52 protein-coding genes, 1 tRNA gene, 1 other RNA gene and 1 pseudogene (2 of these 55 running past the window's edge) are annotated in these 55,294 nt (G+C 74.0%); 29 read left to right on the forward strand and 26 right to left on the reverse strand.

Going from position 1 to position 55,294, the window contains the following annotated elements; all coding sequences use genetic code 11:
• On the forward strand, positions 1-1,751 hold the 3' portion of the coding sequence (locus ACIBAI_RS00250; protein ID WP_399030147.1) for a UvrD-helicase domain-containing protein. Its footprint begins 427 nt before the window's first position; the window shows 1,751 of its 2,178 coding nt (coding positions 428-2,178); its start codon lies beyond the left edge, outside the window; its stop codon occupies positions 1,749-1,751.
• 89 nt (positions 1,752-1,840) lie between these two features.
• Here ACIBAI_RS00250 and ACIBAI_RS00255 read toward each other — a convergent pair whose 3' ends face one another.
• Positions 1,841-4,417, reverse strand: coding sequence for a DUF262 domain-containing protein (locus tag ACIBAI_RS00255; RefSeq protein WP_399030148.1), 2,577 nt, complete (start codon positions 4,415-4,417; stop codon positions 1,841-1,843).
• A gap of 643 nt (positions 4,418-5,060) precedes the next feature.
• Positions 5,061-5,470, reverse strand: an RNA gene (gene rnpB, locus ACIBAI_RS00260) — RNase P RNA component class A.
• A 272-nt stretch (positions 5,471-5,742) separates the two neighbouring features.
• On the opposite strand from rnpB, the gene ACIBAI_RS00265 reads away from it, so the two are divergent.
• The 4 genes from ACIBAI_RS00265 to eda all read left to right on the forward strand — a co-directional run bounded on the left by ACIBAI_RS00265 (position 5,743) and on the right by eda (position 8,638).
• Positions 5,743-6,513, forward strand: coding sequence for a MerR family transcriptional regulator (locus ACIBAI_RS00265; RefSeq protein ID WP_399030149.1), 771 nt, complete (start codon positions 5,743-5,745; stop codon positions 6,511-6,513).
• Positions 6,510-7,091: a hypothetical protein gene (locus ACIBAI_RS00270; protein ID WP_399030150.1), complete on the forward strand. Its 582-nt coding sequence runs from the start codon at positions 6,510-6,512 to the stop codon at positions 7,089-7,091. The genes ACIBAI_RS00265 and ACIBAI_RS00270 overlap by 4 nt, the downstream gene beginning before the upstream one ends.
• Positions 7,092-7,137: 46 nt before the next feature.
• Positions 7,138-7,920, forward strand: a complete 783-nt coding sequence (gene yaaA / locus ACIBAI_RS00275) for a peroxide stress protein YaaA (protein WP_399030151.1) — start codon at positions 7,138-7,140, stop codon at positions 7,918-7,920.
• Positions 7,921-7,990: 70 nt separating this feature from the next.
• Positions 7,991-8,638: a bifunctional 4-hydroxy-2-oxoglutarate aldolase/2-dehydro-3-deoxy-phosphogluconate aldolase gene (gene eda, locus ACIBAI_RS00280; RefSeq protein WP_399030152.1), complete on the forward strand. Its 648-nt coding sequence runs from the start codon at positions 7,991-7,993 to the stop codon at positions 8,636-8,638.
• Here the strand turns inward: eda and ACIBAI_RS00285 are convergent.
• From ACIBAI_RS00285 to ACIBAI_RS00295, 3 genes are read right to left on the reverse strand one after another with little or no spacing between them, the layout of a single operon-like run.
• Positions 8,613-9,863, reverse strand: a complete 1,251-nt coding sequence (locus tag ACIBAI_RS00285) for a bifunctional RNase H/acid phosphatase (RefSeq protein WP_399030153.1) — start codon at positions 9,861-9,863, stop codon at positions 8,613-8,615. The genes eda and ACIBAI_RS00285 overlap by 26 nt on opposite strands.
• Positions 9,864-9,875: 12 nt before the next feature.
• The gene (locus tag ACIBAI_RS00290) at positions 9,876-10,619 is read right to left on the reverse strand and encodes a zinc ribbon domain-containing protein (RefSeq protein WP_399030708.1); all 744 of its coding nucleotides are present in this window, start codon (positions 10,617-10,619) and stop codon (positions 9,876-9,878) included.
• Positions 10,616-11,464: a Nif3-like dinuclear metal center hexameric protein gene (locus tag ACIBAI_RS00295; protein ID WP_399030154.1), complete on the reverse strand. Its 849-nt coding sequence runs from the start codon at positions 11,462-11,464 to the stop codon at positions 10,616-10,618. The genes ACIBAI_RS00290 and ACIBAI_RS00295 overlap by 4 nt, the downstream gene beginning before the upstream one ends.
• 188 nt (positions 11,465-11,652) lie before the next feature.
• Between ACIBAI_RS00295 and ACIBAI_RS00300 the strand changes: the two genes are divergently transcribed.
• Positions 11,653-12,918 carry a hypothetical protein gene (locus ACIBAI_RS00300; protein ID WP_399030156.1) on the forward strand — a complete coding sequence of 422 codons (1,266 nt, stop codon included), beginning with the start codon at positions 11,653-11,655 and terminating at the stop codon, positions 12,916-12,918.
• A gap of 97 nt (positions 12,919-13,015) precedes the next feature.
• Positions 13,016-13,177, forward strand: a complete 162-nt coding sequence (locus tag ACIBAI_RS00305) for a hypothetical protein (RefSeq protein ID WP_399030157.1) — start codon at positions 13,016-13,018, stop codon at positions 13,175-13,177.
• 208 nt (positions 13,178-13,385) lie between these two features.
• Here ACIBAI_RS00305 and ACIBAI_RS00310 read toward each other — a convergent pair whose 3' ends face one another.
• A complete protein-coding gene (locus ACIBAI_RS00310) occupies positions 13,386-14,246 on the reverse strand; it encodes a MaoC/PaaZ C-terminal domain-containing protein (RefSeq protein ID WP_399030158.1) in 861 nt (286 codons plus the stop codon).
• A gap of 270 nt (positions 14,247-14,516) precedes the next feature.
• On the opposite strand from ACIBAI_RS00310, the gene ACIBAI_RS00315 reads away from it, so the two are divergent.
• The 5 genes from ACIBAI_RS00315 to ACIBAI_RS00335 all read left to right on the forward strand — a co-directional run bounded on the left by ACIBAI_RS00315 (position 14,517) and on the right by ACIBAI_RS00335 (position 19,370).
• The gene (locus ACIBAI_RS00315; protein WP_399030159.1) at positions 14,517-16,256 is read left to right on the forward strand and encodes an MFS transporter; all 1,740 of its coding nucleotides are present in this window, start codon (positions 14,517-14,519) and stop codon (positions 16,254-16,256) included.
• Between the two features lie 106 nt (positions 16,257-16,362).
• On the forward strand, positions 16,363-17,025 hold the full coding sequence (locus tag ACIBAI_RS00320) for a class I SAM-dependent methyltransferase (RefSeq protein ID WP_399030160.1): 663 nt from the start codon (positions 16,363-16,365) through the stop codon (positions 17,023-17,025).
• 10 nt (positions 17,026-17,035) lie between these two features.
• Positions 17,036-17,989, forward strand: coding sequence for an N-acetylmuramoyl-L-alanine amidase (locus ACIBAI_RS00325; RefSeq protein ID WP_399030161.1), 954 nt, complete (start codon positions 17,036-17,038; stop codon positions 17,987-17,989).
• Positions 17,990-18,147: 158 nt separating this feature from the next.
• On the forward strand, positions 18,148-18,912 hold the full coding sequence (locus ACIBAI_RS00330) for a DUF5336 domain-containing protein (protein WP_399030162.1): 765 nt from the start codon (positions 18,148-18,150) through the stop codon (positions 18,910-18,912).
• Between the two features lie 164 nt (positions 18,913-19,076).
• Complete coding sequence (locus tag ACIBAI_RS00335; protein WP_399030164.1) at positions 19,077-19,370, forward strand: hypothetical protein; 294 nt, start codon at positions 19,077-19,079, stop codon at positions 19,368-19,370.
• Between the two features lie 10 nt (positions 19,371-19,380).
• Here ACIBAI_RS00335 and ACIBAI_RS00340 read toward each other — a convergent pair whose 3' ends face one another.
• From ACIBAI_RS00340 to ACIBAI_RS00350, 3 genes are read right to left on the reverse strand one after another with little or no spacing between them, the layout of a single operon-like run.
• A complete protein-coding gene (locus ACIBAI_RS00340) occupies positions 19,381-20,454 on the reverse strand; it encodes a prenyltransferase (protein ID WP_344608071.1) in 1,074 nt (357 codons plus the stop codon).
• Positions 20,451-21,185, reverse strand: a complete 735-nt coding sequence (locus ACIBAI_RS00345) for a class I SAM-dependent methyltransferase (RefSeq protein WP_344608068.1) — start codon at positions 21,183-21,185, stop codon at positions 20,451-20,453. The genes ACIBAI_RS00340 and ACIBAI_RS00345 overlap by 4 nt, the downstream gene beginning before the upstream one ends.
• Complete coding sequence (locus ACIBAI_RS00350; RefSeq protein WP_399030165.1) at positions 21,179-22,582, reverse strand: glycosyltransferase family 4 protein; 1,404 nt, start codon at positions 22,580-22,582, stop codon at positions 21,179-21,181. Before ACIBAI_RS00350 ends, ACIBAI_RS00345 begins: the two co-directional genes overlap by 7 nt.
• A gap of 221 nt (positions 22,583-22,803) precedes the next feature.
• Here ACIBAI_RS00350 and ACIBAI_RS00355 point away from each other — a divergent pair, with 221 nt between their 5' ends.
• Positions 22,804-23,460, forward strand: coding sequence for a TetR family transcriptional regulator (locus ACIBAI_RS00355; protein WP_399030166.1), 657 nt, complete (start codon positions 22,804-22,806; stop codon positions 23,458-23,460).
• 740 nt (positions 23,461-24,200) lie between these two features.
• The gene (locus ACIBAI_RS00360) at positions 24,201-24,614 is read left to right on the forward strand and encodes a transglycosylase SLT domain-containing protein (protein ID WP_399030167.1); all 414 of its coding nucleotides are present in this window, start codon (positions 24,201-24,203) and stop codon (positions 24,612-24,614) included.
• A 504-nt stretch (positions 24,615-25,118) separates the two neighbouring features.
• Here ACIBAI_RS00360 and ACIBAI_RS00365 read toward each other — a convergent pair.
• The 3 genes from ACIBAI_RS00365 to ACIBAI_RS00375 all read right to left on the reverse strand — a co-directional run bounded on the left by ACIBAI_RS00365 (position 25,119) and on the right by ACIBAI_RS00375 (position 27,934).
• Positions 25,119-25,580, reverse strand: coding sequence for a hypothetical protein (locus ACIBAI_RS00365; protein ID WP_399030168.1), 462 nt, complete (start codon positions 25,578-25,580; stop codon positions 25,119-25,121).
• Positions 25,581-25,703: 123 nt separating this feature from the next.
• A complete protein-coding gene (locus ACIBAI_RS00370) occupies positions 25,704-26,627 on the reverse strand; it encodes a hypothetical protein (RefSeq protein WP_399030169.1) in 924 nt (307 codons plus the stop codon).
• Between the two features lie 386 nt (positions 26,628-27,013).
• A complete protein-coding gene (locus tag ACIBAI_RS00375; protein ID WP_399030170.1) occupies positions 27,014-27,934 on the reverse strand; it encodes a LysR family transcriptional regulator in 921 nt (306 codons plus the stop codon).
• A gap of 182 nt (positions 27,935-28,116) precedes the next feature.
• Between ACIBAI_RS00375 and ACIBAI_RS00380 the strand changes: the two genes are divergently transcribed.
• Positions 28,117-29,082: an ArsR/SmtB family transcription factor gene (locus tag ACIBAI_RS00380; RefSeq protein WP_399030171.1), complete on the forward strand. Its 966-nt coding sequence runs from the start codon at positions 28,117-28,119 to the stop codon at positions 29,080-29,082.
• Between the two features lie 183 nt (positions 29,083-29,265).
• Here ACIBAI_RS00380 and ACIBAI_RS00385 read toward each other — a convergent pair whose 3' ends face one another.
• Together ACIBAI_RS00385 and ACIBAI_RS00390 are read right to left on the reverse strand one after the other, a co-directional pair.
• Entirely contained in the window at positions 29,266-29,571 is a 306-nt protein-coding gene (locus tag ACIBAI_RS00385; RefSeq protein ID WP_399030172.1) for a hypothetical protein, read from the reverse strand.
• Between the two features lie 256 nt (positions 29,572-29,827).
• The gene (locus ACIBAI_RS00390) at positions 29,828-30,367 is read right to left on the reverse strand and encodes a Scr1 family TA system antitoxin-like transcriptional regulator (RefSeq protein ID WP_399030173.1); all 540 of its coding nucleotides are present in this window, start codon (positions 30,365-30,367) and stop codon (positions 29,828-29,830) included.
• Between the two features lie 92 nt (positions 30,368-30,459).
• On the opposite strand from ACIBAI_RS00390, the gene ACIBAI_RS00395 reads away from it, so the two are divergent.
• Entirely contained in the window at positions 30,460-30,906 is a 447-nt protein-coding gene (locus tag ACIBAI_RS00395; RefSeq protein ID WP_399030175.1) for an ATP-binding protein, read from the forward strand.
• Positions 30,907-30,954: 48 nt separating this feature from the next.
• Positions 30,955-32,580, forward strand: a complete 1,626-nt coding sequence (locus ACIBAI_RS00400; RefSeq protein WP_399030176.1) for a hypothetical protein — start codon at positions 30,955-30,957, stop codon at positions 32,578-32,580.
• On the opposite strand, the gene ACIBAI_RS00405 is transcribed toward ACIBAI_RS00400, so the two are convergent.
• Positions 32,537-34,612 (reverse strand): phosphatase PAP2 family protein, encoded by a 2,076-nt coding sequence (locus ACIBAI_RS00405; RefSeq protein WP_399030177.1) that lies wholly within the window; start codon positions 34,610-34,612, stop codon positions 32,537-32,539. The genes ACIBAI_RS00400 and ACIBAI_RS00405 overlap by 44 nt on opposite strands.
• Before the next feature lie 389 nt (positions 34,613-35,001).
• Here ACIBAI_RS00405 and proP point away from each other — a divergent pair, with 389 nt between their 5' ends.
• Positions 35,002-36,360: a glycine betaine/L-proline transporter ProP gene (gene proP / locus ACIBAI_RS00410; RefSeq protein ID WP_399030178.1), complete on the forward strand. Its 1,359-nt coding sequence runs from the start codon at positions 35,002-35,004 to the stop codon at positions 36,358-36,360.
• Positions 36,361-36,625: 265 nt separating this feature from the next.
• Positions 36,626-37,288 carry an O-methyltransferase gene (locus ACIBAI_RS00415; protein WP_399030179.1) on the forward strand — a complete coding sequence of 221 codons (663 nt, stop codon included), beginning with the start codon at positions 36,626-36,628 and terminating at the stop codon, positions 37,286-37,288.
• Here ACIBAI_RS00415 and ACIBAI_RS00420 read toward each other — a convergent pair whose 3' ends face one another.
• A complete protein-coding gene (locus ACIBAI_RS00420; RefSeq protein ID WP_399030180.1) occupies positions 37,289-37,681 on the reverse strand; it encodes a hypothetical protein in 393 nt (130 codons plus the stop codon). It abuts the gene before it with no gap.
• A 91-nt stretch (positions 37,682-37,772) separates the two neighbouring features.
• Here ACIBAI_RS00420 and ACIBAI_RS00425 point away from each other — a divergent pair, with 91 nt between their 5' ends.
• A complete protein-coding gene (locus ACIBAI_RS00425) occupies positions 37,773-38,180 on the forward strand; it encodes a DUF1992 domain-containing protein (protein WP_399030181.1) in 408 nt (135 codons plus the stop codon).
• A gap of 19 nt (positions 38,181-38,199) precedes the next feature.
• On the opposite strand, the gene ACIBAI_RS00430 is transcribed toward ACIBAI_RS00425, so the two are convergent.
• From ACIBAI_RS00430 to ACIBAI_RS00440, 3 genes are all read right to left on the reverse strand, one after another.
• The gene (locus ACIBAI_RS00430) at positions 38,200-38,652 is read right to left on the reverse strand and encodes a hypothetical protein (RefSeq protein ID WP_399030182.1); all 453 of its coding nucleotides are present in this window, start codon (positions 38,650-38,652) and stop codon (positions 38,200-38,202) included.
• Between the two features lie 5 nt (positions 38,653-38,657).
• Entirely contained in the window at positions 38,658-39,296 is a 639-nt protein-coding gene (locus ACIBAI_RS00435) for a hypothetical protein (RefSeq protein ID WP_399030183.1), read from the reverse strand.
• Between the two features lie 112 nt (positions 39,297-39,408).
• Positions 39,409-41,502 carry a DHA2 family efflux MFS transporter permease subunit gene (locus ACIBAI_RS00440; RefSeq protein ID WP_399030184.1) on the reverse strand — a complete coding sequence of 698 codons (2,094 nt, stop codon included), beginning with the start codon at positions 41,500-41,502 and terminating at the stop codon, positions 39,409-39,411.
• Positions 41,503-41,661: 159 nt separating this feature from the next.
• Here ACIBAI_RS00440 and ACIBAI_RS00445 point away from each other — a divergent pair, with 159 nt between their 5' ends.
• Positions 41,662-42,696 carry a peptidoglycan-binding protein gene (locus ACIBAI_RS00445; protein ID WP_399030186.1) on the forward strand — a complete coding sequence of 345 codons (1,035 nt, stop codon included), beginning with the start codon at positions 41,662-41,664 and terminating at the stop codon, positions 42,694-42,696.
• 52 nt (positions 42,697-42,748) lie between these two features.
• Here the strand turns inward: ACIBAI_RS00445 and ACIBAI_RS00450 are convergent, their stop codons facing one another.
• Both ACIBAI_RS00450 and ACIBAI_RS00455 read right to left on the reverse strand, forming a co-directional pair.
• Positions 42,749-43,408 (reverse strand): HAD family hydrolase, encoded by a 660-nt coding sequence (locus ACIBAI_RS00450; RefSeq protein ID WP_399030187.1) that lies wholly within the window; start codon positions 43,406-43,408, stop codon positions 42,749-42,751.
• 166 nt (positions 43,409-43,574) lie between these two features.
• Positions 43,575-44,156: a TMEM165/GDT1 family protein gene (locus tag ACIBAI_RS00455; protein WP_399030188.1), complete on the reverse strand. Its 582-nt coding sequence runs from the start codon at positions 44,154-44,156 to the stop codon at positions 43,575-43,577.
• Positions 44,157-44,586: 430 nt separating this feature from the next.
• Here ACIBAI_RS00455 and ACIBAI_RS00460 point away from each other — a divergent pair, with 430 nt between their 5' ends.
• The 4 genes from ACIBAI_RS00460 (at position 44,587) to ACIBAI_RS00475 (ending at position 49,066) form a co-directional block, all read left to right on the forward strand.
• Complete coding sequence (locus ACIBAI_RS00460; RefSeq protein ID WP_399030190.1) at positions 44,587-45,231, forward strand: HNH endonuclease family protein; 645 nt, start codon at positions 44,587-44,589, stop codon at positions 45,229-45,231.
• Between the two features lie 98 nt (positions 45,232-45,329).
• Positions 45,330-46,973: an alkaline phosphatase D family protein gene (locus ACIBAI_RS00465; protein ID WP_399030191.1), complete on the forward strand. Its 1,644-nt coding sequence runs from the start codon at positions 45,330-45,332 to the stop codon at positions 46,971-46,973.
• Between the two features lie 714 nt (positions 46,974-47,687).
• Positions 47,688-48,140: a DoxX family protein gene (locus tag ACIBAI_RS00470; protein WP_399030192.1), complete on the forward strand. Its 453-nt coding sequence runs from the start codon at positions 47,688-47,690 to the stop codon at positions 48,138-48,140.
• 281 nt (positions 48,141-48,421) lie between these two features.
• On the forward strand, positions 48,422-49,066 hold the full coding sequence (locus ACIBAI_RS00475; RefSeq protein ID WP_399030193.1) for a DedA family protein: 645 nt from the start codon (positions 48,422-48,424) through the stop codon (positions 49,064-49,066).
• 37 nt (positions 49,067-49,103) lie between these two features.
• Here the strand turns inward: ACIBAI_RS00475 and ACIBAI_RS00480 are convergent, their stop codons facing one another.
• Positions 49,104-49,358, reverse strand: a complete 255-nt coding sequence (locus tag ACIBAI_RS00480) for a DUF2277 family protein (protein ID WP_399030194.1) — start codon at positions 49,356-49,358, stop codon at positions 49,104-49,106.
• 131 nt (positions 49,359-49,489) lie between these two features.
• A pseudogene (locus ACIBAI_RS00485) lies at positions 49,490-49,687 on the reverse strand (DUF2191 domain-containing protein); the annotation flags it as partial.
• Between the two features lie 221 nt (positions 49,688-49,908).
• Between ACIBAI_RS00485 and ACIBAI_RS00490 the strand changes: the two are divergent.
• The gene (locus ACIBAI_RS00490; protein WP_399030195.1) at positions 49,909-50,268 is read left to right on the forward strand and encodes a hypothetical protein; all 360 of its coding nucleotides are present in this window, start codon (positions 49,909-49,911) and stop codon (positions 50,266-50,268) included.
• A gap of 122 nt (positions 50,269-50,390) precedes the next feature.
• Here ACIBAI_RS00490 and ACIBAI_RS00495 read toward each other — a convergent pair.
• Positions 50,391-50,462 (reverse strand) — tRNA-Val (locus tag ACIBAI_RS00495).
• Positions 50,463-50,796: 334 nt separating this feature from the next.
• Between ACIBAI_RS00495 and ACIBAI_RS00500 the strand changes: the two genes are divergently transcribed.
• The 3 genes from ACIBAI_RS00500 (at position 50,797) to ACIBAI_RS00510 (ending at position 53,362) form a co-directional block, all read left to right on the forward strand.
• Positions 50,797-52,239, forward strand: coding sequence for a hypothetical protein (locus ACIBAI_RS00500; RefSeq protein ID WP_399030196.1), 1,443 nt, complete (start codon positions 50,797-50,799; stop codon positions 52,237-52,239).
• A gap of 86 nt (positions 52,240-52,325) precedes the next feature.
• Entirely contained in the window at positions 52,326-52,538 is a 213-nt protein-coding gene (locus ACIBAI_RS00505; protein WP_344608717.1) for a zinc ribbon domain-containing protein, read from the forward strand.
• Positions 52,539-52,594: 56 nt separating this feature from the next.
• Complete coding sequence (locus ACIBAI_RS00510) at positions 52,595-53,362, forward strand: DedA family protein (RefSeq protein WP_399030197.1); 768 nt, start codon at positions 52,595-52,597, stop codon at positions 53,360-53,362.
• On the opposite strand, the gene ACIBAI_RS00515 is transcribed toward ACIBAI_RS00510, so the two are convergent.
• Together ACIBAI_RS00515 and ACIBAI_RS00520 are read right to left on the reverse strand one after the other, a co-directional pair.
• Complete coding sequence (locus ACIBAI_RS00515) at positions 53,280-54,092, reverse strand: HAD family hydrolase (protein WP_399030198.1); 813 nt, start codon at positions 54,090-54,092, stop codon at positions 53,280-53,282. The two genes, ACIBAI_RS00510 and ACIBAI_RS00515, sit on opposite strands and share 83 nt — an antisense overlap.
• Positions 54,092-55,294, reverse strand: the end of a protein-coding gene (locus tag ACIBAI_RS00520; RefSeq protein ID WP_399030199.1) for a phosphoribosyltransferase. It continues 1,326 nt past the right edge of the window; 1,203 of the gene's 2,529 nt are visible here — the last part of the coding sequence; its start codon lies off the right edge, out of view; the stop codon is at positions 54,092-54,094. The genes ACIBAI_RS00515 and ACIBAI_RS00520 overlap by 1 nt, the downstream gene beginning before the upstream one ends.

Below are 55,294 nucleotides of genomic sequence, written 5' to 3' on the forward strand. Positions count from 1 at the left end.
CCAAGTACCCGGACAAGATGCTGCGCAGCCTCGGCGTGGACGAGGAGATCCTGCCGATCATCCGGCTGATCCCGGACGAGGATCATCTGGAGGCGTTGCACAAGGTGCTCCCGGAGCATCAGTACGACGTGCTGCTGGGGCTCGCGACCGGCATGACGCCGGAAGCGATCGACCGGGAGCTGGTGCAGGCGTACGCCCGGACCGCCGCGCAGACTCCCGCGGCCGACGACGCTGATGAGCTGGGAGCCGCGATGGCCCGTTCCCGCGGCCGGGTCGCTCTCGTGTCGGGCCCCGTGGAACTGCAGGGGATCCTGGAGCGCCCGTTCGACGCCTGGCGGGTCTTTCTGCACCCGAGCCAGTACCGCGTCGCTTATCACGAGGGCTACGCCGGGCCGGCCCGCGTCACCGGCGGACCCGGCACCGGGAAGACCGTGGTCGCCCTGCACCGGGCGTACTACCTGGCGCGGCGGCTGCCCGCCGACGCCCCCGACGGGTGCGTCCTGCTCACCACATACACCAAGGACCTCGCCGCAGAACTGGAACGCTGCCTGGCGCTGCTGGTCGAGGAGAAGGACGTCCGGGCGAGGATACGGGTGGTCAACGTCGACGCCCTGGCCAATGAGATCGTACGGGCGGAGCGTGGCGGCGCCCCACTGAAGCTGGTCTTCGACCAGAAGGAGATCACCGCCCGCTGGGCTCGGATCGCGCGGCGGCTGGGGATCGACTTCACCGACGTCTTCCTCGACCAGGAGTGGCGTCAAGTCATCCTGGCTCAGGCGCTGACGGAACCGGAGGAGTACCTGAAGGCGCCGCGCACCGGTCGTGGCACCGCGCTCCCGCCGCTGAAACGGCTTCAGGTGTGGCGGGCGGTCTCCGCCTTCGAGGAGCAGCTGCGCCAGGCGGGAGAGTGGACGTTCCTACAGGTGTGCGCGGAGGCGGCACGTATCCTGGACGGCCGGGGGGAGAGGCCGTACCGCCATGTCGTGATAGACGAGGCACAGGATCTGCACCCCGCACAGTGGCGATTCCTGCGGGCCCTGGTAGCCACCGGCCAGGATGATCTCTTCCTTGCCGGCGACACCCACCAGCGGATCTACGGGAACCGGGTTTCGCTGCGCTCACTTGGCATCCCGGTCGTCGGGCGCTCGCACCGGCTGCGGATCAGCTACCGCACCACGCAGGAGATCCTGGCCTGGTCTTCCTCACTGCTGACCGGTGAGGAACCCGACGACATGGACGGCGGCAACGAGACACTGGCCGGGTACCGCTCCACGATGCACGGTGAGCGGCCGGAGACGGTCGGGTACGCCACCAAGTCCGAGGAAATCGAGGCACTGGTCGCCCGGGTGCGGGACTGGACCGGCGCGGGAGTGGACGCGGAGGACATCGGGGTGGCGGTGCGCTTCATCCAGCTGGGACGGGACATCGCGCAGGCCTTGGAACGAGCCGGCATCGCGGCATGTGTGCTCGGCGCCGGTCGCGGCGGCCCCGGTGTGCGGATCGGGACCATGCACCGGATGAAGGGGCTGGAGTTCCGCTGCGTCGCCGTGGCAGGCGTCAATGACGGCACCGTGCCGATGAAATCGGCCGTCACCGCCGTCGACGTCGACGCCCAGCAGCACCAGGAGGACCTGAACAGCGAGCTGAGCCTGCTGTTCGTGGCGTGTACGAGGGCTCGGGAGGCACTGCGGGTGTCCTGGCACGGTGTGCCGAGCCCGTTCCTGGCACCGGTCACCGCGTCGCGCCCGTAGCGCCGCGTCCCGCACGCATGGCGTGCGGGACTCTGCTCGACGCATGTGGGGCCCGAAGTTCCTATGCCCCCACACTTCACCTGGCGTTATCAGAGGGTGTCGGGGTTCCCGCCCACCATGCGGCGGGCCTCCGCGAGCGCGGCTGTGTGCGCGAACCACTCCAGCACTCCGCAGATTTCCTCACTGTGCTCGGCGAAGACCTCCAACGGAAAGGACGGGCGCAGGTCCAGTTTGGCCTCGGCCAAGTAGATGCCCTGGATCTCGTTCAGCCGGGTCATCAGCTCCCGCCGCAGCGGCTCGTCGTCGAACGGGGGACGCCGCTTCAGATACTGGAAGACGACCTCAACCGTGCCCGAGATCGGATAGAGCGCCAGTGGCCACAGTGCTCGGGAACCGGGAGCACTGCCGAAACGCGCCGTGGGGAAGCAACTGGTCTCGCTCGCCCGCCCGTAGGCGAGATGACCGCCCTGTCGCTCCCAGAAACGCAGGACGTTCAGGACACCGTCGACGGTTTCCTTGGTCTGATTGTCCCGCAGCTGCTTTTCGAACCGGCCGGCCGCCGACTGCTGCTCGTCGTCGGCCTGCGGTGACGGCTCGACGTCCTCGGCGATGTCCTTGCCCAGCAGGGCTGCCAGGTCGGCGGTGGTCAATCGGTGGGATCGGCGCGCCCGGCCCGCCTCGTCGAAGGGGACGCCCTCCGCCTCCAGGCGGGTCCGTACGTCTCCCGACTCCTGGCCGTCCGACAAGCCCGCCGACACGCGGCCGTCCGCCGTCAGCACCCGGTAGGCGCCGTGCACATTCGCCCTGGACGCCAGGTGCTGGCCGACCGGGACGGCGTGGGTGCCGATGAGCGCCGCGACATCGCCGTACGTCGTCCATGTTCCGGCCGGCATGGCGAGGAGCGCGGCCCGCAGCTCCTTCCAGCCGGACCACTCGTCGTCCACGGGGACGGTGCCCGCTACGGGGCCAGGCCACAGCCGGACCGCCCGGTCGGCGAGGTCGGCGGCACGGTCGAGGATCTCCGCCTTCCCCCACCGCTCCCGCCCGGCGATCTCCTGGTTCATGCGCAGAGCACTGAAGTCCAGGATTTCCTGCTTACGACGAAAGGGATGATTCGACAGCTTTGCGTTGTCCGCGGAAAGGGTCAGGTTACCCAGTGTGTGGACCAGGCCGGCGTGAAGTTCCTCCGGGCTCTGTCCGTCCTCGGTTTCCTCTGCGAGCAGGTCCAGCCACTGCTGAGCGGGGCTCTGCGGCAGCACGTGCTCGACGGTCAGCCGCGCCTTGGCAAAGTCGACCGGTTCGCTCGCTCCGTAGCTCTCCTCCAGCCTGCGCAATACCTGAAATCGCTGATTGCTGCGGCCCGCCTTGTAGAAGGGCCGGGTACGGATCGCCTCGCGGACGGCGTCGTCGTCGGGCCAGACGCGGGCGCCCGTCTGGCTCTTGGACAGGAAGCGACGTACGGCCTCGGCCGGATCGTCGTCCTTCTCGATCTCCTTGGGCATCTCCATGAACACCCGATTGCTACCCGTGGTGGAATACCCGGTGAAGAGACGCCGCACCATGTAGCTCTCGGCATACACCAGCGCCTGGGCAGCCTGGTGGGGTGTGGCCTGGCCGTCGTCCACCCGGTCGAGCAAATGGAGCGCCAGTGGGTAGTGGGTCTGGCCGCCCCAGCGGGAGAGCCTTTCCAGCACTTCACGAAGTTCCGGATCGGGCTCCCTCTCGGGTTCCAGGATCCTCATCAGGCGTTCCGCCCTGCGAGCCAGGGAGGCGATCTCGGCTTCCAGAGCCGCCTCGTCGGAGCTCACGGGCTCCAGGCGCTTCTTCTGATCCCGGTAGATCTCGCTCTGCTTGGCGCGACTGTTGCCGGCCACCACCAGATCGAGCCAGACGAGGAGTTCGAGGTTGGCGGGGCCCAGCCGTTCCTGCATCGGCAGCCAGAGGCTGCGGTAGACGGCCTCGCCGCGAGTCGGCAGACACATGAAGAGGTAGTTGCGCAGCAAGTCGCTCTGGCTGAGCCCAACACCGGTGTTGTTGATCGACTCGAAGATCCGGTAGACGTTGTCACCCTCCGCCGCGGTGATCTCCACGATCGACAGCAGACCACTGAGTACGGTCTCCACCGCGTCCGTCCACGCCTCACCGTCGTTCTCCTCGCCTTCGGTGAGGGCACCCAGGAAGAACCGGTAGGCAGCCCCCACGTTGCCGGGGCCCCCAGCCCTGGGTGAGCTCTCGACGCAGGCGGTGAAAGCATCGCGGTCCGCCTGCGTCGGCAGAAGGCGGTAGTGGTCGTCGCCGCTTCGGTACTTGTTGACGAGCACGAGGTCATGGATGCGCTCGGCCTTCCGCTCCGCGCCGCGTTCCCGGTGGTGGTCACGCAAGGCAGCGAAGGCGAGCATGAGGGTGGTGAGCCGCTGCTGGCCGTCGACGACGAGCCATCGTTGAATGCCGCCCGCGCTGATCCGGCCGGGTGCCAGCACTACGGAGCCCAGGAAGTGCGCCGCAGGAGTCCGGCCCTCCAAATGCTCCTCGACCAGCTCCAGCACGTCATCCCAGAGCTGCTGCAGCTCGTCCCGCTGCCAACTGTACGTACGTTGGTAAAGCGGTACCTGGAACTGCTTCTCGCCCTGGATGAGTTCGCTGAAAGTCGTTTCCTGAGCGTGCACGCGAGACTACTCCCCCAAGGTGGTCGGACTAGATCGTCATCCTGCCACCATGGATGCAGCCACGCATCCGGTTCGGCATCCTTTCCTGCTCTGTCTCCCCGCCCCCTTGCTGCCAGCGTGTAATAGCACGCGGCCGCCCACGTACGCTGCCATGGGTCCTCAATCCATTAGGCAGCACCCCTCTCCTCAGGAAAGGGGTCTCGTCAAGGTGACACGCCCTTCAGCGGCAACACGGTCGCGCTTGTAACCGCTGAAACGGGCATTTCCCAGGCCATCGCGCACAAGCGGGTTCACCGCTGGCGGACGCAGGGCGAGGCAGGCCTGTACGACCGGCCCAGCCTCCCACGCACGACTCCGCCCCCGCACGCTCACGCCACTCCAGCGGATACATTCTGGAAACAGCCATGGTCTGGGTTCCTCTTATGAGGACCATCCAGCTCGTTGTCGCCCTCAGCCGCATCCTGGGAGAACCTCACCTCCACCGACGCGGACACCGCCAACAGCCGCACAGCCTCCTGCGCGTCCGGCGACCACGTCCGTGCACCCCCCATGGGGTCACTCACGCACAGTCAACGAGCTTGAACTCAAGGCGTTTCGGATCAATAGGACAGCCATAAGACCGCGAACAGCAGAAAGGTAAAGGCAGACGAGTCGGGCTGTACGCCGGGTTCTGTTCCGGCGGGTCCTCGCGGGCCCGCCGGCGACGGCCATCCATCTAGGGCCGGCGTTGCCGCCGGCCTCGTGCGGTCTACCCGCGGACTCGGGCGGGCAGCCCTCGAACGTCCGCGCAGAAGCACCGGGGTGCTTCCTCTTGACCTTGCTCCGGGTGGGGTTTACCTAGCTGCCCAGGTCACCCTGGGCACTGGTGGTCTCTTACACCACCGTTTCACCCTTACCGGGAGCCGTACGGATACGGTTCCCGGCGGTTTGCTTTCTGTGGCACTGTCCCGCGGGTCACCCCGGGTGGCTGTTGGCCACCACCCTGCCCTGTGGAGCCCGGACGTTCCTCGGGGAACCCCGCCAGGGGTTCCACGCGGCCGTCCGCCCGGCTCGTCTGCCGTGCCGACCATGGTACCGGGCGCGGGCACGGCTTCGGTCCGCCGGTCGTGGCCGGCGCCGGACCGGTGGGGCCGGGGCGGGGGCCGCGGGGGTTCCGGCCGGCGGTGGCCCGTCCGGGAAGGGCGCGCCGGACCGGGGCATCGGCCGATCCCTGTCCGTGGGAGCGGCAGCGCCTCCCCCGGCCGCGGGAGCGGCAGCGCTTCCCCGGCCGCGGCGCGTCCGTGCTCCCTTGACCCTGCCGCGACGTCAACGTCTTCACTGGTCCCATGCGGATCGGAGAACTCGCCGCGGCCGTCGGCGTCACCACGCGGACCGTGCGGCACTACCACCACCTCGGCCTGCTGCCCGAGCCGGAGCGGCGGGCCAACGGCTACCGGCACTACACGCTCCGGCACGCCGTCGTGCTCGCCCGCGTCCGGCGCCTCACCGAGCTGGGGCTGGGGCTGGCCGAGGTGCGGGACGTGCTCGCGGACGACGCCGGGAAGGACCTGCTGGAGGTGCTCACCGAGCTGGACGAGGACCTCGCGCGGCAGGAGGCGGCCCTCCGCGAGCGGCGGGCGCGGCTGCGGGCGCTGCTGGAGGCGGAGGGCGGGCCGCCCGCCGAGGGGCCGGTCTCCCCCGAGCTGGCCGCGCTGTTCGCCGAGACGGCGCATCTGTCGGACTCGCCGATGGCCGTGAAGGACCGGGAGATCCTCGCGCTCCTGGACACCGCGGCGCCCGCGCGGGCCCGGGAGCGGATGGCGTCCCTGCTGACCGAGGCCCTGCACACCCCGGGCGGGCAGGAGCGGGCCCGCGCGGCCTACGCGCTGCTCGACGCGCTCGCCGACGCCGGGCCGGACGACCCGCGCGTGGCGGAGGCGGCCCGGGCGCTGGCCGACTGCGTCCCGCGCGGCGTGCTTCCGGAGGTGGCCGTCGACCCCGACGACGGCTTCCTGCGCGCGTTCTACGCCGACTTCGCCCCGGCCCAGGCGGAGGCCGTGCGCCGCGCGATACGGATCCTGACCGAGGAGAGGGAGAGGGAGGGGGAGGGGGGATGAGAGGGGTGCGCGCGCTGGTGCGGCACGAGCTGCGGCTGCTGGCGAGCCTCGCGCTGTGGGCGGCGCGGCGCACGCACGGCGCCGGGGGCGGGCGGGCCTTCGGGTACGCGCGCGGGCAGGGCGCGACGACGGCCGGGCTCGCGTTCGTGTGCGTGGTCGAGACGCTGGGGATGTCGGTACTGCTGCGCGACCGGCCGGCCGTGCACGCGGTGGTCCTCGTCCTGGACGTGTACACCGTCGTCTTCGTGATCGCCCTGCACGCGGCGTCCGTGGTCCGTCCCCACGTGCTCGGCCCCGGCTCGCTGCGGGTCCGCCTGGCCGCCCACGTCGACCTGCGCGTCCCGCTGGAGCGGATCGCGTCCGTCCGCCGTGAGCTGCGGACCACGCACGAGCAGGCCGACGGGGTGCTCGACCTCGCCGTGGGCTCCCGGACCTCCGTCACGCTCGTGCTCGCCGAGCCCGTCACCCACGTCACCTTCTTCGGCCGCCGCCGGGAGGTGCGCGTGCTGCGCCTGCACGCGGACGACGCCGACGGCCTCGTCCGCGCGCTGACGCGGGAGCGGGACCCGGCCTCCTAGGTCAGCGCCGTACGCTGTCGGGAAGCTCGACCGAAGGAGTTCCCCCGTGCTCGTCCTGCTGCCGCCCTCCGAAGGCAAGGCACCCTCCGGCGCCGGCGCCCCGCTGGACCTGGCGGCGCTGTCGCTGCCGGGGCTCACCCCCGCCCGCGAGGCCGTGCTGGCCGAGCTGGCCGAGCTGTGCGCCGCGGACGAGGACAAGGCGCGCGAGGTGCTCGGGCTGAGCGAGGGGCTGCGGGGCGAGGTCGCCAAGAACGCCGGGCTGCGCACCGCCGGGGCGCGCCCCGCCGGGGAGATCTACACCGGCGTGCTGTACGACGCCCTGGACCTGGCCTCCCTCGATCCGGCCGCCAAGGAGCGCGCCGCCTGTTCGCTGCTGGTGTTCTCGGGGCTGTGGGGCGCGGTCCGGATCACCGACCGGATCCCCTCCTACCGCTGCTCGATGGGCGTGAAGCTGCCCGGTCTCGGGGCGCTGGGCGCGTACTGGCGGGCGCCGATGGCGTCCGTGCTGCCCGCGGCGGCCGGGGACGGGCTGGTCCTGGACCTGCGGTCGGCGGCGTACGCGGCGGCCTGGAAGCCGAAGGGGCAGGTCGCGGAGCGGACGGCGACCGTGCGGGTGCTGCACGCGCCGACCCGGAAGGTGGTCAGCCACTTCAACAAGGCGACGAAGGGGCGGATCGTGCGCGCTCTGCTGACCGCCGGGGCGGCGCCGGAGGATCCCGCCGGGCTGGTGGAGGCGCTGCGCGGCCTCGGGTACGCGGTGGAGGCGCAGGCGCCCGGCAGGGCCGGGCGGCCGTGGACGCTGGACGTGCTCGTGACGGAGGTCCACTGACCGGCGACCATCGTTGCAACATGCGCAACGTGCGTTGCGCGGGTTGAAGAAACGCGGGCAGGATGACGGCATGTCCTCCTCCCTGCCCGGCTCCGTGCTGGATCTCGTGCCCGTCGTGCCCGTCGCCGTCGTCGAGGACGCCGCCGACGCCGTACCGCTGGCGCGGGCGCTGGTGGCCGGGGGGCTGCCGGTGATCGAGGTGACGTTGCGGACCCCGGCGGCGCCCGACGCGATCCGGGCGATCGCCGAGGAGGTGCCGGAGGCGGTGGTCGGGGCCGGGACGGTGCTCACCCCCGCGCAGGTGACCGGGGCCGTGGCCGCGGGGGCGCGCTTCCTGGTCAGCCCCGGCTGGACGGAGGCGCTGCTGGCGGCGATGCGGGAGCCGGGGGTGCCGTTCCTGCCGGGGGTGTCGACCGCGTCGGAGGTGGTGGCGCTGCTGGAGCGCGGGGTGCGGGAGATGAAGTTCTTCCCGGCCCGGGCCGCGGGCGGCACGGCCTATCTGGCCTCGCTGGCCGGCCCGCTGCCCGAGGCCCGCTTCTGCCCGACCGGGGGCATCGGGCCGGACTCGGCGCCGGAGTACCTGGCGCTGCCCAACGTCGGCTGCGTGGGCGGCAGCTGGATGCTGCCGAAGGAGGCCGTGGCCGCGCGGGACTGGGGGCGCGTGACGGCGCTGGCCCGCGCGGCGGCGGGGCTCAGCGCAGGTGCGAGGTGTCGTTGAACAGGCGGACGCTGGCGTTGCCGTCGGCGTAGTAGGCGATCGCCGACAGCGAGGCGGCCGACAGCTCCATGCGGAACAGGGCCTTCGGCGGGGCGTCCAGGGCGAGGCGTACGAACGTCTTGATCGGCGTGACATGGGAGACGAGCAGGACCGTGCGGCCCGCGTGGGCGGCGGTCAGCTTGTCGCGGGTGACGGCGATGCGGGCCGCGACGGCGGTGAAGCTCTCGCCGCCGCCGGTGGGTTCGGCCTCCGGGTCGGCCAGCCAGGCCTCCAGGTCGTCCGGGTAGCGTTCGCGCACCTCGGCGAAGGTCAGGCCCTCCCAGGCGCCGAAGTCGGTCTCACGCAGCCCGTCGTCGACGGTCACCTCCAGGCCGAGGCGGGCGGCGACGATGCCGGCGGTCTCCCGGGTGCGGGCGAGCGGCGAGGAGACGATCGCCTGGATCGTGCCGCGCCGGGCCAGCGCCGCCGCGACCCTCTCGGCCTGCTCGCGCCCGGCGTCCGACAGCGACGGGTCGGTGCCGCCGCTGCCGGAGAACCGCTTCTGCGGCGTCAGCGGCGTCTCCCCGTGCCGCAGCAGCACGAACGTGGCCGGCGCCCCCATGTCCGGCGGCCCCCAGCCGGGCGAGGCGACGGCACGGGCGGCCCGGGCGTCGCCCTCGGCCTTCGCGGCGGCCCCGCCGGTCCCGGCGGTGCTCCCCCCGGCCTTCGCGGCGGCCCCGGCGAGAGCCCCCTCGGCGTGCGCGCCCGAGAGCTCGGGGGCGTTCGTGCCCGACGGCTCGGGAACCGCGGCGGAGGGCGGGGGCGACCACCGTTCGCCCCGGCCGCCCGCGTCCATCGCCTCGTTGGCCAGCCGGTCGGCGTGCTTGTTCCGGTCGCGCGGGATCCACTCGTACGTCACCCGGCCCGGCGGGAACACCCGCCCCGCCTCGGCCGCCAGCGGCTTCAGGTCGGGGTGCTTGATCTTCCAGCGGCCCGACATCTGCTCCACGACGAGCTTGGAGTCCATCCGGACGCGGACGCCCGCCTCCGGGTCCAGGCCGTGCGCGGCGCGCAGGCCGGCCAGCAGGCCCCGGTACTCGGCGACGTTGTTCGTGGCGACGCCGAGGTACTCGGCCGTCTCGGCGAGGGTCTCGCCCGTCGCCGCGTCGCGCACCACGGCCCCGTACCCGGCGGGCCCGGGGTTGCCCCGCGACCCGCCGTCGGCCTCGACGATGAACTCCCGCACGCCCGGCGTCCCCTACAGCCCGGACTCCGCCGTGCGCACCAGGATGCGGCGGCAGTTCTCGCAGCGCACGACCGTGTCCGGGGCGGCCGAGCGGATCTCGCTCAGCTCGGTGATGGCGAGCTCCTGGCGGCAGCCCTGGCAGGTGCGGGCGTACAGCTTCGCGGCGCCGATGCCGCCCTGCTGCTCGCGCAGCCTGTCGTACAGCTTGAGCAGGTCGGCGGGGATGGCGCCCGCGATGACCTCGCGCTCCTTCGTCACCGACGCGGCCTCGCCGTCGATCTCCTCGAAGGCGGCGTCCCGGCGCGCGGTGGCGTCGTCGATCTTCGACTGGACGGAGGCGACCCGCTCGGTCAGCTCGGCGACCCGCTCCTGCGCGGACTCGCGGCGCTCCATCACCTCCAGGACGATGTCCTCCAGGTCGCCCTGGCGCTTGGCGAGGGAGGCGATCTCGCGCTGGAGGTTCTCCAGGTCCTTCGGCGAGCTGACGGCGCCGGAGTCCAGGCGCTGCTGGTCGCGGGCGGCGCGGCGGCGCACTTGGTCGACGTCCTGCTCGGCCTTGGTCTGCTCGCGGGCGCAGTCGCCCTCCTCGGTCTGCGCGGCGACCAGCAGGTCGCGCAGCTGGGTGAGGTCCTTGGTCAGCGACTCGATCTCGGCGTGCTCGGGCAGCGACCTCCGCTTGTACGCGAGCTGCTGCAGGCGGACGTCGAGCGCCTGGACGTCGAGGAGTCGGATCTGGTCGGCGGGCGCGGCGTTCAGTTGGGGGCTCCAGGTGACGGGAAGTGACTGGTCCAGGGGTCGGTGACCGTCTTGGAGACGTGGACGCGAAGGTCCCATCCCTTCCGGTCGGAGATTTCGTCGAGCTGGCTCGCGGCCAGCTCGCACCAGGGCCACTCGGTGGCCCAGTGCGCCGCGTCGAGCAGCGCCGGGGGGCGGTGGGCGCGGTCCGCCGTGAACTCGGACGCCGGGTGGTGGCGCAGGTCCGCGGTGAGGAAGGCGTCGACGCCGGCCGCCCGTACGTGGTCGAAGAGGCTGTCGCCGGAGCCGCCGCTGACGGCGACCGTCCGCACCGGCGCCTCGGGGTCGCCGGCGACCCGGAGGCCCTGCGCGGTGGCCGGCAGCCGCGCGGCGGCGCGGGCGGCGAACTCGCGGAGGGTCAGCGGGCGGTCCAGTTCGCAGACGCGGCCCAGGCCCCGGCGGCCGGCGGGGTCGGTGGGGTCCGGGACGAGGGGGCCCGTGATCCGCAGGTCGAGGGCGCCGGCCAGCGCGTCGGACACGCCGGGGTCGGCGGTGTCGGCGTTGGTGTGGGCGACGTGCAGGGCGATGTCGTTCTTGATCAGCGTGTGGACGACCCGGCCCTTGAAGTGGGTCGCCGCGACCGTCGTCGTCCCGCGCAGGTACAGCGGGTGATGGGTGACGAGCAGGCCGGCGCCCAGCTTCACCGCCTCGTCGGCGACCTCCTGGACGGGGTCGACGGCGAACAGGACGCGGGAGACCTCCTGGCCGGGGTCGCCCACGACGGTGCCGACCGCGTCCCAGGACTCGGCCCGCTCGGCGGGCCACAGGTTCTCCAGCGCGGCGATGACTTCAGACAGACGGGGCACGGGAGCAAGGCTACCCGCCTGTTCTGCGCCGTCGCACCGCCGCCGCCGTCCCGGTCCCGCGCAGCACAGCACCCCCCGTGTCCTCAGGCGAATCGTTCCTGGGCCACCCGTATGTGTGAAGCGGCCGCCGCTTCGAACCCCCGCGCGCGCGGACGAAACCTAGCGTCGTCACCGGAGGTGACCGAACGATGACGGCGTGTGCCCTCGAATCTTCGGCTGACCACGAGGACGACAGAACGCAGCGGGCGGGCTGCACCCTCACCGCGGACGGCGCCTACGCCGCACGCCTCGCCCGCGCCGGCGGCTGCTGGTACCCGGAGCGCTGGACGCTCGACGGCCCCGAGCCGTACGCGGTGCCGCTGCCCGGCAACCAGCCCGAGGAACCCGACACGGAAGTGCACCCGATGGCGGACGGCCGGGTCCTGATCCACCGGCCGGTGGCCGGACGGCACGCCTTCTCCCTGCTGTACCCGACCGGCCCCGGCACCGGCGAGCTGCCGCTCGGCGCGGTCGCGTGCCCGGACGACGGCACCCGGCTGCGGCTGCTGCCCCCGGCCCCGGGCGGCGAGCGGGCGTACGCCCTCGCCGCCGGCCCGCGCGCGGCGGTGGTGTGGCTGGTGGCGGGCGGCGCCTTCGGGCCCGAGCGGCTCGCCGAGGTGCCGGGCCGCTGCTCGGGCGGGGTGTGGCTGGACGCCGCGGGGCGGCTGCTGGCCCTGGACCGGGAGATCGGCGGCCGGACCAAGACGGTGGTGGTGGACCTGGAGCGCGGCGAGGTGTCGCCCCTGCTCCAGATCGCCGCGGACAGCGACGACCGGCTGCTGCTGGCCGACCCGGACAGCGGGCTGCTGCTGATCCGCTCGGACGCGCCCTCGCCCGGGCGGAGCCGGCTGGGCTGGGGCGTGCTCGGCAGCGCGCTGCCGGTGCGCTTCCCGGAGTGCCTGCGGCTGCCGCAGTACACCGTCACGCCGTTCGCGATCCAGCCCGGCCAGGTACTGACGCCGGAGAGCTGCGCGGTGGCGCTGCGCGTCGACGGGGCGCTCGGCAGCTGGGTCGGCGTGTGGCGGCCGGCCGAGCGGCGGGTGCACCATCTCCCGCCGCCCGAGGGGTGGTTGACCGGCGCCGGGCTGTGGACCAGGGACGGGGTGCTGCGCCTGCCGTACGCCACGGCGCAGGTGCCGTGCGGCGTGGCCCGGTTGAAGCCGCCGCCGGCGCCGCCCCCGGCGCGGGCGGCGACGGCGCCGCCCCCGGCCCCCGCCGCTCCCCCGGCTCCCGCCCCGTCCCCGCCTCCGCCGCCTCCGGAGCCGGACGCGGCGGCGGGACCGGGCGTGCCGGCGGGACCGGGCGCCCCCGCGGAACGGGGCGCACCGGCGGAACGGAGGACTCCGGAGCCGGACGCCGCGCTGCGTCCCGTTCCCCTGCAACAGGCCCCGTTGGGGCGGCTTGTAACGAAGTAGTGCCGGTTGGCGTGGCCGCCTGGATTCGGCCCGAGGTGTGCCGGTTAGACTCGCCCGGCTGTAAGAAAGATCATATTGACGGGGTGAATTCTTTCCGATGAGTGACGCCAGCACGAACCAGCCGCAGCAGGCCGACGGTGCCGACGTTCAGCGGATCGCCGCCGGCCGCGGCCGGCACCGCGGTCCGGTCTCCACGCAGGACCGCGAGACGGCACCGCGCGGCCGCCACCGCAAGCCGGCCGAGGGCACGGCGGCCTGACGGCCGGCCGACGGCGAACGGCCCCGCCCGTCCTGCGACGGGCGGGGCCGTTCGCTGTCGGCGCCCGGGCGCGGGCGCGTTCGGGCGCGTTCCCGGGGATGCGCCGGGATGCTTTCACGAGTGCTCCCGGAGGCGTCCCCGGGGAAGCCCCGGAAGCGTTCCCCGAGGTGCTCCCGAAGGCCTCCCCGAGGTGCTCCCGGGGGCGTTCTCAGCGGTGTTCGACGACGGTGTCGGCGAGCACGGGCGCGTCCCCCCGCTCGACGGCGCCCACGGCCACCCGTACGACGCCGCTCCCCTGCCGCCACATGCGGATGCGCAGGGTCTCCCCCGGGTACACCACCCCCGCGAACCGGGTCTCGTACGCCCGCACCCGTTCCACCTCGCCGTCGAGCAGCACGTCCACGACCGCCTTCAGCGTCATGCCGTAGGTGCACAGCCCGTGCAGGATCGGCCGGTCGAAGCCGGCGCGCCGGGCGAAGCCGGGGTCGGCGTGCAGCGGGTTCCGGTCACCCGAGAGCCGGTACAGCAGCGCCTGGTCCTCCCGCACGGCCCGCTCGACGACCCGGTCCGGCTCCCCCGACGGCGGACCGGGCCGCACCGACGGCCCCCGCGGCCCTCCCCATCCGCCCTCGCCCCGTACGTGGACCCGCGCGTCGTCGGTCCACAGCGGCCCGGCGGCGTCGGCGGCGTCGGTGCGCAGGACGAGGACGGCCGCCGTGCCCTTGTCGTACACGGCGGTGACGCGGGAGGTGACGGTCGCCGTGCCCCGGGCCGGGAGCGGCCGGTGCAGCCGCAGGCTCTGCCCGGCGTGCAGGACGCGGGCCAGGTCGACGTCGACGCCGGGCACGGACAGCGCGCCGATCACGCCGGGCGGGCCGCCGCCCGCGACGGTGGCGAAGCTCGGCAGGACGTGCAGCCGGGACTCCAGGGTGTAGCGCAGTTCGCCGGGGTCGGCGGCGGGGACGCCGGCGCCGATGCCGAGGTGGTAGAGCTGGACGTCCTTGTGGTCCCAGGCGATCGTGCCGGAACGGGGCCCGGCGGCCAGGGCCTCGGCTGCGTCGAGGGGCATGGGACTCCAGACGTTTCCGACGGTCCGTCAGTTCATCGGCGCGGAGTGCCGGTTCGCCCGGACTCCCGTTCCCGCGGGTGATCGTACGGTCCGGGGCGGCGCTCCGGAGGGGGCGACCGCCAAGAGAAGGTCAAGAAATCGTTAGCGGTCCGAAGCATCGGAATAGTTGCCCGTGCATACGTGGTTCGGTCTGCATGTATCCCGGGGTCCTTCCCTGCACGGCTCCCCGACCGACACGCACCAGCCCACACGGCCCGGAGGCCTCACTCGATGACCCATACGACGCACGACCGGCCCACCCCAGGAGCGAGCGGCCCCGTCGTCCCGGTGCTCGCCTTCGCGGGCATCGTTGTCGCGGTGATGCAGACCCTGCTCGTCCCGGTCGTCAAGGACCTGCCGCGCCTGCTGGACACCACCCCCGGCGACGCGACCTGGGTCCTGACCTCGACGCTGCTCTCGGGCGCCGTGGCCACCCCGATCATGGGCCGCCTCGGCGACCTGTACGGCAAGCGGCGCATGCTGATCGCCAGCCTCGCCGTGATGGTGGCCGGCGCGCTGCTCAGCGCGCTCAGCAGCACCCTGCTCCCCATGATCGCCGGCCGTACGCTGCAGGGCTTCGCGATGGGCGCCGTCCCGCTCGGCATCGGCCTGATGCGCGATCTGCTGCCCCGCGAGCGGCTCGGCTCGGCGATGGCGCTGATGAGCTCCTCGATCGGCGTCGGCGGCGGCCTCGCCCTGCCCGCCGCGGCCCTGGTGGCGCAGCACGCCGACTGGCACGCCCTGTTCTACGGCGCCGCCGGCCTCGGCGTCCTCTCCATCGTCCTCACCCTGCTCGCCGTACCGGAGTCCCCGCTGCGCGCGAAGGGCTCCTTCGACCTGCCGGGCGCGCTCGGCCTGGCCGCGGGCCTGGTCCTGCTCCTGCTCCCGGTGACCAAGGGCGGCGAGTGGGGCTGGTCGTCGGCCACCACGCTCGGCCTCTTCGCCGCGGCCGTCGCCGTGCTCCTCCTGTGGGGCGTGCTGGAGCTGCGCTCCGCCGCGCCCCTGGTCGACCTGCGCACCACGGCCCGCCGCGAGGTCCTGCTCACCAACCTCGCGTCGATCATGGTCGGGGTCAGCTTCTACGTCGTCTCCCTGGTCCTGCCCCAGCTGCTCCAGCTGCCCACCGCCACCGGCTACGGCCTCGGCCAGTCGATGGTCGTCGCCGGCCTGTGCGTGGCCCCGCTGGGCCTGACGATGATGTTCACGGCGCCGGTGTACGCGAGGCTGTCCACCCGCTACGGCCCCAAGACCACCCTGGTCGTCGGGCTGCTGGTCATCGGCGTCGGGTACGGCGGCGGCCTCGGCCTGATGGACGCCGCCTGGCAGACGGTGGTCACCTCGGTGCTGCTCGGCGCCGGGATCGGCCTCGCCTACTCCTCCCTGCCCGCGCTGATCGTCGGCGCGGTCCCGGCCTCGGAGACGGGCGCCGCCAACGGGCTCAACACCCTGATGCGGTCCATCGGCACGTCGGTGTCGAGCGCGGTGATCGGCATGGTCCTGGCCGGCACGGCGGACACCGTGGACGGCGTCGCGGTGCCGACCATGCACGGCTTCCGCGTCTCCTTCCTGATCGCGACCGCCGCGGTCGCCGTCGGCCTGGTCCTGGCCCTGTTCCTGCCCGGCCGGCCCCCGGCGGCGGAGCACCGGCTGCGCGCGAGCAGCGAGGAGGACGCGAACCTGGCGCGCGCCGCCGAGGCGCTGCGCGGCTTCCACGGCCGGGTCCTGGCCGCGGACGGGACGCCCGTGGCCCGCGCCCGGGTCACCCTGATCGACCGCCACGGCCGCCGGGCGGGTACGGCCCTCTCCGCGGAGGACGGCCGCTACGCCCTCGCCGTGCCCTCCGGGGGCGCCTACGTCCTGGCCGTCCGGGCCCCCGGCCACGGCCCGCTCGCCGACTCGGCCACCCACACCGGCGACGACCGGCCGGTGGAGGTGGACCTGTCGCTGCCCGGGGAGACGGTCCCGGCCTGAGCACCGCCCGGGATCCGGGCGCACCCCCGGTCGGACCGCCGGCCGGGGGTGCGGCAGCATGGAGCGTCCACAGCGACGCCAAGGCCGTACGACCGAAGGGAACCCCATGTCCGCGGCACCCAAGCCGGAGATCCTGGCCGCGTTCGAGGCCGCCAAGGGGTTCATGCCCGTCGACGAGGGGCTGGCCCTGTACGCGGCGGCCGTGGACGCCGGGCGGCTCGGTCTGCCGCTGCTGGAGATCGGCACGTACTGCGGGCGCTCCACGATCCTGCTCGCCGACGCGGCCCGCCGGGCCGGGGTCAGCGTGCTCACCGTCGACCACCACCGCGGCAGCGAGGAGCAGCAGCCGGGCTGGGAGTACCACGACCCGGAGACGGTCGACCCCGAGACCGGCCTGATGGACACCCTGCCGACGTTCCGCCGCACGCTGTACCGGGCGGGCCTGGAGGAGCACGTCGTCGCCCTGGTGGGCCGCTCCCCGCAGATCGCGCGGATCTGGAACTCCCCGCTCGCCCTCGTCTTCGTCGACGGCGGCCACACCGACGAGCACGCGGGCGCCGACTACGAGGGCTGGTCCCCCCACGTGGCCGAGGGCGGCCTCCTCGTCATCCACGACGTCTTCCCCGACCCGGTGGACGAGTTCACCGGCCAGGCCCCCTACCGCGTCTACCTGAGGGCCCTGGAGTCGGGCGCGTTCACGGAGGTCTCGGCGACCGGCTCGCTGCGCGTGCTGCGGCGAACGGGAGCGGGGGCCGAAGGCCGCGGTTAGAGTCGCTGACGTGTCGTACACAGGTCCGGACTCCGCCCCTTCCCGGCCCCGCCGTCCCCGGCGGGGCCTGCTGATCGCCGCGCTCGCCGCGCTGGCGCCGGGCGCGCTGCTCGGCTGGCTCGTCCACGAGACGGCCGGCGGCCCCGGGGACCCGGGCGGCGCGGTGTCCGCCGGCGGTCCCGCCTCCTCCGGCGCCGCCGGCCCCTCCCGTGCCCCTTCCCGCGGCGGCGACGCCGAGGACCCCGGCGCCCCCGGGACGCCCACGTCCCCCCGCGCGTCCGCCGCCTCCGGCCCTCTCGAGGGCAAGGTGGTCGTCGTCGACCCGGGACACAATCCGGGCAACTTCCAGCACACCGCCGAGATCAACCGCACGGTGGACATCGGGACGAACCGGAAGGAGTGCGACACCACGGGCACGGCCACCAACGCCGGGTACCGGGAGGCGGAGTTCACCCTGGACGTCGCCCGCCGGCTGCGCACGCTCCTGCAGCGGCAGGGCGCGACCGTGAAGCTGACGCAGGACGGCGACCGGCCGTACGGGCCCTGCGTGGACGAGCGGGCGAGGATCGGCAACGAGGCGCGCGCCGACGCGGTGGTGTCGATCCACGCGGACGGCTCGGCGGCCGGCAACCGCGGCTTCCACGTCATCCTGCCGGGCGCCGTGCGCGCGGGCGCGGCCGACACCCGGCCCATCGTCGCCCCGTCCCGCGACCTCGGGGAGCGCATCGCGGGCCGCTTCCTGCGCGCCACGGGCTCCGCGCCCGCCGCGTACGCCGGCGACGGCAGCGGCCTCGTCACGCGGGAGGACCTCGGCGGTCTCAATCTGTCAACGGTTCCCAAGGTGTTCATCGAGTGCGGCAACATGCGCGACGGCGCGGACGCGGCGTTGCTGACCAGCGGGGCCTGGCGGCAGAAAGCGGCGCAGGGTATCTCTGAGGGAATCGTGAGTTTCCTGCGCGGGTAGGAATCGGCGCGCTGGTCCCGGCGGCGGCCCGACCGTGCGGACGATAGTGTCATCCGTACAGATGAGGGGCCACCTCCGCGCTTCGCGCCAGGGCCTGACGGCGCCGTGGCGACAGCGACGCCTCCACCGACGACGAGACGACCTACGAAGGACCCGAAGTGAACATCCGCTCCCTCACTAGAGGCGACGGCGTGGTGATCGGAGCAGCGGTGTTGCTGTTCATCGCGTCGTTCCTCGACCTGTACTCCGCCGAAGGCTTCAGCGGCGCCCCGAGCGCGTGGGAGACCCTCGACACCGGCCTGGGCGTCTATCTGGGCGGAATCCTCGGCGCGGCCCTGATCGTCGTCAACCGCTGTCTGCCGCAGCAGCGCAAGGTCGCCGGCCTGGATCTCGGCACGGTCGGTGCGGCGTTCACGATCCTGGTCGCCTGGATCCTGTTCTGGTCGCTGGTGGACGTGCCCGACGGCATCGAGGCGGGCGCCGGTCTGATCCTCGGCTTCATCGCGGCGCTCGTCCTGGCCGCGGCCGCCGTCGCCGGCCCGCTGGTGCCCGCGCTCAAGGGCTCCCTCGTCCCGGCCCCGCGGCCCGCCGCCCCGCAGCCCTACGGGGCCCAGCCCCAGGCCGGTTACGGCTACCCAGGCGCGCAGCAGCAGCCGTACGGCGGGCAGCCGCAGCAGCCGTACGCCGGCCAGCAGCCGCAGCCGCAGCCGCAGCCGCCGGCCGGGGACTTCTCGCCGTTCTGGTTCGCGGTGCCGGTGCCGCGTCCGCTGTACCCGGAGGACGGCTCGCCGACGCCGATCGCGGAACTGGCGCCGGGCACCTGGTACCTGGCGGTCGAGCAGCGCGGTCCCGGTCTGGTCGCGCAGACGCAGGACGGTCGTCGCGGCGTGCTGCAGGACACGAGCGGCATCCAGCGCGGCTGACCCCGCCCGCCGTCATCCGCGGCCCCTCGCCCCCGGTGGGCGGGGGGCCGTCGCCGTACGGCCGCCCGTGCCCCGCTTCCTGACGACTCGTCAGGAAGCGGGGCGCGGGCGGGAGTCGTCCCCGTGCCGGGTTTCTTCTCCGCCCGCGCGGCAACCCGGAGGACATGTCCCCCCGATATCACAGCGGTGCGAGTCAGGCCGGCCGGGTCGTCGCGATCGTCGCCGACGTGATGGCCCTGATCCTGGGCCTGTGGATCCTGATGTACCTGCTGGACGCCAACCGGGCCAACGACTTCGTCCGGTTCGTCCACGACGTGGCCCGCTGGCTCGCCGGCTGGTCCCACGACCTGTTCACCTTCGACGAGGAGTGGGCCCGCGTGGTCACCGGCTACGGCCTGGCCGCGGTGGTCTACCTGTTCGTCGGCCACGCCGTCGCGGGCCGCCTGCACCGCCGCTGACCCCGCGGGGTCAGGCGGCGCAGCAGTCCGGGTCGAGGCCCCTGGGCAGGTGGTCGCCGGAGAAGATCCGGCAGGTGGCCTCGTGCCCGCCCAGGGCGGCGACGGCCAGGAGCAGGGAGCCGGCCGTCCACGTGGTCAGCTCCCGCGGCCATATCGCGTCGTCGTCGAAGACGTAGCCCGTCCAGTACAGGCCGGTCTCCGCGTCGCGCAGGTGCTGGATCGACTGCAGGACGTCCAGCGCGCGGTCGGACTCGCCCACCGCCCACAGGGCCAGGGCGAGTTCGGCGGACTCGCCGCCGGTGACCCACGGGTTGGGCACGACGCAGCGCACCCCGAGCCCGGGCACGACGAAACGGTCCCAGCCCTCCTCGATGCGGGCCTTGGCCTCCGCGTCGGTGAGCGCGCCGCCCAGCACCGGGTAGTACCAGTCCATCGAGTAGCGGTCCTTGTCGAGGAACCGGTCGGGGTGGCGGCGGATCGCGTGCCGGAGCGCTCCCGCCGCCAGCTCCCAGTCCGGCTGCGGCTCCTCGCGCTGCTCGGCGATGGCCAGCGCGCAGCGCAGCGCGTGGTGGATCGAGGAGCAGCCGGTCAGCAGCGCGTCCGCGGTGTCCGTGCCGTCCTCGGCGCGCCGCCAGCCGATCTGCCCGCCCGGCTGCTGCAGGCGCAGCACGAACTCGACGGCCGCGTACACCACCGGCCACATGCGGTCCAGGAAGGTGTCGTCGCCGGTCGACAGGTAGTGGTGCCAGATCCCCACGGCCGGGTAGGCGACGAAGTTGGTCTCCCGTCCCCGGTCGGTGACCGCGTCGTGCGCCCCGTCCGCGTACGCCGCGTACCAGGAGCCGTCCTCGTTCTGGTGCCGCGCGAGCCAGGTGTACGCCCGCTCGGCGGCCTCGTGCTCGCCGGCCGCGTCCAGCGCCATCGCCGCCTCGACGTGGTCCCACGGGTCGAGGTGGTGGCCCCGGAACCAGGGGATCGCGCCGTCCTCCCGCTGCACGGCGAGGATGGCGCGCACGGTCGCGTCGGCCTGCTCGGCGGTGAGGACCCCGGGCAGGACGAGGTGTTCCGTCCGGGGCGTCGTCACTTGGCGTCCACCCGGGGCAGGTGCGGCTTGGTCGCGTACGCCACGAAGCTCTTGCCGATCAGCGGGTTGAGCGCCTGCTCGGCGAGCCGGGTGGCCAGCGGCTTCTTCATGATGTCCCAGACCAGCAGCTTGTGGTACGCGCGCACCGGCAGCGCCTTGTCGTTGTCGACGCCGAACGCGCACTTCAGCCACCAGTACGGCGAGTGCAGCGCGTGCGCGTGGTGCGTGCCGTACGGCTTCAGGCCCGCCTCGCGGATCTTCGCCAGCAGTTCGTCCGCCTTGTAGATGCGGATGTGGCCGCCCTCGACCTCGTGGTAGGCGTCGGACAGCGTCCAGCAGACCTTCTCGGGGCCGTAGCGGGGCACGGTGATGGCGATGCGGCCGCCGGGCCGGAGCACCCGGACCATCTCGGCGAGCACGCCCTTGTCGTCCGGGATGTGCTCCATCACCTCGGAGATGATCACCACGTCGAAGGACTCGTCGGGGAAGGGCAGCGCGAGCGCGTCGCCCTCCATCGCCGTCGCGGTGGCGCCCTCGGGGGCCTCCCCGGCCTCCTTCATCGCCGCGAACCACTTCGCGACCTCGCGGATCTCCTCGCCGTTCCGGTCGAGTGCCACGACCTGCGCGCCGCGCCGGTAACACTCGAACGCGTGCCGGCCGGCGCCGCAGCCGAGGTCCAGGACGCGGTCGCCCGGGGCGAGCGGGAACCGGGAGAAGTCGACGGTCAGCACGTGGCCCTGCTTTCGGGGTAGACGCCGGTTTCACTGGTCGGGGTCGCGGAGGAGGCGCCGGCGGCGGCCGGGGCGCGGTCCGGGGCGGCGGCCCCGGTTCCGGAGCGGGCGATGGCCTCGCGGTACCGGGCGACCGTGCCCTCGGCGGCCTTGGCCCAGGTGAAGTGGCGCAGGACGCGTTCGCGTCCGGCGGCGCCCAGCCGGGCCCGCAGCGCGGGGTCGCCCAGCAGCCGGCTCAGCCCGGCGGCCAGCGCGTCCGCGTCGCCCGGCGGCACCGCGAGGCAGGTCTCCCCGTCCCGCCCGGCGACCTCCGGGATCGCCCCGCCGGTGGTGGCGAGCAGCGGCGTGCCCGTCGCCATCGCCTCGGCCGCCGGCAGCGAGAACCCCTCGTACAGCGACGGCACGCACGCCACCTCGGCCGAGCGCACCAGGTCGACCAGCTCCGCGTCCGGGATGCCCTTGACGAACCGGACGGCGTCCGCCAGGCCGTACCGCTCGACGGCCTGCGCGACGGGTCCCTCCGCGGGCCGCTTGCCGACGACGACGAGGTGGGCGTCCGGGTGCTCGGTGCGCACCTTCGCCAGCGCCTCGACGAGGAAGACCAGGCCCTTGAGGGGGACGTCCGCGCTGGAGGTGGTCACGATCCGCCCCGGGACGACCGGCACCGCCGGATCGGGGGAGAACAGGTCGGTGTCGGCGCCGATGTGCACGACGTGGATGCGGTCCCGCCGCACGCCCAGGTGGTCGACGATCTCCTGGCGGGAGGTGCCGGAGACGGTGAGCACGGACGGCAGGCGGCGCGCGACCCGCTTCTGCATGCGGGTGAAGGCGTACCAGCGGCGCACGGACCAGCGGCGCTGCCAGGTCCCGGCGGCGTCCAGCTCCAGCTGCCGGTCCACGGTGACGGGGTGGTGGACGGTGGTCACCAGGGGCGCGCCCAGGTCGCCCAGCAGCCCGTAGCCGAGGGTCTGGTTGTCGTGCACGACGTCGAAGTCGCCGCGCCGGGCGCGCAGGTGGCGGCGGGCGCGCAGCGAGAAGGTCAGCGGCTCGGGGAAGCCGCCGGTCCACATGGTGGCCACCTCCAGCGCGTCGATCCAGTCGCGGTACTCGTCGCGCTTCGGGGTGCGGAAGGGGTCCGGCTGGCGGTAGAGGTCGAGGCTGGGCAGCTCGGTGAGGCTCAGGCCGTCGTAGCCCTCGTCGAGGACGGGGTAGGGCTGGGCGCCGATGACCTCGACCCGGTGGCCCAGGCGGACCAGTTCGCGCGACAGGTGCCGTACGTAGACGCCCTGGCCGCCGCAGAACGGGTTTCCCTTGTAGGTGAGGAGCGCGATGCGCAGCGGCGGCTCGCCGTCGGCCGCCAGGTCCCGGGACCCCGCCCGGCCGGCCTCAGCGGTCACTCTGGGCCCCCTTCTGCCTGCACTGTCCCGCGAGATTACGCCGGGACGCTAATCTAGAACAAGTTTCAGACTTGATCGTCCAGGAGGCTTCGAATCTACCGGCAGGTAGGGCCGCTGGGAGAGGCGGGTCAGGTGATTCGCGCCACGGCGGGCGCGTCCCCGCCGGCCCTGCCATGCTGTCTGGTCGCACGCCCTCACGGACTGTCACGGAACGGGGATCCATGCCTGCGCGAGCCAAGCCGGGAGCGGGAACGGCCAGTGCGGCGAGCACGCCGGGCGTCCCGCCGCTGACCGAGCGGCAGGAGGCGCGGCGCCGCCGCATCCTGCGCGCGAGCGCCCGGCTGGCGGGCCGGGGCGGGTTCGACGCGGTGCAGATGCGCGAGGTCGCGGAGTCCTCGCGGGTGGCGCTCGGCACGCTGTACCGCTACTTCCCGTCCAAGGTCCACCTGCTGGTGGCGGTCATGCAGGATCAGCTGGAGCACATGCACGGCACGCTGCGCAGGCGGCCGCCGGCCGGCGGGACGGCGGCCGAGCGGGTGGCGGAGACCCTGATGCGGGCCTTTCGCGCGCTCCAGCGCGAGCCGCAGCTGGCGGAGGCGATGGTCCGGGCGCTGACGTTCGCCGACCGCAGCGTGAGCCCGGAGGTCGACCAGGTCTCCCGGCGGACGACGGCGATCATCCTGGACGCCATGGGCCTGGAGGACCCCGCCCCCGAGCAGCTCCGCGCGGTCCGCGTCGTCGAGCACACCTGGCACTCGGTCCTGCTCGCCTGGCTGTCGGGCCGGGCCTCCATCGCGCAGGTGAGGGTGGACATCGAGACGGCGTGCCGGCTGATCGACCTGACGGCGCCGGGCGAGGAGCGCGCCACGGGCGCGTGAACTCGCACGCACGTGGGCCCGGGGACGCGTGAAGGACCGCGGGAACGCGCGAAGGACCCCGGGCGCACGGCCCGGGGTCCACGGGAGCGACCTACGAGACGGGTTCCCTTCGCCGGTATTGCCCGGATCAGGTGACTGGGGGTCGCCTTCCGGTCGTCCGGCCTCGCGGCCGTGCGACTTTCCGGCCTCTCAGCCCGACCGTCGACGTCGGCCACAGCGGAAGCCGAGGCTTCTCGCCAGAGTCGGCATCTCCGGTTGGACTCCCTCACTCGTCCCGTAGGCCTGTAATCAGGTTAAAACACCCATAGGTGGATGCAACCCCCCGATGTGAGATTTTTTACGGCCGGGCCGCGGGGTGCGGCCGCCCCCTCCGGCGGCACCCCGGGCACCCCGCCGCACCGACCGGGACCTTCAGCCGCACACGGCACGCCGTCGCCGTGAAGCGCCCCACATGACGCAGGTCACCTACGAGGCCGGACCGTAGATCCGGCGGTTCGGCCCCGGCCGCCGTCCAGCCCTCCGACCTGCGCGTTGAGAGCCCGGTCACAGGACGACCTTTCCCCCTTAATGCGACTACCACTAGTAAAAGGGGTGATTGCGGACGGCTGTCGGGCCTGTTTCCCTGGACGCCGTCGCCAGGCGCCGACGTGCCCTCAGGGCCGCGGCGCCGACGTGTGCCCGCCCCGCATCCGCGCGGCCCCGGCACGCCGCGGCCTCCCGTCCCCGACGAAAGGTCCCCCGTGTCCGCCGTTTCCCTTCTCCGCCGCGTCGCCTCCCCGAGGAAGGCCCTCGCCGGTGCCGCCGTGGCCGCCGCCTGCGGCACGCTGATCGCCGCCGCGCCCGCGCAGGCCGCGGCGACGTCGGCCTCCTCCGCGCAGGCGACCGCGCGGCAGATGGTCGGCAACTCGGCCCAGTACCGGTGCTTCGCGCAGATTGTCCAGCACGAGAGCAGCTGGAACGTGACCGCCACCAACGCCTCCAGCGGGGCCTACGGCCTGGTGCAGGCGCTCCCCGCCTCGAAGATGGCCGCGGCCGGCTCCGACTGGCGGACCAACCCGGCCACCCAGATCGCCTGGGGCCTGGACTACATGAAGGACCGCTACGGCAGCCCATGCGGCGCGTGGGGCTTCTGGCAGGCCAACGGCTGGTACTGACCCGGCACCCGGTACCGGGCCCGCACACGGCACCGCCCACCGGGCCGCCCCCCCGGTGACGAGTTTCCGTGCGGCGCCGCCGGGCCGATCCCCGATACCTGGCCGGCACGCGGCACCGGACCGCCACACGGCACCGGGCCCGCATCCGGCACCGCGCCCGCGGCGCGCTCCGCGCCCGCGCCCCCGACCGAAGGCGGCGGCCCCCCGATCCCCGGGGCCGCCGCCTTCCTGCGGACCGGGCGGCTCCTCGCCCTCGGCAGCGGACACCGCGGTCACGGGCTCGGTGTCCCCGGCCCGGCCGACGGGGCGGCCCGCGTAGCCGCCGTCGGTCCGCACGAGCCGGATCGTGCGGTGACGGGCAGCAGGTGGTGCGGCATCCGGCAGGCGGCCTGCCGGCCGGTGACGTCGGCTGGGTGACCAGCACCACCGGCAGCGGACCGAGGCAGTCCACGATCAGGTGCGGGCGGTCCGGGGTGTCCCGGGCCGCCCGCACGGCTGGACGGATCAGGTCAGGAGGGTCCCGCACTCGCTCCTGGTCACCCATTTGTGCGATTCGATGTTGTCAACCACCACGACATCACCGTTGGGATCACCGGTGAACCAGTCGTTGTTCAGGTCGTCGGCGTACAGCTCACCCGGTGCGAGGCAGGCGTGCCCGCCCCGGTAGTAGGTGTAGTCGTAGAACTTGACGTGGTCGCGACCGCCGACGAAGCCGCGGTTCATGACCGACGCGACCCTGTTGCGCACGGCACCCCAGTCGGGGTTGTCCCCGGACGCGGCGATCAGCAGAGGGTCGTTGCAGTCCAGGTGATCCCAGCCGTACATGTTGCCGTCGCGCGAACCCCACTTGCTGTCGCAGCCGGTGTCGGCGACGGTGTCCTCGGATGCCTGCGCGGCCGTGGTGGGAAAGGCCGCGCCCAGGGCGGTGAGCCCCAGGAGGGCCGCCGTGGCGATGAAGGTGCGCATGGTGTTTCCTCTCGTCGGGTCGGTGGTGCGTGAGCGGTGGTGGTGCGCCGATGCGGGGACGCCGGGCGAGCCGTCCGACGTGTCCTCGTCGGTGGGCGGGTCGCGTCCTGGAACGCGAGTCGGTCAGTCTCGCTCCGGAACGATGCGCACCGCCCGGTCGTAGGCCTGCCGGCCGAGCCGGTGGTAGGTGTCGATGTCCTTGCCGAACCGGCCGCGCAGGCGGTCGATGTAGTGCGCCTCCCGGGCCGTGGCCACGGTTCTCAGGGAGGTCTCGCGGGCGCAGGCGGCGTCCGCGACGGCCGTCTTCCGCTCGACGGTGAACGCCTCGTCGGCACGAGCCGCCCCCAGCCGGCTGGTGCGGGTCCGGACGGCGTCACGGGCCGCCTGGGGGTCCTTGTAGTGCTGTCCCGCTTGCTTCATGCACCGGGACCATGCCCCTGTCGCCGCGGTGAGTTCCCGGTCCGCCATGAGCTCTGTGCCGTACAGGAGGTTGAGGCCGGTGGCGGTCTTGCTCGTGCGGAACCACACAGCCGGGTCGCCGTAGAGGGTGCGTTCGGCCTCCTCCGTGCAGCCTCCGACGAGCTTCTGGATCCTTTCGCCGTTCGGCAGGGAGGCGGTGAGCATGCGGGCGTTGTCGCCGCCGTCGAGGGCGGTGTCGAAGGCGGTGCGCCGGGAGGGGGAGAGACTCCGGCGGTACGTGGCGTTGGGGTTGTGCTCGTGGAGGCGTGTCTCCTTCGCGCTGATGCGGCCGCCGTACCCATGGGTGCGGGCCCATGCCACGTCGTCCTGGACGTAGCGCACCGGGCGGCTCTCCTGCAGCGTCAGTGTGCGGTCTTCCCAGTAGCCGAATCCCTTGCGGTTCATGCACTGCCTGGTCAGGCGTTGCTGTGCGTCGGCGATTCGCAGCTCCTGTTGCCAGGTCAGCGCTCGGGGCCTGGTGTGCGGAGCCTGCCGGGCAGGGTCACCACCGTCGTGGTCGGCGCATCCGGTCACGACGGCCGCGCCGGCCGCCGCCATGACGCACGACAACAGGAGCACACGTCTCATGGATCAGCCCCCTTGGCTTGGTGTTCGCGGATGTTTCGCCGGCTGCGCTCCGATGCTTCCTGGTGCGCCGGTGACGAACCAGCTTTTCGATCCTGTTCGAACACCGCGTGAGTGGCCGCCCCTGTCTCCGGGTCCTGAGCAGGCCTCTCCGCCCTCCGCTCCCCGCTCGTCCATGAGGACCGGGCCGACCGGGCCGACCGGGAGAGAAACTGTGAGGACCAGGTGGAGTCGTCGAGTCCTGAACCTCGTCCATGAGGTATTTCGCCGGCCGGATGGCGTCTGACTCACCGTGTCACCGTGGTACGTACGGCTGCATACGTCAGCAGTCGCCTTCATCGGCCTCGGGGCGAAGATTTCGCCGTCACGCGAGGGGCACCGTGTGTCGCTCAGCCGCCCTGCGTGGGTGTTCCGGCCACGGCGCGGGCTGCGGCACGGATGGCGGCCACGGTGGATCGGTCACGGTGGGCTGCCAGCCAGGCCAGCGCCGACTGGGACGGCGGGAGGTCGGAGACCTCGACATAGGCCAGTCCCGGACGCGGGTAGAAGCGCGCGGCCGCGGACGGGAGAAATGCCAGTGCCCGGTCGTGGACGACGGCGTGCAGGAGTCCTTCCAGGTCGGGGACCACTGGTCCGTACCGCACCGGGCTGCCGTCCGGGCGCGGGTCGGCCACCCAGTACTTCCACCAGGCCCGCGGGGCCCGCGACGGCACATCGACGACGGTCCGTCCGGCGAGTTGGTCCAGGGTGACGGAGGGCAGGGCCGCCAGGGGGTCGTCGGCGGGCAGGCAGGCCACGCGTGGTTCCTCGGCCAGGTACTGCGTCTGGATTCCTTCCGGCACCGGGGGGCGCAGGAAGACCACGTCCACCTCTCCGCTGATCAGCGCGGCCATATGGTCGATGATGTTCAAGCCGATCACTTGCACCGACAGTTTCGGGTGCCGGCGCTGCAGTTCGTCCAGGACCGCGCGGACGTGTTCCATCGCCGCCTCCGCGCCGATGGAGCCGGCCAGCAACTGGCCTGTGAGTTCGCGGTGGTGGGCCGAGGCGGTACGGCGCAGTCCGCTCAATGCCTCCAGTACGGCGCGGGCTTCGGGGACCAGGGCCCGTCCGGCCGGGGTCAGTTCCACGGACCGGCTGTCCCGCTCGAACAACACCACGCCGAGCTGGTTCTCCAGTTTGCGGATCTGCTGGCTGAGGGCCGGCTGGCTCATGTGCAGACGCGCTGCGGCCCGTTTGAAGTGCAAGTCCTCGGCCAGGGCGAGGAACAGCCGTAACTGATGGGGATTCGGGTCCGATATGTCAGGCATAACCGGGAGGTTATCGAAGACGCTGCGCTCCGCATAGCGCGGACGGTCCGTGGAGGGCGCGACGGTGAAACGATGCGGATGCCGCTCTGTCGCGGATCCGACAGAGGTGAGCCCCTCACCTGCCTGACACCTATGCCCCGGGGGCACCCATGGGTTTGCGCATCCATTTCACAACCGAGGACATGGCGCGAGTGGTCGTGGCCGATCAGCCCGATCCGATGTGGGAGACCCTGCTCAGCCTCCACCTGTTGCACAGTCACGACGGTCCTCTGTTCTTCGACCACTGGCGGCAGCGGATCGGCAAAGCCGCGACGGGAGTATGGGGCGGGCTGCGGCTGCTCGCCCCGCCTCGGGGCTACTCACCCGACTTCCTCACACCGCTCACCGCTGAAGGGACGGTGGACGAGGGACTGCGAACCCTGCTCCGCACCCCGCGCCGCCAGCTGCGCAAGGACATGACGGAACTGTTCGGTTCCCGGAGGCCCGCGACCTGGGCACGGGCACTGGCCGACGGCGAACCACGTGCCCTGACCACCGTGGCGAAAGCGCTACGGCACCACCATGACATCGCGGTGGCGCCGTTCTGGGATCAGATCCGGGCCCAGTGCGAGGCCAGCCGGATGTCCATCGGCCGGATCCTGTTGCACGGCGGCTTCGCACGGCTGACCTCCGTCCTGCACGAAACGCTGCGGTGGGACTCTCCCGTCCTGCACGTCTCCGGTTCCCACCTGGACGGTGAGCTACGACTGGACGGACGCGGATTGCGTCTGATCCCCTCCTTCTTCTGCTGGCCCGGACCGACCCTGCTCAAGGACCCGGACCTGCCGCCGGTGCTGATCCACCCCGTCGACCACGACCTACGGTGGCTCACTCGGCCGTCCGCCGACGCCGACCCGCACCGTGCGCTCGCAGGGCTGCTCGGTCAGACCCGCGCCGCGATACTGCGTGCGGCCGCGGACGGCTGCTCGACCACCGATCTCGCCCACCGCTGCCGAGTCTCCCCAGCCACCGCCAGTCACCATGCCGGCGTCCTGCGCGAGGGGCGACTGATCACCACGCGCCGCACCGGTGGATCGGTGGTGCACGCACTGACCCACCTGGGGGCTGCTCTGCTCAAGCAGGATGTGCAGGAGGGCGAGCCGGCGTGAACCGGGCTCCGGCGCCCGTCGTGGGCCGAGGAGGACGCCGGGGACGGTCAAGGCGATGATCAGGACCAGGGCATCGCCCGGGCCGAGAGGGCGACCGGGGCGCTGCCCTGGCGCGAGGTCCAGGCGGGCATGCCCCGCGCGGAGAAGCGCACGGCCTGCCCTCCGCCCTGGAGCGCGGAACAGTCAGCCCAGCGGACCGGGGTTGTCGAGGGCGCTGGTCGGCGCGTACGGGCCTCCGGAGACCCTCTCCTCGGTCACCGGCACGCTGTGCGGCTTGTACGGGCCTCCGGACACCGTCTCCTCCTCCACCGGCACGCTGTGCGTCTGGTACGGACCTCCGGTGGGCGTGTACGGACCTTCGGACACCGTCTCCTCGATCGCCAGGACGCCGCGTGTTTGGTGGTGCCCTGCCTGGGCCGCGCCGGCGACCAGGACGACAAGGGAAAAAGCCCCGCACACCGCGGCTGCAACAGACTTGATACGCACCATCGTTCCACTCCCCGCTGCGCTGCTTGCGAATTGGTTCACGCCATGGTGGCAGGACGACCGGGAAGGAAACAGGAATTCGATCCAGCTCGAAAGCGTTCCCCGCCGAGGTTTTTCCCTCATCGGTCCGGGCCGGCCGGACGCGGGGCGAGGACGGCGCCGGGCAGGGCCGGTGAGGCCCACAGCAGCCGGCCGGACGGCGGCCCGCGTTTCCCGGGGCCGCCGCCTTCGGCGTGCGGTCGTGCGGTCGCGCCGTCGTTCAGCGGTCGGCCGTGGCCGTCGTCCAGCCGACGAAGGCGGAGAAGGCGGCGGGGGCGACGGTGAGGACCGGGCCGGCCGGAGTCTTGGAGTCGCGTATGAGGATGCGTTGTCGGGCGATTCTCGCGGCGGTGCGATTGCCCAGGTCATTGTCGTCCACCGCGCTGAGGACCGCCCGTGCGTACGCCTCGGTTTGCAGCAGTCCATGCACCAACCGGGGCTGGAAGATATGAATCGCCCTTGCCCGTGCCTCCAGCTCCGCCACCTGCTGGAACCAAGCCGGAAGTTGGCTGCGCAGCACCAGCGTGACCAGCCGGGGCAGCAGTCCTCCCGTCTCCAGTGCCACGTCCGCCCGTTCGCTGAACTCCGGGGTCGGCAGTTTCCGGGCCGTCTCGATCTGGCCGACCAGCGAGCCCGTGTAGTTGATGACCGCTCCGAGCTGCTTCTGCGTCAGCCCGGCGGCCTCGCGGTACCGGCGCAGTTCGTAGCCGTAGTAGTCGAGTGGTGAGGCGCCCGGGTCGAGGGCGTTGACGTGGGCCATGCACGGTCCCCTCTCGCGCAACCCGGTCCACACCGGGAACGGTTGTATCCGTTCGGTGGCCCAGCGTAGTGATCCGAGGTCACGCTCGTACCGTGAACGAATACATTGCCCCACCTCCTCCCTGGTACCTCGCCTCCCGATACGCGATGCGGCTCACCGTCGGCGCGCACTCGGTGCGGCACGTCCGGCGCATCGTCCGCTCCTTCCTGCGCGAGTGGGGGATGGCGGAGCTTACCGACGCCGTCGAGCTGGGCGTGTCCGAGCTGCTCTCCAACGTCGTGCGCCACGTCCCGGACCGGCGCTGCTTCCTGGTGCTGCTGCGGCAGGCGGCGGGGGTGCGGGTGGAGGTGGCGGACCGCAGCGAGGAACTTCCGGCCGTGCCGGGAGACTTGGTGTCGGAGTCCGAGAGCGGGCGGGGGCTCGTCCTGCTGGGCGCGGTGGCCGACCGGCGGGGCGTGACGCCCGAACCGCTGCGCGGCGGCAAGACGGTGTGGTTCGAGTGCGGGAAGGGCGAGGGCTCCTGCCACGAGGGCTCCTGAGCCGGGGCGCCGCACAACGTCGCGCCCCGTTCGCACGTCTTCGAAACCGTGGCCTCAGCCGAACTCACCGTCACCAAGCGTCTTCCCGCGCCCCTCCTGCGCAACGGCGGGCTCCGTACCCTCCGGGCCCGTCACCGCGTCCCCCTGCTCGCCACCGTGCCCGTGCTCCCCCTGTACGCGCTCTGGTGGTTCCTGCTCGCCACGGGCGGCGGCGACCTCGCCGCCCAGTACGCGTGGGCGGACTTCGCGGCCCGGCACGGCGGCTCGGCGTACAACCTCTCCTGGTACGGCGGCACCCACACCGCCAACTACAGCCTGCTGTCGCCGTACCTGATGGCCGCCCTCGGCGTCCGCACGGTGACCGCCGGCTCCGGGATCGCCGCCTCCTGGCTGGCGGCCGTGCTGATCCGGCGCACCGGGACCCGGCGGCCGGTCGGGCCCGCCCTGCTCGCCTCGCTCGGGCTGTGGTGCAACGTCGTCTCCGGGCGCACCACCTTCGCGCTCGGCGTCGCCCTCGGGCTCGCGGCGTGCCTGCTGCTGACCGGGGAGCGCCGGGTCGCGCTCGCGGCGGCGTACGCGGCGCTGGCGACCGCCGCCAGTCCGGTGGCGGGGCTGTTCCTGGCCGTCGTGGGCGCCGGGTTCCTCGCCGCGCGGGACGGACGGCGGGCGCTGCCCCTGCTGCTGCCGCCCGTCGCCGTCGTCGGTGCGACGACCTGGCTCTTCCCCTTCACCGGTGAGCAGCCGATGCCGGCGGCCCGGATCTGGCCGCCCCTGCTGCTCGGGCTGGCCGTCGCCGCGCTCGCCCCGCGCGGCTGGCGCGTCGCCCGGTGGGGCGGGGCGGTGTACGCGGCCGGGACCGTGCTCACGTACCTCGTCCCCTCCCCCGTCGGCACGAACGTCGAGCGGTTCGCGGAGCACTTCGCCCCGGCCGTGCTGCTCGCCGCCCTGCTCGCCCGGCCCCGCCTGGCCAAGGTCCGCCGGGGGCTGCTGATCGGCGTCCTCGTCTTCTCCGTGGGGTGGCTGGGGAGGAAGACCGCCGACGACGTGGCCGTCTACACCGTCGTGCCGCGGTGGGCCAGGGACACCGGCGGGGTCGTGCGGGCCCTGGAGCGGCTCGGGGCCGACCGGACGCGGGTCGAGGTGGTGCCCGCGCGCGACCACCGCGAGGCCGCCCTGCTCGCCCCGCACGTCAACCTGGCCCGCGGCTGGAACCGGCAGCTCGACGTCGAACGCGGCCGGCTCTTCTACGACGGCGCCTTCTCCCCCGCCGCCTACCGCGCCTGGCTGGACCGCTGGGCCGTCGGCCTGGTGGTGCTGCCGCGGGCGACGCCCGACGGGTACGCCGAGGCCGAGGCGCGGCTGCTGCGCGAGGAGCGGCCCGGCTGGCTGGAGCCGGTGTGGCGGGACGCGCACTGGCGGATCTACCGGGTGCGGGACGCGGTGCCGTTGGTGTCGGCGCCGGGGACGGTGGTGCGGGCGGACGGCGCCGGGATCGTCGTCCGGGTGTCCCGGCCCGCCACGGTGACCGTGCGGGTGGCGTACTCGCCGTGGCTGCGCGCCGACGGGGGCTGCCTGGGGCGGGACGGCGAGTTCACCCGGCTCACCGCCGACGCGCCCGGCGCCTACCGGATCAGCTCGGAGTACGGTCCCGCGCCGGCTCGGGGTCGCTGCTGACCGCGGCCGGCGTCCGGGCCGCGGTCCGCGCCCGCGGGCCCTGGAGCAGGTACGTCAGCCCGAAGCCCGCGCCGACCACCAGCGCGCCGCCCACCGCGTCCAGCACCCAGTGGTTGCCGGTCGCCACGATCGCCGACACCGTGAACAGCGGGTGGAGCAGGCCGGCCGCCTTCATCCACCACTTCGGGGCGATGACCGCCACGGCCAGGCCGCACCACAGGGACCAGCCGAAGTGCAGGGACGGCATCGCCGCGTACTGGTTGGTGAGGGCGGTGAGCGTGCCGTAGTCGGGCTGGGTGAAGTCCTGCGGGCCGTGCACCGTGTCGATGATCCCGAGCCCCGGCATCAGGCGCGGCGGGGCCAGCGGGTAGAGCCAGAAGCCGACGAGGGCGAGGAGGGTGGCGAAGCCCAGGGAGGAGCGGGCCCAGCGGTAGTCGACCGGGCGGCGCCAGTACAGGACGCCGAGGACGGTCAGCGGGACGACGAAGTGGAAGGACGTGTAGTAGAAGTCGAAGAAGTTCCGCAGCCAGCCGATCTCCACGACGGCGTGGTTCACGGCGTGCTCGATGTCCAGGTGCAGGACGCGTTCCAGGTCGAGGATCTGCTGCCCGTGCTCCTCGGCGCGGGCCCGGCCGGCCGAGTCGCTGCCGCCGCCCGCGGCCAGGCGGATCTTGGAGTAGGCGGCGTAGGTGACCCGTATGAGGAGGAGCTCCAGCAGGAGGTTGGGGCGGGTCAGGACGCGGCGCAGGAACGGCACGAGCGGTATGTGCCGGAAGCGGGCCGGGACCGGGTCCGCGTACTCGGTGGGGACCGGTGCCCGGTAGTACGCCGAGGCGCGGGACAGGAACGGCACGGCGGTGGCGGCGGCGAGCGCGGCCAGCAGCACCACGTTGTCCCGCAGCGGGTGCAGCGCCGCGACGTTCGGCAGCATCATCTTCGCCGGCAGGGTCATGACGAGGACGACGGCGACCGGCCACACGTACCGGTCGGAGGCGCGCCGGCCGACCCGGCCGACGACCGCGAGCAGCACCCACAGCAACTGGTGCTGCCAGGCCGTGGGCGACACCGCGATCGCCGCGCAGCCGGTGATCGCGACCGCGAGCAGCAGCTGCCCGTCGCGGGCGTAGCGCACGGCGCGGCGCAGGCCGAGGACGGCGACGGCCGCGCCGAGCGCGAGGAAGAGGGCGATCTCCAGGGGGCCGGACAGGCCGAACCGGAGCAGGGCGCCGTGCAGGGACTGGTTGGCGAGGTCGTCGGCCCGCCCGCCGAGCCCGACGCCCGCCATGTGGTGCACCCAGTACGTGTACGCGTCGTGCGGCATCGCCGCCCAGGCCAGCGCGGTGCACACGGCGAACGTGGCGCCCGCGGCCGCGGCGGCCCGGCGGCGGCCGGTCAGCCACAGCAGGGGCGTGAAGAGCAGCAGCGTGGGCTGCAGCGCCGCGGCGACGCCGACGAGGACGCCGCCGGCGTGCCGGCCGCGCACGGCGAAGCAGCCGAGCAGGACCAGCAGGACCGGGATGACGCTGGTCTGGCCGAGCCAGAGGGTGTTGCGCACCGGCAGCGACAGCATCAGCAGGCTGACGGCGACCGGCGCGGCCAGCAGCGAGGTGCGCCGGTCCACCGGCCGGGGCAGGGCGCGGGCGGCGACCAGGCCCAGGGCGACGACCAGCAGCAGCGTGCCGAAGGTCCAGCCCCAGCCGAGGGCCTGCTCGGCCGAACGGGTGAGCGGCTTGAGGACCAGGCCGCCGAAGGGGGTGCCGGTGAAGCGGGTGGAGTCGTAGAGCGAGCCCTCGACGTGCAGCACGCCGTTCGGCCCGACCCAGGTCTCCAGGTCCGTCAGCCGTTCCCCGCGCGGTGTGCCGAGGACGACGGCCACCTGTCGTACGGCGAGGACCGCGGCGATCAGCCACAGGCCGAGCCGCGCCGCGCGCAGGCGCGCCCTGGCCTCCCCGACGGCCGTAGCCCCGAACGCTTCCGCCGGTCTCCCGCCGAACACCTCCGCCGGTCGCCCGCTGTGCTCCGCATTCGCCACGCCTCGTCGGCCTCCCGCCCCATCCGCCTCACGCGCCCCCCGCATGAGGTTCCCTTCGCGAACCCTATGGGGTCCGCACCACCCCGGAGGAAGACGCAGGCCACCCCGGTTTCACCTGACGGCCGTCTTCCTTTTGTCCGGACGACGATAGTGCGGAGGGGGTGGGGTCGCCCGTGTCGAATGCGAGATGGATCACACGATTCCGGAGAACGACGGGGCGCGTGACCGGTTTACGTCCCTGCCTGCGGGTTATTTTCATGCATAGTGCAACGAAGTGCGTACCGGGCGTAAGCGGCACATCACCGCCTATGGTCGTTTTTCGGTCCGCTCGTCAGCGCCGCCGCGCGGACCGCGTCCCTGTCCCCGTCGAAAGGTAGGCGAGCGAGCTCTTGTCGACTGCCTCAGTCGCCGCTCCCACGGCCCTCGCGAAGAACTCCCAGGCCACCGTCACCGACTCCGCGCTCGTCCGGCGCGCCGTGAAGGCGGCCGCGCTCGGCAACGCCATGGAGTGGTTCGACTTCGGCGTCTACAGCTACATCGCGGTGACCCTGGGCAAGGTCTTCTTCCCCTCGGGCGACCCGACGGCCCAGCTGCTCTCCACGTTCGGCGCCTTCGCCGCGGCCTTCCTGGTCCGGCCGCTCGGCGGCATGGTCTTCGGGCCGCTCGGCGACCGCGTCGGCCGGCAGAAGGTGCTGGCGCTGACGATGATCATGATGGCGGCGGGCACGTTCGCGATCGGCCTGATCCCGTCCTACGCGACGATCGGTGTCGGCGCGCCGATCCTGCTGCTCGCCGCGCGTCTGGTGCAGGGCTTCTCCACCGGGGGCGAGTACGCGGGCGCGTCCACGTTCATCGCCGAGTACGCGCCGGACAAGCGGCGCGGGTTCCTCGGGAGCTGGCTGGAGTTCGGCACGCTGGCCGGATACATCGGCGGCGCCGGGCTGGTGACCGTGATGACGGCGCTGCTGTCCGCGGACGACCTGACCTCCTGGGGCTGGCGGATCCCGTTCCTCGTCGCGGGGCCGATGGGCATCATCGGGCTGTACCTGCGGCTGCGCCTGGAGGAGACGCCGGCGTTCGCGGCGGAGGTGGAGAAGGCGGAGGCCGCGCGGCCGAAGGTGCCGCTGCGGGAGATGGTCACCGGGCAGTGGAAGGCGCTGCTGCTGTGCATGGGCCTGGTGCTGGTCTTCAACGTCACCGACTACATGCTGCTGTCGTACATGCCGAGCTACCTGACCGGTGAGCTGAAGTACGACGAGACGCACGGGCTGCTGGTCGTCCTCGCCGTGATGGCGCTGATGATGGTGGTCCAGCCGTTCGCGGGCGCGCTGACCGACCGGATCGGGCGGCGGCCGGTGATCGCGGCGGGCTGCGTGGGCTTCCTGGCGCTGTCGGTGCCGGCGCTGCTGCTGATCCGCCAGGGCAGCCTGGTCGCCGTGGGGCTGGGCATGGCGGCGCTGGGACTGCTGCTGGTGTGCTTCACGTCCGCGATGCCGTCGGCGCTGCCGGCGCTGTTCCCGACGCGGGTGCGCTACGGGTCGCTGTCGATCGGGTTCAACGTCTCGGTGTCCCTGTTCGGCGGGACGACGCCGCTGGTGGTGACGGCGCTGATCGGCGCCACCGGCGATGTGATGATGCCCGCGTACTACATGATGGCCGCGGCCGTGGTCGGCGGTGCGGCGGTGTGGTTCATGACCGAGTCGGCGGGACGGCCGCTGCCGGGGTCGCCGCCGGCCGTGGAGCGGTGACGGGGCCTCCGGCGGTTCGGCGGGGGCGCCCGCGGCGGCCCGCGCGGGTTCGGCGGGGCGTGCGTCGCGCCCGCGGTCCGCCGGGGGACGGGGCCGCGCCGGGGGCGGGGCGGGCGTCGGCGCCGGTCGGGCGGAGTGGCCGCCAGGCTGAGCCGATCGGCTGAAAGCGGGTGCGGGGGGACTCTGACGGGGAACCGGGGCGGAGCTATGGTCGTCAGCGCAGCTGGTTGGGGAGGCTGACCAGGTCAACGGGAGGCGCAGGCGCATGAGCCAGGTCTGGGACGACGTCGACGACTACTTCACCGCCCATCTCGTGCCGGACGACGAGGCTCTCCAGGCCGCCCTGCGGGACAGTGCGGCGGCCGAGCTGCCGCAGGTGAACGTCACCGCCACCCAGGGGAAACTGCTGCACCTGCTGGCCGGGGTCCAAGGGGCCCGGCACATCCTGGAGATCGGCACGCTCGGCGGCTACAGCACGATCTGGCTGGGCCGCGCCCTGCCGCCCGACGGCCGGCTGGTCTCGCTGGAGTACAGCGCCAAGCACGCCGAGATCGCCGCCCGCAACATCGCCCGCGCCGGGCTGGACAAGCTGGTCGAGGTGCGGGTCGGGCCGGCGCTGGAGTCGCTGCCCAAGCTCGCCGACGAGAACCCGCCGCCGTTCGACCTGGTCTTCATCGACGCCGACAAGGCCAACAACGCGCACTACATCGAGTGGGCGCTCAAGCTCACGCGGACCGGCAGCCTGGTCGTCGTCGACAACGTGGTCCGGGGCGGCCGGGTCGCCGACGCCGGCAGCGACGCCCCGGACGTGCGGGGCACGCGGGCCGCCATCGAGCTGATCGGCAGCCACCCGCGGCTCGACGGAACGGCGATCCAGACGGTGGGCAGCAAGGGCTACGACGGGTTCGCGCTGGCCCGCGTGCTGTGATCAGACCTCGTGGTAGAAGCCCACGTTGACGCTGCGCGGGCCGGTGCGGTCCACGATGACGACCTCGCCGCTGCCGCCCCTGGGCAGCGGCACCGTACCGCCGTAGGGGACGGCCGCGGCGTGCTCGCCCACCGTCAGCCGGACCTCGGAGGACGGATCGGCCTGCGAGCCGCGCAGCCAGGTCAGCTGCCAGCCGCCGTCGGGGCCGCACCGGAACTCCAGGTGGACACGGGAGACGAACAGCCAGTCGTCGGGCGTCGGCAGCCGGCACACCGACCTGTCCCGGCCCACCCGCAGCACGGCGCCCGGCTCGCTGGGCGCGTCGGCCATGAGCATGCCGGCCGTGGCGCCCGCGTCCGCCGCGGAGACGGCGGCCATGGTGAGTTCGAGCACGTGCGCTCCTCCTGAGGTGACCCGGGCGGCCGATTGCCGCGCCGCCGCATGATAAATCGCCCGGCACCGCGGTGTCCGGCACAATGGCCGCATGACCGAGCGAAAGCCACCCGGCGTCAGCTTCGAGTCCTGGGCGGACAAACAGATCCGCGACGCGAGGGCACGGGGCGAGTTCGACCGGCTGCCGGGCGCGGGCAGACCGCTGCCGGGGGACGTGGAGGCGGCCTACGACGAACAGTGGTGGATCAAGCGGAAGCTGGCCCGTGAGGGCGTCTCGGTCCTGCCGCCGACGCTGGCCCTGCGCAAGGAGGCCGAGGACGGGCTGGCGGCGGCGCTGCGGGCCCCGTCCGAGCGGATCGCCCGCAGGATCGTCGAGGACCTCAACGTCAGGATCCGCGACATGATGTTCAAGCCGCCGCCCGGCCCTCCGCTGGGACTGAAGCCGTACGACGTCGAAGAGGTCGTACGTCAGTGGCGGGAGCGCCGGGCGGCGGGGTGACGCCGGTCGTTCACGGGTTTCACAGGTGCATCAGCCGGTCCGCCAGCTCGCGGTAGTCCCGCAGGGCCAGGCGGAGCTGTTCGGTGTCGGGGGCCGTGACCTGCTCGCCGCCGCCCGCGTCGGCGGTCTGCCAGGACGCGCGCAGCGTCCGGCGGCGCCCGGCCAGGGCCTCGGTGAAGCGGGCGGTGATCTCCTCCAGGACGCGGTCGGCCTCCTCGACGGCGTCCCGCGGCGCGTCGACGAATCCGGAGACCGCCTGCTGGAGCCGCAGCCCCAGCTTGTCGCACTCCTCCCGGGGCAGCAGCCGGCCGCCGGAGGGCGCCGAGCGCCCCGGGTCCGTCGCGTGCGGGGCGCCCGCGGCGGGGGCGGTGCCCACCGCGCTCTCGCCGCGGGCGTCGGGGACGGTCCGGCCGGGGCCGGCCGGTGCGCCGGCGGCCGGCGGGGTCACCTCGGACGGTTGCCTGTCGGACATGTGCCTCAGCTCTCCTTCGCCTGCCGCCGGTGCAGTGCCCAGGGCGTGTGGTGGTCGCGGACCCGCTCCCGCCGGACGCGGTCGGCGCCGGCGTGGTGGCGGCCGGTGTCGTGGCGCACCAGCTCGTCGAACAGGGCGCGGGCGGCGACCACGGCCTCGCGCATCTCCTCGGTGCTCCCGCCGCCGTCGTGTGCGGCGCGGTGCACGCGCCGGTAGCCGTCGACGTGGTGGGCGTGGTGCACGGACAGCGCGGCGACCTGTTCCTCGTACTGCCCGCCGTCCGGGAAGCCGCGGGTGCCGGCCACCTCCGCGAGCAGCCGGTCCGCCTCGGCGACCGCCTCCCGCGGGGAGTCGACGAAGCGTTCCTGGGCGGCCGTCCAGCGCGCCTCGAACCGCTCCCGCTCGGCCGGCTCCAGCGGTCGCGCGCGCAGGTCGCCGTGGCGCTCCACGCGCTGGGCGAGCTCGCGTTCGGCGGCCTCGGCGTCGCCGTCGTGCCGGGCGACGGCCCGGTCGTACTCGGGTCCGAAGCGCCGCTTCAGGTCCGGGCCGCGCCGCGCGCCCCGGGAACGCAGGGTCAGGGCGGCCGCGACGAGGGCGACGGCCACCACGATCACGATCAGAGCGATGATCCAGCCTGTGGACATGTATGCCTTCCGGGTTTCGGCCCAACCGGCCCTCCGTGCGGGCCGGTTCGCCGTTCGGGTTGCCCCGGAAGGACCCCTCAAACGGCGCCCGCGGGCCACCGGGCCGCCCCGGTCATCCCATGCGCGCCAGGGGTCGCCGGTCGTACGGCCGTTCCCGTTCCGACCCGTTCAGCTCCCCGCTCAGCTCCTTCACCAACTGCACCAGGTCGGTCGGCCGGTCCGGCCCCCACCAGTCGCCGAGCAGCTCCGCCAGGGAGTCCTCGCGGGCCCGCGCCAGCCGGTCGGCGGCCTCGTGGCCCTGGTCGGTCAGGTACAGGTCGAGCCCCACCCGGTACGCCAGGCGGCGCTCCTCGACCTGCCGGGCGGCCTCGATGACCGCGGCCAGCGGGACGGGGGTGCGCTCGGCGAGCAGGGCCGGTTCCACCGAGCCGTGCCGCTTGATCCGCAACAGCAGCCAGCCGGCGGCGGGCAGCAGGTCGTAGCCCGCGCGTTCGGTGATCCGCCGGTAGATCTCCCGCCGGCCCTCGCGGGAGCCGAGCACCGACAGCGCGCGGCACACCTCGTCGTACGACGACCGCTCCACCGGGTTGCTGGCGAAGGTCTGCGTGCCGTCGGGCGCCGTGACCGAGCCGCGCAGCCGGTCCTCCTTCAGGAACCAGGCCAGTACGTAGGCGAGGAGCGCGACGGGGGCGGCGTACAGGAAGACGTCGGTGATGGAGGAGGCGTAGGCGTGCAGCGCGGCCTGGCGCAGGGCGGGCGGCAGGGCCGCGATGCCGCGCGGGTCGGCCTCCAGCGCGTCCGCGGAGACGCCGGGCGGCAGCTGTGCGCCCCGGAAGGCGTCGGCGAGCTTGTCGCCGAGGCGGCCGGCGAAGACCGTGCCGAAGACGGCGACGCCGAACGCGGCGCCGATGGAGCGGAAGAAGGTCGCGCCGGAGGTGGCCACGCCCAGGTCCTCGTAGGCGACGGCGTTCTGCACGATGAGGACCAGGACCTGCATCACCAGGCCGAGTCCGAGGCCGAAGACGAAGAAGAAGGCGCTCATCACGGCGGTGGAGCTGTTCTCGTCCAGCCGGTGCAGCAGGAGCAGGCCGAACGCGGTGACGGCGGTGCCCGTGACCGGGAACACCTTCCAGCGGCCGGTGCGGCTGACGATCTGCCCGGAGACGGTCGACGACAGCAGCAGCCCGAACACCATCGGCAGCATGTGCACCCCGGACATGGTCGGGCTGACGCCCTGTACGACCTGGAGGAAGGTCGGCAGGTAGGTCATCGCGCCGAACATCGCGAAGCCGACGACGAAGCTGATGACCGCGGAGAGCGTGAAGGTGCGGATGCGGAACAGCTTCGGCGGCAGCACCGGTTCGGCCGCCCGCCGCTCCACGGCCGCGAAGGCGACGGCGAGGACGACGCCCAGGACGGCGAGCCCGATGATCTGCGGGGAGCCCCAGCCCCAGGTGGTGCCGCCGAGCGAGGCGACCAGGACCAGGCAGGTGGCGACGGAGGCGATGAGGAAGGTGCCGAGGTAGTCGATGACGTGCTTCGTGGCCCGGCGCGGGATGTGCAGCACCGCCGCGATCACGGCGAGCGCGACGATCCCGACGGGCAGGTTGACGTAGAACACCCAGCGCCAGCTCAGGTGCTCGGTGAACAGCCCGCCCAGCAGCGGCCCGAGGACGCTGGTCGCCCCGAAGACCGCCCCGAACAGGCCCTGGTAGCGCCCCCGGTCCCGAGGCGGGACCAGATCGCCGACGATCGCCATCGACAGCACCATCAGCCCGCCGCCGCCCAGGCCCTGCACGGCCCGGAAGGCGATCAGCTCGGGCATGTTCCGCGCCATGCCGCACAGCGCGGAGCCGGCCAGGAAGATCACGATCGCGGTCTGGAACAGCCGCTTGCGCCCGTACTGGTCGCCGAGCTTGCCCCACAGCGGGGTCGCGGCGGTCGAGGCCAGCAGGTACGCGGTGACCACCCAGGACAGGTGGTCCATGCCGCCCAGGTCGCTGACGATGGTGGGCAGCGCGGTCGACACGATGGTCTGGTCGAGGGCGGCGAGCAGCATCCCGAGCAGCAGGGCGCCGATCGAGACGAGGACGTCGCCGGGCACGTGCTCCTCCCCGGGGGCGAGCGGGGCCCCCGGGGCCCTCCCCCCGGCGCCCGCGGTCGTCCCGTGCGTGTCCCCGGCCCTGCCCTGCGCATCCCCGGCCATGAAGACCTCCCGAGGTCTCGGCGACATCTCCATCGTCATCGGTGTGACCAGTTATGGCCCGTCGAGTCCTGCGGGAAGCCGGTATTCCGGGGGCGCGCGGGCCGGGGTGTGAAGGAGATCTGCATAATCTCTGGAGTCCGCGAGGGGAGGGACGAACGCGTGGCGGAACCGAGGGACCACCGGTGCCCGGAGTGCGGGGCGCCCAGGGGCGCCGACCGCACCCCGTCCTGCGGCTGCACGCGACGCGCGTCCGACGCCCTGCGCGAGGCCCGCGAGGCGGAGGCGGCCGCGGCGGAGGACTTCGACCCGCTGCACATCCGGCCGTACGTCGAGCTGGGGAATCCGCGGGAGGCTCCGCCGCCCCCGCGCACGTCCGAGCCCGACGCCACGGCGCGGCTGCGGGCCGTAGCCCCTCGGACGCCGGACGCGAAGGCGGCCGCCGCGCTCCCCGCGCCCCTGGCGCCCCCGCCGGGCGAGCCGGGCGACACCGGCCCGCGCCGCTTCGGGACGGCCGAGCCGGCGGACGCCGTACCGGCGGGCGCCGGCGGCACGGGCGGGGCGGAGCCGCGCCGCCGTCGCCGCGGGGCGCTGCTCGGCGCGGCGGGCGCTCTGGTCGCGGTGGTGGCGGCCACCGGGTACGTGAGCGGGCTGTTCTCGTACGAGCCGCCCTCGCGGAACGGCGCGCCGCCGGCCGACCTGCGGGCGAGCGTGCCGGACACCTCCGCCGGCGCCACCGACGCGGCGCCGGCGGAGGTGTCCGGCACGGCCTCCGCGCGGCCGGCCTCCGCGCCCCCGCCCCCGTCGCCGTCGGCCGGCGGGAGCCCCTCCCCGACGCCGTCCCCGTCGGCGTCGAGCGCCTCGCCGACGCCGTCCCCGTCGCGCTCGGCCGAACCGGGCCCCGGCCCGACCTCCGCCCGCGCCACCGCCCCCACGGCGAGGGAGGAGTCCGGCGACGACCGCGACCCGGACGTCCCCGTACTGCGCCGGGGCGACCGGGGTCCCGAGGTCACCGAACTCCAGCTGCGCCTGCGCCAGCTGTACCTGTACGACGACGACGCCGACGGCCACTACACCGGCCGCGTCGAGGACGCGGTCCGCACCTACCAGTGGTCCCGCGGCATCCGCTCCGACCAGCTCGGCGTGTACGGCCCTCGGACCCGCGAGCGCCTGGAGTCGGAGACGAGGGAGCCCTAGGACCCGGCCGGCCGCGGGGCCGCGACGGCGTGGGGCCGCAGGGCCGCGGGACTCAGCCGATGTGCAGCCGGATCGTCCCGTCGTCCCCGGCCTCCACGCGGACCTGCGTCAGGTCCCGCACCGCCGCGTCCGGGCGGTGGAACGTGGCCCGCTGCCCGATCCCCACGACCCGCATCCCGGCGGAGCGCCCCGCCGCGATCCCGGCTCCGGAGTCCTCGAACACCACGCAGTCGGCGGGGGCGACGCCCAGCTCGGCGGCCCCCTTCAAAAAGCCCTCGGGGTCGGGCTTGCTCGCGCCGACGGACTCCGCCGTCACCCGCACCTCGGGCATCGGGAGCCCGGCCGCGGCCATCCGCGCCGTCGACAGCGCGACGTCCGCCGAGGTCACCAGCGCGTGCGGCAGCCCCTTGAGCGACGCGAGGAACTCCCGCGCCCCCGGAATCGCGACGACCCCCTCCGTGTCCGCGGTCTCCTCGGCCAGCATGCGCGCGTTGTCGGCGAGGTTCTGCTCCATCGGCCGGTCGGGCAGCAGCAGCGCCATCGACGCGTACCCCTGCCGCCCGTGGACGACCTTCATGACCTCGTCCCCGTCCAGCCCGTGCCGCTCGGCCCAGCGTCGCCAGACGCGTTCGACCGAGGCGTCGGAGTTGACGAGGGTGCCGTCCATGTCCAGCAGGAGGGCGCGGGCGGTGAGAACGGTGGTGGCCGTCATCGGCGGGCTCCAAGGCACGGGAGGGGGCTCAGGGGGTCGTCCCCGGCACAAGGCGGCCCCGCCCGCCGGTCAGGGAAAGCGGGCGGGGGCCACTTTGTTCCTCCACGGTACAAAAAGATCCGGGGATCGCGCCACCGCCCCGGGCGACCCTTCACCCGCCGTTCGCTCAGCCGGTCACGGCCTCCCACAGGCTCCACACCCCGAGCCCCAGCATCAGCAGCGCCGCGATCTGCGTGATCAGCCGCAGCGGCACCCGCTTCATCAGCGCCTTTCCGCCGACGATGCCGAGTCCGGCCACCGCCCACAGCGCGAGCACCGCGCCGAGGCCGACGGAGAGCGGGTCGTCGTACCGGGCGGCGAGGTTCGCCGTCATGATCTGCGTGAGGTCACCGAACTCGGCGACCAGGATGAGCATGAAGCCCGCCCCGGAGACCTTCCAGAAGGACTGGTTCTCCGGCTTGCGGATCTCCTCCTCGTCCTCGTCCTTCTTCAGCAGCAGCATCGCCGCGCCGCCCAGGAACAGCACGCCCGTGAGCGCGTGCGTGATCTGCTGCGGCAGCAGGGTGAGCACGCTGCCGGCCGCCACGGCGAGCGCGACGTGCAGCGCGAAGGCGGCGGCGACGCCGACGAAGACGTAGGAGGCGCGGTAGCGGGTGCCGAGGACGAGACCGGCGAGCGCGGTCTTGTCGGGCAGTTCGGCGAGGAAGACGACGCCGAAGACGAGCGCCGTCACGGTGAAGCTGATCAAGGGTTCCTCTGTCGGTCGGGGCTGCCCCGGCCGAGAGCGCCGCTGTGGCGCCAGACACCTCGGCAGGGCAGCACACGTGGAGCCCGCGCCGTACGGCACGGGCGGTGCACTGCTTGCCGAAGGTCTCGCTGGCGGGTCGCGCGGACTCCGCCCCCGGGCGCCGGCTCAGGCGTGCTGAGCAGTGTGTCGACGGTCCGGCGAAGAGCTACTCCCCTTCTGCGCCGTCCATGGTACGCGAAGGCCCGAGCGAGGCCCGGGAGCGAGACGGGGCGAGGCCGGGAGCGGAGCCGGGCCGGGAACGCCGTCACGACCGTAGACGTGTCATGTACACGTCACTAGCTTCTTACCGGGCGCACATCCGTGCGCAACGCGGCGTGGCGAGCATTCCCTCGCTCGCTCTCCAACGCCCGCATCCGACAAGGGAGTTCGCATGCCGAAGTTCTACGCGCGTCGACGGGTCAGCATACTCGCGGCGCTCACCGGGTTCATGGCCTCCGTCGCGCTGTTCAACGGCCCGAGCGCCGCCGCCGCCCTCCCCACCCCGGTCAGCGCCGCCACCGCCCGCGGCTACCTCGCCTCCCTCACCGTGGCCGCCGAGGACCGCACCGGCTACGACCGCGACCTGTTCCCGCACTGGATCACCCAGTCCGGCGCCTGCAACACCCGCGAGGTCGTCCTCGAACGCGACGGCACGAACGTGGTCCAGGACTCCGCCTGCGCCGCCGTCAGCGGCAGCTGGTACTCCCCGTACGACGGCGCGACCTGGACCGCCGCCTCCGACCTCGACATCGACCACCTCGTCCCGCTCGCCGAGGCCTGGGACTCCGGCGCCGACGGCTGGACCACCTCCCGCCGCCAGGCCTTCGCCAACGATCTGACCCGTCCCCAGCTCATCGCGGTCACCGACAACGTCAACCAGGCCAAGGGCGACCAGGACCCGGCCACCTGGATGCCGTCGCGCACCGCCTACCGCTGCACCTACGTCCGCGCCTGGGTCCAGGTGAAGTACTACTACGGCCTGTCCGTCGACTCCGCCGAGAAGTCCGCGCTGCAGAACCACCTCGCGAGCTGCTGACCCGGCCCCCCGCGAGCCGCCGGCGTGCGCGTCGCGGGGAACCCCGCCGCCGGTCTCCGTCGTTCCGTACCGTACGGGGCGACGGAGGAGGCATCACCATGGCCGGACTGCGCCTGGGACCACTGCTGAGGTACACCGACGGCTCGTCCGCGACCGTGTGGGTCGAGACGAGCCGTCCCTGCACGGCCGAGGTGCGCTGCGCCGACGGCGCCCGCGGCGCGGCCCGCACCTTCCGGGTCGCGGACCACCATTACGCCCTGGTCCAGGTCGACGGCCTGACCCCGGGCACGACGACGGCGTACGAGGTCCTCCTCGACGGCACGCGCGTGTGGCCGCTGCCCGACTCGCCCTTCCCGCCGTCGGCCATCCGCACGCTCCCCGGCGACGACGACGGCGACGTCCGCGTCGCCTTCGGCTCCTGCCGCTGGGCCGCGCCGCCGGCCGACGGCAGCGACCCGGTCGGCCCGGACGCCCTGGACGCGCTGGCCACCCGTGTCGCGGCGGACCCGGAGGGCGAGCGGCCCGACGTCCTGCTGCTGCTCGGTGACCAGGTGTACGCCGACGAGACCTCCGACGCGACCCGCCGCTGGCTGGCGGCCCGCCGGAACCTGGAGGAACCGCCGGGCAGCGGGGTCGCGGACTACGAGGAGTACACCCACCTCTACTACGAGTCGTGGCTCGACCCCTCGATCCGCTGGCTGCTGTCCACCGTGCCCAGCTGCATGATCTTCGACGACCACGACGTGATCGACGACTGGAACACCTCCGCCGCCTGGCTGACCGACATGCGCGCCACGCCCTGGTGGCGGAAGCGGCTGCTGAGCGGCCTGATGTCGTACTGGGTGTACCAGCACCTGGGGAACCTGTCGCCGGGCGAGCTGGCGGCCGACCCGGTGTACGCGGCGGTCCGGGAGGCCTCCGACGGCACGGACGTGCTGCACGCCTTCGCCGCCCGGGCCGACGCCGACGCGACCACGGCCCGCTGGAGCTACCGGCGCGACTTCGGCCGCGTACGGCTGGTGATGGTGGACAGCCGGGCGGCCCGCGTCCTGGACGAGGACAGCCGCGCGATGCTCGACCCGGGCGAGGCCGCCTGGGTCCGCGAGCAGGTGCTGGACGGGCGCGAGACGTACGACCACCTGCTCATCGGCACCTCGCTGCCGTGGCTGCTGCCGCACCTGGTGCACGACGCCGAGGGGTGGGACGCGGCGCTGTGCCGGGGCGAGCGGGGCGCCCGCTGGGCGCGGCTCGGGGAGAAGGTGCGGCGGGGGGCCGACCTGGAGCACTGGGCGGCGTTCCCCGACTCCTTCGCCGAGCTGGCGGAGCTGATCGCGGAGGCCGGTTCGGGACCGGACGCGCCGGCGACCGTGTGCGTGCTGTCGGGCGACGTGCACCACGCGTACCTGGCCGAGCCCTCCTGGCCGGAGCGCGGGCCCGACGCCCGGGTGGTGCAGCTCGTCTGCTCCCCCGTCCACAACTCGGTGCCCCTGTCGATCCGGCTGGCCTTCCGGGCCGGCTGGACCGCCGCGGCGCGGGTCCTCGGCCGGGGCCTGGCCCGGCACGGCCGCCTGTCGCGCCCGCCGGTCCGCTGGCGCAGGACCGGCGGCCCCTGGTTCGGCAACCAGCTCATGACGCTGGTCCTGCGCGAACGCGCGGCCCGGCTGCGTCTGGAGGAGGCGCGGGCGGTGCGCGACGGACGCCCGCGGCTGCGGACGGTGACGGAGCGGGAACTCTCCCGATGAGCCTCCGCGGCGGGTAGCGGCGGAGGGGGAGCCCGCCCGGCGAACCCCCACGACGGACGGCGGCGGCGCGCCAGCCCGCGGCCCCGCCGCCGACGACGCGGAGGCGGGGGCCAAAGCCGGGGGAACGGCGGGGCGGGGCCCGGACGGCCCGCGCGCCCGTCGCGCCGGGAGCGGCCGCACGGGCGGCCGCCCGGGTGAGGGCCGGCCGCCCGGAGCCCGTTGCGCGGCGCACCGCCGACGGCCTCCTCGCCGGGCCGGGGCGCGGTGCGGGCGGCGCCGCCCGCACGCGGGGAGCGGTCGCGGAACCGGCGGCTCGGGCGCGGCACGGCGGCCGCGCCGTCCGGCGGGACACCGCGGCCGTGCCGGTCGGCGTGGCGCGGCAGCCGTGCGCCCGACAGGCCCTCAGGGCCGCGCGGGAACGGGGCGGTCCGTCCGCGGTGGGCCCGTCGGGGCGTGCGCCGGGCCGGCACGGGCGGACCGCCGCGACCGACGCCCGGCCGAGGTGTGAATTCGGTCACTCTTTCGGGCGCGAACGTGGTGGCGAAAGCGGCGTCACGTGCGGCGGTGACGGAAGTGACGGCGGAGCCGGACGTGAATCATTGGCCAAATGTTGAACTTGCAAGCACAATTAGGCCCGCCTAACCTGAGGTCTCCACTCGGTTACGTCCCCGGACCGGTCCCCCTCCCGACCGGCCGACCGAAGGAGACCCCCACATGACCGCGCGTCTCAACAGCGCCCAGCCCTACGCCCTCGGCCTGTTCCGGATCGTCATCGGCCTGCTCTTCGCCTGCCACGGCGCCGTCTCGCTCTTCGGCGTCCTCGGCGGCGTGGACGGCAACGGCGGCACAGCCGAGACCGGCGCCTGGCCCAACTGGTACGCGGCCGTCATCGAGCTGGTCGGCGGCGGCCTGGTCCTGCTCGGCCTCGGCACCCGCGCCGCGGCGTTCGTCTCGTCCGGCGCCATGGCCTACGCGTACTTCAAGGTCCACCAGCCCGAGGCCCTGTGGCCGATCGAGAACAACGGCGAGGGAGCGGCCCTGTACTGCTGGGCCATGTTCCTGCTGGTCTTCACCGGCTCCGGCGCCTTCGGCCTGGACCGGCTGCTGGCCAGGCGCACGTCGGCGCAGGCGGGTCGGACCCCGGAGCAGGCGCCGGTGGCGGCCTGATCCCGCCCGGCTCCGGCCGGTTCGGTGCCCTCCCCCGCGGGGGAGGGCACCGTCGTTCCCGCCCGCGCCCGGGGCGGCCCCGCCGGGCGGCGGCCGGACCGCCCGTCCCGCCGTCCCGCTCGTCACGGGTCACGGCCGGGGGCGCCGCACCGGCCCGGAATCCCCGTGATCGCGCTGTCGCACCCCGGGCGTACGCTGCACGGCTGTCATCGGCCGCCCCTGCCGTCCCTCGTGCGTCGCGGCACGGTCCGCGGTCCACGGGGGGAACAGGGGAAGTCACGGTGCTGGAGAGTCTCGGGACCGCGGGGTCGCCGGCCGGCGGTCCATGGATCCACGCGCCCTGGATCTACGCGCCGGTGGCCCTCTCCGTCCTCCTCGACGTGTTCCTGCCGACGCTGCCGAGCGGCGTCCTGGTGATCACGGCCGCCGCGGCGGCCGCCGCGGGTTCGGGCGCGGCGGCCGGGCAGGTCCCGTGCGACGTCCCCGACATCCTGGCGCTGACCCTCTGCGCCGCCACCGCCTCCTTGCTGGGCGACCTGGCGGCCTACCGCCTCGCCCGGCGCGGCGGCCCGCGGCTGGACCGCGCGATGGCCCGCTCCCGGCGTCCGACCACGGCGCAGGAACGTCTCGGCGCGGCGCTCGCCGCCGGGGGCGGCGCCCTGGTCGTCCTGGCCCGCTTCGCGCCGGCCGGGCGCTCGGTCGTCTCCCTCGCCGCCGGCGCCGCCCACCGCCGCGCCCGCGACTTCCTCCCCTGGTCCGCCCTGGCCGGTCCGTCCTGGGCGGCCTACAGCGTCGCCCTCGGCCACTTCGGCGGCCAGCGGCTGGGCACGACGTGGCCGGCGGCCGGGGTGTCCCCGGCGGCGCTGTTCGGCGCGGGGGCGGCGTACCTGATGCGCAGGCGGCCGCGGCAGCCGAGGACGCCGTAGCGGCCCGGGCGGCCGCGCCGGCGGCCTCCGTCGTCCGCTACCCGTCGCCCGTCGTCCGCCGTCCCGCCGCTCCCCGCGCGTCCGCGCCCCGCACCTCCAGCCCGGCCAGCAGTTCGGCCGTGGCCGCCGCGACCGCCTCCACGGCGCGGTCGAAGACCTCCCGGTTGTGCGCGGCCGGGGCCCGGAACCCGGACACCTTCCGCACGTACTGCAGGGCGGCGGCCCGGATCTCCCCCTCGGTGGCCTCCTCGGCCAGCACGGGCGGACGGAGCGTCTTGATGCTGCGGCACATGGTCCCAGTCTCACCCCGGCCGCCGCCGCCCGCCGGGGAATCCGGCATTCCGACGTCCCGGACCCCGGTACGACTGCGCGCCGCCGACGACCGCCGCGGCCGCCCCGGGCCCCGGCGGCCCGGCCCGGCCAGCCCTGCGCGTCCCGCGGCCCGGCGTCGGTCTCGCGCAGGCCCTCGTCCCCGAGCCCGACCCGGGCCTCCGTGCGGTGGCCGCGGGCTATGCAGTCGCGTACGACCGCCTCGACGGCGTCCCGCGGCGAACCGATCCCCGACAGGACCATCACCTCCACCACCGGATCGGCGTCCAGACCGATGCCGATCTTGGCCACGGTTCCCCCCTCCTCGTCCGCTGCCCGGACTGCAGCCCGAACCGCCCCGCGCCACGGGCCGATCGGCCGACGCGGGTCCGGCCGCATCGGGACCCGGGGACGACCGGCCGGGACCGAGGCGGCGTCGGCGGCGCGGACGGGCACCGGTGGACGGCCGACACGTTCGTGTGAACCCCCGGAGGAACGCGCATCCCGAAATCGAACAGGCGTATCATCGGGTCGTGGCTGCGACCTATGACTTTCCGAGTGACCTCCTCGCCGGTCAGGAGGAACTGCACCAGGTCCGGGCCGAGTTGTCGGCCCTGCTGAAGCGGCTCCCCTGGTCCGTCGAGCCCATGGACGGCTTCAGCGACGACAACGGCTGGCGCAAGGTGGAGCGCCCCGCCTCCCCCGGCTGGTCGGCGGACGAGCAGGCGGAGGTGGAGAAGCTGCGGCGGCGGGAGCGCGAGCTCGCCGTCTTCGTCAGCACCCACCGCTACTGGTCGGAGCTCACCGGCCCCGACCGCATGCACGCCCGGTCCCGGCTGAAGCACGTCCACGAGACCCCGCCCGAGGACTCCGAGGGGGCCGGCCGGGCCTAGGGACCGCCCCGCGTCCGGCGGGCGGCGGCGCCGGTCACACCGTCCGTGACCGCGCACGGGACTCCTGACGCGAAGACGCCCCGGGCCTCGTCGGCCCGGGGCGTCTTCGCGGTCGGTCCCGGTGGGCGCGGACGGTTTCGAACCGCCGACATCCTGCTTGTAAGGCAGGCGCTCTACCCCTGAGCTACGCACCCGAGAACGATTCGACAGCCTACCTTGCCCGGGGCGCTGCCCCGCAAACCCGTCCCCGCACGCCGGTCCGCGCGCTCCGGGGCGGGGCCGGGGGCTGGCCCCGCCCCCGGTCCGGGACCAGCGCGCCGCCCCGGGCCTCCTGCCGGGTGGCGGCCGGGACCGGCGACGGCGCGGTCGGGGTGTCCGGCCCCGGGACGGCGCCGGACACCCCGCGGCGACCGCCCGCGCCGGCGACGGCGACGTCACGGTCCGGACGGCGAACTGACCGGCCCGTGTGTTCGTCCTTCACCGGTGGGAGAATGATTCCGGGCAGGGCGGACGACACGGGAGAGGGATGTGACGGCGACCCCATCGCAGCCGTGTACGCCGATGGTGCCGTGCGCGCGCCGCCCACCGCGCCGGCCGGCGGCCGGCGACCGCGCCCCGGCACGGCGCCCCGGACACCGGCGCCGGACGCCCGGCGCGGTGCGGGACGCGCTCGCCCTGCTGGGCCTGCCGCTGGTCGCCGCCCTCGCGCTGCCCGCCGCGTTCGCCGGCGGCGGCACCCGGCGCTGGTTCGGCGGACGGGGCGAGAGCCGGCGTGCCGCGGCGCAGGCCGCCAAGGACGCGGCGGCGGCCGCCTTCTACGAACTCGACACCGCCCAGCGCGACCTGCGGATCTCGATCGAGACCATCGGCGCCGTCGACGACTCCCCCGCGGCCCGGCGCGCGGTGGCCGAATTCGAGGCGCTCGGCCGGCGCATCGACGAGGCCAGCCGCGCGTACATCGACGCCGTCGACGCCCACGACCTCGACCGCGACGACCTGGAGGCCGCGGCCGCCACCCGGGCCCGCGACCGGCTGACCGCCGCCACGGACGGACTCGGCCGGGTCAAACGGGACCTGGACCGCTTCGCCGAGGGTCTCGGCCCGCTGCTCGGCAAGGCCGAGACCCAGCTGGCCCGGCTCGCGCCCGCCGTCGAACGGGCCCGGCAGTCGCTGCTCGCCGCCTCCGAGGCCCTCGACGCCGTACGCGGCTCCGGGCTGCGGGCGGACGACCTCGCCGCCCGGCTCGCCGCCCTCGCCCCCGAACTGACCAAGCTGAACCAGGGCGCCGGGCAGCACGGCGTGCCCCGGACGCTGGAGCGGGCCGACCGGGTCGCGCGGGAGGCCCAGGCCGTGCGCGCCGAGGCCGAACGGCTGCCCGAGCGGGCCGCCGAGATCGACCGCCGGCTGGTCTCGCTGCGCACCCGCGTCGAGGCCCTCACCACGCGCACCGGCCAGGTCGAGCCGGTGCTGAGCGAACTGCGCCGCCGGTTCGCGCTGGCGTGCTGGCAGGACCTGCAGCACGTGCCGGAGCAGGCCGCCGAGACCGTCCGGCAGGCCGAGCTGAAGCTGCGCGAGGCGCGGACCGCGCGGGACGAGCAGCGCTGGCCCGACGCGACGGCGCTGCTGTCCACGGTGCGGGCCCTGCTCGACGCGACCGACGAGGCCGTCTCGGCCGCCGGTGACCGGCTGCGGCGGCTGAACGCCGTGCAGAAGGACCCGCGGCAGGAGATCGACCGCACCCGCTTCACCATCCGTGACGCCCAGCGCCTGGCCATGGCCGGCCGCACCACCCCCGACCCCCGCCACGCCCGCCCCCTCGACGACGCGGTGGCCCGCCTGGACCGGGCCGTCACCACACTGGAGGACCGCCACCCCGACTACTGGCACTTCCTGGCGGAGACGGAGGCGGTGCGGCGGGCGGTGGCCCGGGTGGTCGCCCAGATCCGCGAGGACCGCGGCGCCGGCCGCTGACGCCGCCGGGCACGGCTCCGCCCATCACCGGACCGGCCCCGCCGTTCGCCCTGGGGCACGGGCCGGACGCCGGTTAACCTGTGCCCATGCCCCGTTACGAGTACCGCTGCCGTACCTGCGGCGACACCTTCGAACTGAGCCGCCCCATGGCCGAGTCCGCCGCCCCCGCGAACTGCCCCGCGGGCCACGACGACACCGTGAAGCTGCTGTCGACGGTCGCCGTCGGCGGCACCTCCGCCGCCCCGGCGCCCCCGTCCGGCGGCGGGGGCGGCTGCTGCGGCGGAGGCTGCTGCGGCTGACGCCCGGCCCCGCCGGTTCAGGCTCCCTTCAGCTCCGCTTCCCTACCCTGGCCGGCATGACAGCCATCGCAGCGCCCGCGGCCGCCGGCGCCGGTGCCGCACCGGAGTGGGTCAACGGGCTCATGGACGCGCTGGGCGCGCCGGGCGCCGGCATCGCCATCGCCCTGGAGAACCTCTTCCCGCCCCTGCCGAGCGAGGTGATCCTGCCGCTCGCCGGGTTCGCGGCGAGCGGCGGCCGGATGAGCCTGCTCGCCGTCCTGCTGTGGACGACGGCGGGTTCGGTGACCGGCGCGCTCGCCCTGTACGGGATCGGCGCGCTGCTCGGCCGCGACCGCACCGTGGCGATCGCGTCCCGGCTGCCGCTGGTGAAGGCGGCCGACATCGAGAAGACGGAGGCGTGGTTCCTGCGGCACGGCACGAAGGCGGTGTTCCTCGGCCGGATGATCCCGGTCTTCCGCAGCCTGATCTCGGTGCCGGCCGGCGTCGAACGCATGCGCCTTCCGGTGTTCCTCGGTCTGACGACGCTGGGCAGCGCGATCTGGAACACGGTGTTCGTGCTGGCGGGGTACGCGCTGGGCGACAACTGGCCCGAGGTCACCCGGATCGTCTCCGCGTACTCGAAGGTGGTCCTCGTCGTGGCCGCCCTGGCGGTGCTGGCGTTCCTCGGCGCGCGGCTGCTGCGGCCGGGGGTCGGCCGGCGCAGGCGGGGGCGCGCCGACGCACGCCCCCGGCGGCCCGGCGTCACCGGGGCGAGCGCGCCGCCCGCAGGAACTCGCGCAGAATGCGCTCCCCGGCCAGCACACCCCGCTCGGGAAGCGCGCTGACCGCGGGCGCCGTCCAGCCGGCGTCGGCCAGCTCGCCGTGGCCGGGCCGCCAGCCCCGGTCGGCGGCGAGCAGCAGGTCGGCGTCGAGGAGGGAGTCGCCGGCGGCGAGGGTCAGCTCGGCGCCGGTGCGGCGGGCGACCTCGCGCACGGCCGCGCTCTTGGTGAGCGGCCCGGGCACGGCGTAGACCTTGCGGCCCTGCAGCGACACGGTCCAGCCGCGGCGGTCCGCCCACGCCGCGAGCTCCTCCACCCAGTCCTCGGGCAGCAGCTCCCGTTCGACGACCAGGTACACGAACAGGTCCTCGGCGACGCGGTGCTTGCGCACCCAGGCCGGGTCGCCGACCCGCATCAGGTGCTCGCTCACCTCGCTCAGCGGCGCGCACTCGTCGGCCAGCCGGGCCGTCACCCGCGCGTGCCAGCCGGGGTCGGTCACGCCGTCCACCAGCAGGTGGCCGCCGTTGGCGCAGATCGCGTACTTCGGCGGCGGGCCCGGCAGGTTGATGCGCTGGTACTGCGCGCGGGTCCGGGTGGTCGTCGGCACGAACACCGCCGCGTCGCCGAGGTCGGCGAGGAGCCCGGCCGCCGTCTCCGTCAGGTAGGACAGCGGCCTGCTCTCGTGGACCTCCACGCACAGCAGCCGGGGCGCCCGCGCGTCGGGCATGGTCAGCGCCAGGGCCGCGGCGGAGTAGACGAGGGTGCGGTCGAGGTCGCTGGCGACGAGCACCGGCATCAGACCGTCACCGCCCTGCCGTCGGCGCCGGTCGCGCCCCGCGTGAACCGGGGGTGGATCAGGCCCACGCAGGTGTACGGCAGGTCCGCGACCTCCTCCACCGGCACGCCCCGCTGCCCGGCCAGCAGGCGCACGTGGTCCAGGTCGCGGCCCGCCCCGGCCCGGGCCAGCACCTTCCAGGGGACGCGGCGCAGCAGCACCCGCGTGGTCTCGCCGACGCCGGGCTTGACGAGGTTGACGTCGTGGATGCCGTACTCCTCGCTGATCCGCTCCACCGCCTTCCAGCCCTCCCAGGTCGGGGTGCGGTCGGCGGCGAGCAGGTCCTCGACCCGGGCGCCGACCGCGTCCACGACCTCCGGGAAGCGGGCGGAGACCGCGTCGAGGAAGGCGACGGACATGTCGGAGCCGGCGAGTTCGCGGTAGAACTTGGCGCCGTGGTAGTCGTGCGGGCCGACCAGGTCCGCCCGCAGCACGGTCCGCGAGACCAGGCCGGAGACGGTGGAGTTGAGGCAGGCGGAGGGGATGAGGTAGTCCTCGCGGGTGCCGTAGGTGCGGACGCAGGAGCCGGGGTCGGCCAGGACCGCGATCTCCGGGTCGAAGCCGGTGACGCCGTCGGAGGCCTCGAACGCGCGCAGCGCGTCGGCGAGTTCCCGGGTGATGGCGCCCTTGCCGGTCCAGCCGTCGACGAAGACGACGTCGGCGGGGTCGTGGTGGGCGGCCAGCCAGCGCAGCGCGTTGGCGTCGATGCCGCGGCCGCGGACGATGGAGACGGCGTAGTGCGGCAGGTCCAGGCCGTGCCGGAAGCGGGCCCAGCGGCGCATCAGGATGCCGACCGGGGTGCCCGCGCGGGCCAGGGAGACCAGGACGGGCCGGGGCGAGCGCTCGGCGAGCACCAGCTCGGTGACGGCGCCGACGGCCTGCGCGAGCCGCGCCGCGGACTCCTCCAGCGCGGTGCGGAACAGCTCCTGGTACTGCTCGCCGGGCTGGTACTCCACCGGCAGCGACTCCGCGTAGTGGGCGCCGCCGCGCTGGATGGCCTCCTCGCGCTCCTCGGTGGGCGCCTCCAGCGTCACGTCCGAGAGGTCCTGCAGCAGCCAGCCGACCTCCTCGGGGGCGTACGAGGAGAAGGCGGGGCCGCGGAGGGGCTCGGGCAGCATCGGGGGCCTTTCGGGGACGTGCGCGGCCGCGGGGACGTAACTCGG

Origin of the sequence: Streptomyces sp. NPDC051041 (assembly GCF_044456065.1) — a bacterium.
GTDB lineage: Bacteria > Actinomycetota > Actinomycetes > Streptomycetales > Streptomycetaceae > Streptomyces > Streptomyces glaucus.

Bases quoted from the DNA above. Each gene is read 5' to 3' on its own strand.
- ACIBAI_RS00315 (WP_399030159.1), top strand. From the start codon at position 14,517: ATGACCCATACGACGCACGACCGGCCCACCCCAGGAGCGAGCGGCCCC.
- ACIBAI_RS00310 (WP_399030158.1), bottom strand. From the start codon at position 14,246: ATGCCCCTCGACGCAGCCGAGGCCCTGGCCGCCGGGCCCCGTTCCGGC.
- ACIBAI_RS00370 (WP_399030169.1), bottom strand. From the start codon at position 26,627: ATGAGACGTGTGCTCCTGTTGTCGTGCGTCATGGCGGCGGCCGGCGCG.
- ACIBAI_RS00385 (WP_399030172.1), bottom strand. From the start codon at position 29,571: ATGGTGCGTATCAAGTCTGTTGCAGCCGCGGTGTGCGGGGCTTTTTCC.
- ACIBAI_RS00510 (WP_399030197.1), top strand. From the start codon at position 52,595: ATGACAGCCATCGCAGCGCCCGCGGCCGCCGGCGCCGGTGCCGCACCG.
- ACIBAI_RS00435 (WP_399030183.1), bottom strand. From the start codon at position 39,296: ATGTCCACAGGCTGGATCATCGCTCTGATCGTGATCGTGGTGGCCGTC.
- ACIBAI_RS00365 (WP_399030168.1), bottom strand. From the start codon at position 25,580: ATGCGCACCTTCATCGCCACGGCGGCCCTCCTGGGGCTCACCGCCCTG.
- ACIBAI_RS00390 (WP_399030173.1), bottom strand. From the start codon at position 30,367: ATGGCCCACGTCAACGCCCTCGACCCGGGCGCCTCACCACTCGACTAC.
- ACIBAI_RS00480 (WP_399030194.1), bottom strand. From the start codon at position 49,358: ATGTGCCGCAGCATCAAGACGCTCCGTCCGCCCGTGCTGGCCGAGGAG.
- ACIBAI_RS00465 (WP_399030191.1), top strand. From the start codon at position 45,330: ATGGCCGGACTGCGCCTGGGACCACTGCTGAGGTACACCGACGGCTCG.
- ACIBAI_RS00440 (WP_399030184.1), bottom strand. From the start codon at position 41,502: ATGGCCGGGGATGCGCAGGGCAGGGCCGGGGACACGCACGGGACGACC.
- ACIBAI_RS00375 (WP_399030170.1), bottom strand. From the start codon at position 27,934: ATGCCTGACATATCGGACCCGAATCCCCATCAGTTACGGCTGTTCCTC.
- ACIBAI_RS00470 (WP_399030192.1), top strand. From the start codon at position 47,688: ATGACCGCGCGTCTCAACAGCGCCCAGCCCTACGCCCTCGGCCTGTTC.
- ACIBAI_RS00505 (WP_344608717.1), top strand. From the start codon at position 52,326: ATGCCCCGTTACGAGTACCGCTGCCGTACCTGCGGCGACACCTTCGAA.
- ACIBAI_RS00305 (WP_399030157.1), top strand. From the start codon at position 13,016: ATGAGTGACGCCAGCACGAACCAGCCGCAGCAGGCCGACGGTGCCGAC.
- eda (WP_399030152.1), top strand. From the start codon at position 7,991: ATGTCCTCCTCCCTGCCCGGCTCCGTGCTGGATCTCGTGCCCGTCGTG.
- ACIBAI_RS00450 (WP_399030187.1), bottom strand. From the start codon at position 43,408: ATGACGGCCACCACCGTTCTCACCGCCCGCGCCCTCCTGCTGGACATG.
- ACIBAI_RS00335 (WP_399030164.1), top strand. From the start codon at position 19,077: ATGTCCCCCCGATATCACAGCGGTGCGAGTCAGGCCGGCCGGGTCGTC.
- ACIBAI_RS00515 (WP_399030198.1), bottom strand. From the start codon at position 54,092: ATGCCGGTGCTCGTCGCCAGCGACCTCGACCGCACCCTCGTCTACTCC.
- ACIBAI_RS00380 (WP_399030171.1), top strand. From the start codon at position 28,117: ATGGCGCGAGTGGTCGTGGCCGATCAGCCCGATCCGATGTGGGAGACC.
- ACIBAI_RS00430 (WP_399030182.1), bottom strand. From the start codon at position 38,652: ATGTCCGACAGGCAACCGTCCGAGGTGACCCCGCCGGCCGCCGGCGCA.
- ACIBAI_RS00270 (WP_399030150.1), top strand. From the start codon at position 6,510: ATGAGAGGGGTGCGCGCGCTGGTGCGGCACGAGCTGCGGCTGCTGGCG.
- ACIBAI_RS00265 (WP_399030149.1), top strand. From the start codon at position 5,743: ATGCGGATCGGAGAACTCGCCGCGGCCGTCGGCGTCACCACGCGGACC.
- ACIBAI_RS00355 (WP_399030166.1), top strand. From the start codon at position 22,804: ATGCCTGCGCGAGCCAAGCCGGGAGCGGGAACGGCCAGTGCGGCGAGC.
- ACIBAI_RS00425 (WP_399030181.1), top strand. From the start codon at position 37,773: ATGACCGAGCGAAAGCCACCCGGCGTCAGCTTCGAGTCCTGGGCGGAC.
- ACIBAI_RS00415 (WP_399030179.1), top strand. From the start codon at position 36,626: ATGAGCCAGGTCTGGGACGACGTCGACGACTACTTCACCGCCCATCTC.
- ACIBAI_RS00300 (WP_399030156.1), top strand. From the start codon at position 11,653: ATGACGGCGTGTGCCCTCGAATCTTCGGCTGACCACGAGGACGACAGA.
- ACIBAI_RS00460 (WP_399030190.1), top strand. From the start codon at position 44,587: ATGCCGAAGTTCTACGCGCGTCGACGGGTCAGCATACTCGCGGCGCTC.
- ACIBAI_RS00320 (WP_399030160.1), top strand. From the start codon at position 16,363: ATGTCCGCGGCACCCAAGCCGGAGATCCTGGCCGCGTTCGAGGCCGCC.